The organism is Streptomyces sp. NPDC089919 (genome assembly GCF_040684615.1).
Classification (GTDB): Bacteria; Actinomycetota; Actinomycetes; order Streptomycetales; family Streptomycetaceae; genus Streptomyces.
Genome location: NZ_JBFBGK010000057.1, coordinates 1 through 50,063, shown reverse-complemented (window position 1 = coordinate 50,063; position 50,063 = coordinate 1). Strand labels below are relative to the sequence as shown.

40 protein-coding genes are annotated in these 50,063 nt (G+C 72.9%); 28 read left to right on the top strand and 12 right to left on the bottom strand.

The genetic code is table 11. The features are described from left to right. Nucleotides 1-118: 118 nt before the first annotated feature. The 4 genes from AB0O40_RS22435 to AB0O40_RS22420 form a co-directional block, all read right to left on the bottom strand. Complete coding sequence (locus tag AB0O40_RS22435; protein ID WP_365044402.1) at nucleotides 119-2,485, bottom strand: DUF3488 and transglutaminase-like domain-containing protein; 2,367 nt, start codon at nucleotides 2,483-2,485, stop codon at nucleotides 119-121. After that, the gene (locus AB0O40_RS22430; RefSeq protein ID WP_365044399.1) at nucleotides 2,482-3,816 is read right to left on the bottom strand and encodes a DUF58 domain-containing protein; all 1,335 of its coding nucleotides are present in this window, start codon (nucleotides 3,814-3,816) and stop codon (nucleotides 2,482-2,484) included. The genes AB0O40_RS22435 and AB0O40_RS22430 overlap by 4 nt, the downstream gene beginning before the upstream one ends. Beyond that, entirely contained in the window at nucleotides 3,816-4,844 is a 1,029-nt protein-coding gene (locus AB0O40_RS22425; protein WP_365044396.1) for a MoxR family ATPase, read from the bottom strand. Before AB0O40_RS22425 ends, AB0O40_RS22430 begins: the two co-directional genes overlap by 1 nt. A gap of 147 nt (nucleotides 4,845-4,991) precedes the next feature. After that, a complete protein-coding gene (locus tag AB0O40_RS22420) occupies nucleotides 4,992-5,537 on the bottom strand; it encodes a carbonic anhydrase (protein ID WP_365044393.1) in 546 nt (181 codons plus the stop codon). 316 nt (nucleotides 5,538-5,853) lie between these two features. On the opposite strand from AB0O40_RS22420, the gene rsmH reads away from it, so the two are divergent. The 16 genes from rsmH (at nucleotide 5,854) to AB0O40_RS22340 (ending at nucleotide 23,732) form a co-directional block, all read left to right on the top strand. After that, nucleotides 5,854-6,810 (top strand): 16S rRNA (cytosine(1402)-N(4))-methyltransferase RsmH, encoded by a 957-nt coding sequence (rsmH, locus tag AB0O40_RS22415; protein WP_365044390.1) that lies wholly within the window; start codon nucleotides 5,854-5,856, stop codon nucleotides 6,808-6,810. Nucleotides 6,811-6,892: 82 nt separating this feature from the next. Continuing rightward, entirely contained in the window at nucleotides 6,893-7,360 is a 468-nt protein-coding gene (locus tag AB0O40_RS22410) for a hypothetical protein (protein ID WP_365044387.1), read from the top strand. Between the two features lie 81 nt (nucleotides 7,361-7,441). Continuing rightward, entirely contained in the window at nucleotides 7,442-9,424 is a 1,983-nt protein-coding gene (locus AB0O40_RS22405; RefSeq protein ID WP_365044384.1) for a penicillin-binding protein 2, read from the top strand. A gap of 50 nt (nucleotides 9,425-9,474) precedes the next feature. Beyond that, nucleotides 9,475-11,169, top strand: a complete 1,695-nt coding sequence (locus AB0O40_RS22400; RefSeq protein ID WP_365044381.1) for a UDP-N-acetylmuramoyl-L-alanyl-D-glutamate--2,6-diaminopimelate ligase — start codon at nucleotides 9,475-9,477, stop codon at nucleotides 11,167-11,169. Further along, on the top strand, nucleotides 11,166-12,584 hold the full coding sequence (gene murF, locus AB0O40_RS22395) for a UDP-N-acetylmuramoyl-tripeptide--D-alanyl-D-alanine ligase (RefSeq protein WP_365044378.1): 1,419 nt from the start codon (nucleotides 11,166-11,168) through the stop codon (nucleotides 12,582-12,584). Before AB0O40_RS22400 ends, murF begins: the two co-directional genes overlap by 4 nt. 6 nt (nucleotides 12,585-12,590) lie before the next feature. Further along, nucleotides 12,591-13,664, top strand: a complete 1,074-nt coding sequence (gene mraY, locus AB0O40_RS22390) for a phospho-N-acetylmuramoyl-pentapeptide-transferase (protein WP_365044375.1) — start codon at nucleotides 12,591-12,593, stop codon at nucleotides 13,662-13,664. Then, entirely contained in the window at nucleotides 13,646-15,073 is a 1,428-nt protein-coding gene (gene murD / locus AB0O40_RS22385; RefSeq protein WP_365044372.1) for a UDP-N-acetylmuramoyl-L-alanine--D-glutamate ligase, read from the top strand. The genes mraY and murD overlap by 19 nt, the downstream gene beginning before the upstream one ends. A gap of 116 nt (nucleotides 15,074-15,189) precedes the next feature. Continuing rightward, nucleotides 15,190-16,497, top strand: a complete 1,308-nt coding sequence (gene ftsW / locus AB0O40_RS22380) for a putative lipid II flippase FtsW (RefSeq protein ID WP_365044411.1) — start codon at nucleotides 15,190-15,192, stop codon at nucleotides 16,495-16,497. Nucleotides 16,498-16,503: 6 nt separating this feature from the next. Then, nucleotides 16,504-17,598, top strand: coding sequence for an undecaprenyldiphospho-muramoylpentapeptide beta-N-acetylglucosaminyltransferase (murG, locus tag AB0O40_RS22375; RefSeq protein WP_365044369.1), 1,095 nt, complete (start codon nucleotides 16,504-16,506; stop codon nucleotides 17,596-17,598). Between the two features lie 165 nt (nucleotides 17,599-17,763). Then, nucleotides 17,764-18,450, top strand: coding sequence for an FtsQ-type POTRA domain-containing protein (locus AB0O40_RS22370; RefSeq protein ID WP_365044366.1), 687 nt, complete (start codon nucleotides 17,764-17,766; stop codon nucleotides 18,448-18,450). A gap of 278 nt (nucleotides 18,451-18,728) precedes the next feature. Further along, a complete protein-coding gene (gene ftsZ / locus AB0O40_RS22365; RefSeq protein ID WP_365044363.1) occupies nucleotides 18,729-19,946 on the top strand; it encodes a cell division protein FtsZ in 1,218 nt (405 codons plus the stop codon). A gap of 14 nt (nucleotides 19,947-19,960) precedes the next feature. Then, entirely contained in the window at nucleotides 19,961-20,692 is a 732-nt protein-coding gene (gene pgeF, locus AB0O40_RS22360; RefSeq protein WP_365044360.1) for a peptidoglycan editing factor PgeF, read from the top strand. Continuing rightward, nucleotides 20,689-21,408 carry a YggS family pyridoxal phosphate-dependent enzyme gene (locus AB0O40_RS22355; RefSeq protein WP_365044357.1) on the top strand — a complete coding sequence of 240 codons (720 nt, stop codon included), beginning with the start codon at nucleotides 20,689-20,691 and terminating at the stop codon, nucleotides 21,406-21,408. Before pgeF ends, AB0O40_RS22355 begins: the two co-directional genes overlap by 4 nt. 140 nt (nucleotides 21,409-21,548) lie before the next feature. After that, nucleotides 21,549-22,151 carry a cell division protein SepF gene (gene sepF / locus AB0O40_RS22350; RefSeq protein ID WP_365044355.1) on the top strand — a complete coding sequence of 201 codons (603 nt, stop codon included), beginning with the start codon at nucleotides 21,549-21,551 and terminating at the stop codon, nucleotides 22,149-22,151. Nucleotides 22,152-22,231: 80 nt separating this feature from the next. Further along, nucleotides 22,232-22,528, top strand: a complete 297-nt coding sequence (locus AB0O40_RS22345) for a YggT family protein (protein WP_365044353.1) — start codon at nucleotides 22,232-22,234, stop codon at nucleotides 22,526-22,528. A 49-nt stretch (nucleotides 22,529-22,577) separates the two neighbouring features. After that, nucleotides 22,578-23,732 carry a DivIVA domain-containing protein gene (locus tag AB0O40_RS22340; protein ID WP_365044350.1) on the top strand — a complete coding sequence of 385 codons (1,155 nt, stop codon included), beginning with the start codon at nucleotides 22,578-22,580 and terminating at the stop codon, nucleotides 23,730-23,732. 313 nt (nucleotides 23,733-24,045) lie between these two features. Here the strand turns inward: AB0O40_RS22340 and ileS are convergent, their stop codons facing one another. Then, nucleotides 24,046-27,201 (bottom strand): isoleucine--tRNA ligase, encoded by a 3,156-nt coding sequence (gene ileS / locus AB0O40_RS22335; RefSeq protein ID WP_365044347.1) that lies wholly within the window; start codon nucleotides 27,199-27,201, stop codon nucleotides 24,046-24,048. 544 nt (nucleotides 27,202-27,745) lie between these two features. On the opposite strand from ileS, the gene AB0O40_RS22330 reads away from it, so the two are divergent. The 5 genes from AB0O40_RS22330 (at nucleotide 27,746) to AB0O40_RS22310 (ending at nucleotide 32,332) form a co-directional block, all read left to right on the top strand. After that, nucleotides 27,746-28,537: a TraR/DksA family transcriptional regulator gene (locus AB0O40_RS22330; protein ID WP_365044344.1), complete on the top strand. Its 792-nt coding sequence runs from the start codon at nucleotides 27,746-27,748 to the stop codon at nucleotides 28,535-28,537. A gap of 99 nt (nucleotides 28,538-28,636) precedes the next feature. Then, nucleotides 28,637-29,194: a signal peptidase II gene (lspA, locus tag AB0O40_RS22325; protein ID WP_365044341.1), complete on the top strand. Its 558-nt coding sequence runs from the start codon at nucleotides 28,637-28,639 to the stop codon at nucleotides 29,192-29,194. A gap of 86 nt (nucleotides 29,195-29,280) precedes the next feature. Next, entirely contained in the window at nucleotides 29,281-30,222 is a 942-nt protein-coding gene (locus AB0O40_RS22320) for an RluA family pseudouridine synthase (protein ID WP_365044338.1), read from the top strand. 56 nt (nucleotides 30,223-30,278) lie between these two features. Continuing rightward, nucleotides 30,279-30,668: a GNAT family N-acetyltransferase gene (locus AB0O40_RS22315; RefSeq protein WP_365044408.1), complete on the top strand. Its 390-nt coding sequence runs from the start codon at nucleotides 30,279-30,281 to the stop codon at nucleotides 30,666-30,668. A 74-nt stretch (nucleotides 30,669-30,742) separates the two neighbouring features. Continuing rightward, a complete protein-coding gene (locus AB0O40_RS22310) occupies nucleotides 30,743-32,332 on the top strand; it encodes a Na+/H+ antiporter (protein ID WP_365044335.1) in 1,590 nt (529 codons plus the stop codon). Here the strand turns inward: AB0O40_RS22310 and AB0O40_RS22305 are convergent. Further along, complete coding sequence (locus AB0O40_RS22305) at nucleotides 32,316-33,419, bottom strand: mechanosensitive ion channel domain-containing protein (protein WP_365044332.1); 1,104 nt, start codon at nucleotides 33,417-33,419, stop codon at nucleotides 32,316-32,318. The genes AB0O40_RS22310 and AB0O40_RS22305 overlap by 17 nt on opposite strands. A 50-nt stretch (nucleotides 33,420-33,469) precedes the next feature. Between AB0O40_RS22305 and AB0O40_RS22300 the strand changes: the two genes are divergently transcribed. Further along, the gene (locus AB0O40_RS22300) at nucleotides 33,470-34,039 is read left to right on the top strand and encodes a dienelactone hydrolase family protein (protein WP_365044329.1); all 570 of its coding nucleotides are present in this window, start codon (nucleotides 33,470-33,472) and stop codon (nucleotides 34,037-34,039) included. Nucleotides 34,040-34,124: 85 nt separating this feature from the next. On the opposite strand, the gene AB0O40_RS22295 is transcribed toward AB0O40_RS22300, so the two are convergent. From AB0O40_RS22295 to AB0O40_RS22275, 5 genes are all read right to left on the bottom strand, one after another. After that, nucleotides 34,125-35,060, bottom strand: a complete 936-nt coding sequence (locus AB0O40_RS22295) for a zinc metalloprotease (RefSeq protein ID WP_365044326.1) — start codon at nucleotides 35,058-35,060, stop codon at nucleotides 34,125-34,127. 224 nt (nucleotides 35,061-35,284) lie between these two features. Next, a complete protein-coding gene (locus AB0O40_RS22290) occupies nucleotides 35,285-36,964 on the bottom strand; it encodes an alkaline phosphatase D family protein (protein WP_365044323.1) in 1,680 nt (559 codons plus the stop codon). Nucleotides 36,965-37,061: 97 nt separating this feature from the next. Then, nucleotides 37,062-37,856 carry a DsbA family protein gene (locus AB0O40_RS22285; protein ID WP_365044320.1) on the bottom strand — a complete coding sequence of 265 codons (795 nt, stop codon included), beginning with the start codon at nucleotides 37,854-37,856 and terminating at the stop codon, nucleotides 37,062-37,064. A 73-nt stretch (nucleotides 37,857-37,929) separates the two neighbouring features. Then, nucleotides 37,930-38,613, bottom strand: coding sequence for a hypothetical protein (locus AB0O40_RS22280; RefSeq protein ID WP_365044317.1), 684 nt, complete (start codon nucleotides 38,611-38,613; stop codon nucleotides 37,930-37,932). Nucleotides 38,614-38,695: 82 nt separating this feature from the next. Further along, the gene (locus tag AB0O40_RS22275) at nucleotides 38,696-40,021 is read right to left on the bottom strand and encodes a DUF2252 domain-containing protein (RefSeq protein WP_365044314.1); all 1,326 of its coding nucleotides are present in this window, start codon (nucleotides 40,019-40,021) and stop codon (nucleotides 38,696-38,698) included. A 201-nt stretch (nucleotides 40,022-40,222) separates the two neighbouring features. Between AB0O40_RS22275 and dnaE the strand changes: the two genes are divergently transcribed. Both dnaE and AB0O40_RS22265 read left to right on the top strand, forming a co-directional pair. Continuing rightward, nucleotides 40,223-43,762, top strand: coding sequence for a DNA polymerase III subunit alpha (dnaE, locus tag AB0O40_RS22270; RefSeq protein ID WP_365044312.1), 3,540 nt, complete (start codon nucleotides 40,223-40,225; stop codon nucleotides 43,760-43,762). A gap of 205 nt (nucleotides 43,763-43,967) precedes the next feature. After that, nucleotides 43,968-45,329 carry a hypothetical protein gene (locus tag AB0O40_RS22265; protein ID WP_365044310.1) on the top strand — a complete coding sequence of 454 codons (1,362 nt, stop codon included), beginning with the start codon at nucleotides 43,968-43,970 and terminating at the stop codon, nucleotides 45,327-45,329. Nucleotides 45,330-45,393: 64 nt separating this feature from the next. On the opposite strand, the gene AB0O40_RS22260 is transcribed toward AB0O40_RS22265, so the two are convergent. Then, a complete protein-coding gene (locus tag AB0O40_RS22260; protein WP_365044307.1) occupies nucleotides 45,394-45,558 on the bottom strand; it encodes a hypothetical protein in 165 nt (54 codons plus the stop codon). A gap of 199 nt (nucleotides 45,559-45,757) precedes the next feature. Here AB0O40_RS22260 and AB0O40_RS22255 point away from each other — a divergent pair, with 199 nt between their 5' ends. The 4 genes from AB0O40_RS22255 (at nucleotide 45,758) to AB0O40_RS22240 (ending at nucleotide 49,829) form a co-directional block, all read left to right on the top strand. Next, nucleotides 45,758-47,104 (top strand): NYN domain-containing protein, encoded by a 1,347-nt coding sequence (locus AB0O40_RS22255; protein WP_365044304.1) that lies wholly within the window; start codon nucleotides 45,758-45,760, stop codon nucleotides 47,102-47,104. A gap of 151 nt (nucleotides 47,105-47,255) precedes the next feature. After that, nucleotides 47,256-48,218, top strand: a complete 963-nt coding sequence (locus AB0O40_RS22250; RefSeq protein WP_365044405.1) for an ABC transporter ATP-binding protein — start codon at nucleotides 47,256-47,258, stop codon at nucleotides 48,216-48,218. A gap of 35 nt (nucleotides 48,219-48,253) precedes the next feature. Further along, nucleotides 48,254-49,045: an ABC transporter permease gene (locus AB0O40_RS22245; protein ID WP_365044301.1), complete on the top strand. Its 792-nt coding sequence runs from the start codon at nucleotides 48,254-48,256 to the stop codon at nucleotides 49,043-49,045. A gap of 34 nt (nucleotides 49,046-49,079) precedes the next feature. Further along, nucleotides 49,080-49,829, top strand: a complete 750-nt coding sequence (locus AB0O40_RS22240) for a hypothetical protein (RefSeq protein ID WP_365044298.1) — start codon at nucleotides 49,080-49,082, stop codon at nucleotides 49,827-49,829. Nucleotides 49,830-50,063: the final 234 nt, after the last annotated feature.

The following is a 50,063-nucleotide window of genomic DNA, read 5'->3' as shown; positions in this document are numbered from 1 at the left end:
GTTTGAGGCGCGGGGTCCGGGGCGGAGCCCCGGTTTCGGGATGGGGGTCCCCCCGGACGGAGTCTGGGGGAGGGCGGGGAGGGGACCGGCTCCGCGCAGCGGCCCCCGACCCGGCCCGTCAGCCGCGACCCCGCAGGGGGATCCGTACGGACGACAGGCGGCGGACCACCGCATCGCGCGCGGCGGCGTACCGGTCCGTGAGGGTCCAGCGGACGCGGACGGCCGAGCGGGGGGCCAGCAGGGCGCGGAGCCGCGGCAGGCGGCCGGCCCCGGCCAGCAGCGCGGCCCGGACCCGGAGGATGTCCTCCGCAGAGGCCGGGCCGACCTCGGCCGACGGGGCGTACAGGGACCGCTCCACCGCGGAGGCGACCCGGTGCACCGCCTCCGCCTCGTTGACCTCCAGCTCACCCCGCCGCACGATCCGCGCCGCCGCCTTGCGCGGCGACAGCGCCTCGTCCGGCTCGATGCCCAGGTCCCAGGCGATGTCGCCCAGCTCCCGCCAGGCGTCCAGCGGGTCGCCCGAGGACAGCCGCCGCCTGCGCAGCCGCGCCCGCCACAGCACCGGCAGCAGCGGCAGGGCGAGGACCAGCAGCACCGCCGCGGCGGTCCCGAGCAGTGCGGGCCAGGACGGCCCGCCGTCGTCGGAGCCGGCCGCGACGCCCGCGGTGGCCCCGCCGCACTCGCCCAGCCGCTTCAGCTCGGGCGGGCAGTCCTGCCCCGTGGACGGGGTGGGGGCCGGCGCCTGGGTCCGGCCCGGGAGCTCGGCCGCCGGGTCCGAGGGCCGGTCCGTCGGGGTGGTCGGCCGGGTGTAGGAGGGCGTGCTGCCGCGCGAGGGCGTGGGCTCGAAGCGGGTCCAGCCCACCCCCTCGAAGTACAGCTCGGGCCAGGCGTGCGCGTCCCGCAGCCCCACCGACCAGCTGCCGTCCGGCTTCGCGGTGCCCGCGGTGAAGCCCACCGCCACCCGCGCCGGGATGTCCAGGGTCCGCGCCATCGCCGCCATGGTGAAGGCGAAGTGGACGCAGAAGCCCTCCTTCTGCTTCAGGAAGGCCGTGATCGCGGCCGTGCCCGAGCCGGAGGCGGTGCGGGTGTTGTACGTGAAGCCGCCGTCGGAGGCGAACCAGTCCTGGAGCCGCACCGCCTTGGCGTAGTCGCTCCGGGCGCCCCGGGTGACCGACAGCGCGGTCTGCGCGACCTGCTGCGGCAGCGAGTCGGGCACCTGCGTGTACTCGGCGAGCACGTTCGCGGCCGGCCGCTTGGCCTGCTCCAGCTGTGCGGCCGTGGGCATCACCTGGAGGCTGCGCACGGTGTACTGCGCGCCCCGGGTGTTCTGCCCCCGGTCGCCGACCAGCGTCCGGCCCACCGGTTCGAAGCGCCACTTGCCGCCGATGTCCACCGCGATGGCCGGGTAGGGCATCGGCAGGTACGTCTGCGCGTACCAGCCGGCCGCCGAGATGCTGGTGCGCACCTCGGAGGTCTGCACCTCCTGGTTGAGCCCCGGCGGGTCCGGCAGGTGGTCCGGGACGGCCGTGATCTCCCGCTCGGAGGTCTTCCAGGACGTGCCGTCGAACTGGTCCAGGGCCACGATCCGCAGGTACTGCTCCGCGGTGGTGCGGCTGTCGGTGCGGTAGCGCAGCACCTCCCGGTCCTCCGGGACGTTCAGGCTGCTCTGCAGCGACACCAGCGGGTTGACCGCCGAGATGGTGCCGCCGCCGGGGCCGTCCCCGTCGCCCTTGCCGCTGCCGTCCAGCAGCCCGCCGTGCATCGCCGGCAGCGCGGCCGGCACCAGCAGCGCGACGCCCAGCGCCACGGCGCCCAGCCGGCGCCCGGTGCGGACCGGGGCCAGCGCGCCCCCGCCGGCCGTCAGGCCCGCGTTGGTCCGGCCGCGCGGGGCGCCGCCGAAGACCCGGCCCCACTGCGAGAGCCGGTCCCGGCCCTCGGCCAGGAGCAGCAGCAGGTACCCGGCGCCGGCCAGCAGGAACCACAGCCAGTCCGCGCCGCTGCCGGTGAGCCCGGCGGCCACCGAGTACAGGGCGAGCAGCGGCAGGCCCGCGGCGGCGGCGCTGCGGAAGGTGACCGCCAGGGCGTCCACCAGCAGTCCGACCAGGAGCACCCCGCCGAGCAGCAGCAGCCGGATCCCGTCGGTCAGCGGCGCCGGGCTCGCGTAGTTGCCCACGTCCGCCGCGCCGTCCGCGAAGAGGTCGGCCAGGCCCTGCACCGCGGCGGGGCCGGGCAGCACCCCGGCGAACGCCCGCTCGCCGGCGAACAGCACGGTCAGCAGGAGTACGGTCACCACCAGCTGCGCGAGCACGGTCAGCGACCGGGCCAGCGGCACCCGGCGGGTGCCCATGCCCACCCCGGCCTGGACCGCGGCCAGGACCGCGGCCTGCGGCAGCCAGCTCGCCGGGTGCACCAGCGGCAGCAGCGCGCAGGAGGTCATCAAGGTGGCCGCCAGTGCGCACAGCGTCAGTCTCGCCCGGCCGCTCATGCCCATCCCCCCGAAGTACCGCGGCCCGCGGGGGCGTTCCCCGCCTGCCGCCACAGCTGCGTCAGCGTCGTCCCCGGCTCGGCCGGCAGCGCGGTCCAGCCGGTCTCCCGGAGCCGGCGCAGCCGGTCCGCGGCCGTGCCGTCCGGCCGGCCGCCCTCGGCCCAGGCCCCGGAGTCCAGGACGAAGGCCACCGCGGCGCCGGTGCGCTGGCGCATCTTCGCCGCGAGCTCGGCCTGGGGCTCGTCCAGGTCGCCGAGGAAGGCGACCAGCAGGCCCTCGTTCACGCTGCGGACCGCGTCGTGGGCGCGGGAGAGCCCGGCGCCGTCGGAGTGCCCGACCACCGCGAGGGTGTCCATCATCAGTCCGGCCGCCTCGGCGGACTCCTGGCCGCCGGCGGAGAACCCGCCGGAGCCCTCGCCGCCCACGGCGGTGCCGGTGTCGGTCAGCAGCCGCACCGAGTAGCCGTGTTCCAGCAGGTGCAGCAGTACCGAGGCGGCGCCCGAGACGGCCCATTCGAAGGCCGAGTCGGGCCCGGCGCCCTGGTAGGCGATCCGCCGGGTGTCCAGCAGGACCGTGGCCCGGGCCCGCTGCGGCTGCTCCTCGCGGCGCACCATCAGCTCGCCGTACCGGGCGGTGGAGCGCCAGTGCACCCGGCGCAGGTCGTCGCCGTGCCGGTAGCCGCGCGGGATGACGTCGTCGTCGCCGGCGAGCGCGAGCGAGCGCTGCCGGCCGTCGCCGTAGCCGGCGGACTCGCCGGTCAGCCGGATCCGGGGCAGCGGCTCGGTGCGCGGTATCACCGTCAGGGTGTCGTACTCCCGGAACGACCGGGTCAGCTCGACCAGCCCGAAGGGGTCGGTGAGCCGGAGCTGGAGCGGTCCCAGCGGGTAGCGGCCGCGCAGGTCGGAGCGGACCCGGTAGGAGACCTCCCGCCGGCCGCCGCCCTCGACCCGGTCCAGCACGAAGCGGGGCCGGGGCCCGAGGACGTACGGGACCCGGTCCTGGAGCATCAGCAGGCCGGTGGGAAGCCGGGAGACGTTGTTCATGCGCAACTGGACCCGGGCCTCGGCGCCCGCGGGCACCCGGCCCGGGGTCAGCCGCCGGGTGCCGCTGACCCGGTGCTGGGTGCGGTGCAGGGCGACCGTGCAGATCAGCGGGAGCACCGCGAGCAGCAGGCCGACCCGCAGCAGGTCGCCCTGGCCCAGGACGTACGCGCAGACCGCGGCCGCGATCCCGGCGGCCAGGAAGGACCGGCCGCGGGTGGTCAGCCCGGACAGCGCGGAGCGCAGGCCCGCGCGCCCGGACCCGTCGGCCGGGCGCGGTGCGGACTCCATCAGTAGCTCCGCTGGCCCGGGGGCTGCGTGCCGTACCCGGCGGTCCCGGTGCCGCCGCGGACCGCGGCGGTCGGGACCGGGGTGCGCTGCACGATCTCGGCCACGACCTGCTCGGCGCTGCGGCCGTTGAGCTGGGCCTGGGCGGTGGGCAGCAGCCGGTGCGCGAGCACCGGGCCGGCCAGTTCCTGCACGTCGTCGGGCAGGACGTAGTCCCGGCCGCCGAGCGCGGCGGAGGCCTTGACGGCCCGCAGCAGGTGCAGGGTGGCCCGCGGCGAGGCGCCCAGCCGCAGGTCGGGGTGGTTGCGGGTGGCCGCGACCAGGTCGACGATGTACCGCCGGACCGGGTCGGCGACGTAGACGTCCCGCACGGCCTCTATGAGCTTGACGATGTCGTGGGCGTGCGCGACGGCCTGGAAGTCGTCGAGCGGGGAGACCCCGCCGTGCACGTCGAGCATCTCCAGCTCGGCCTCGGGGCTGGGGTAGCCGACCGAGACCCGGGCCATGAAGCGGTCCCGCTGGGCCTCGGGGAGGGGGTAGGTGCCCTCCATCTCGACCGGGTTCTGGGTGGCGACCACCATGAACGGGCTGGGCAGCTCGTAGGTGGCGCCGTCGATGGTGACCTGGCGCTCCTCCATCGACTCCAGCAGCGCGGACTGCGTCTTCGGCGAGGCGCGGTTGATCTCGTCGCCGATCACGATCTGCGCGAAGATCGCGCCCGGCTTGAACTCGAACTCGCGGCGCTGCTGGTCGTAGATGCTGACGCCGGTGATGTCCGAGGGCAGCAGGTCCGGCGTGAACTGGATGCGCTGGACCGAGCAGTCGATGGACTTGGCCAGGGTCTTGGCCAGCATCGTCTTGCCGACGCCGGGGACGTCCTCGATCAGCAGGTGCCCCTCGGCGAGCAGCACCACCAGAGAAAGCCGCACGACCTCGGGCTTGCCCTCGATCACGCGCTCCACGGCACCGCGCACCCGCTCCGCGGTGGTGGTCAGATCAGCGAGGCTCGCTCGATCGTCATAGGTCGTCACCCGGCCCTCCTCGGCCCTTTCCCGGGCCGACGCCCTGTGCGCATGACCGGCCCACCCCAAACACATGGACGTCCACCGGAAACGGTCCTGACGGTTTCCGGGCAGGCGTCACCCCGCATTCTTGACGGCGCGACGCCTCCCTGTCACTCAGGAGACGGGGTCGATCTCCCGGAGCAGTCCCGTGTGGACGTCGAAGACGAAGCCCCGCACGTCGTCCTTGTGCAGGAGGAACGGCGAGGTCCGCACCCGCTGCATGGACTGCCGGACGTCCTGGTCGACGTCCCGGAAGGCCTCGACGGCCCACGCGGGACGCTGGCCGACCTCCTCCTCCAGCTCGTGCCGGAAGTCCTCGGTCAGGCTCTCGAGTCCACAGCCGGTGTGGTGGACCAGTATCACCGCGCGGGTGCCCAGCGCGCGCTGGCTGATCGTGAGTGACCGGATCACGTCGTCGGTGACCACGCCGCCCGCGTTGCGGATGGTGTGGCAGTCGCCGAGCTCCAGGCCGAGCGCGGCGTGCAGGTCGAGGCGGGCGTCCATGCAGGCGACGACGGCGACGTGGAGGACCGGCCGGGCGTCCATGCCGGGGTCGGAGAAGCCCTCGGCGTAGCGCTGGTTCGCCCCGACGAGGAGGTCGATGACGGTGCCGGCCTTCGCGGGTGCGGACTCTGCGGGCGGGGATGCGGGAGACGTCATGACTACGACGTTAGTGCTCACACTTGAGCGGAGCAGGTGTGAGGCTGGACAAACGAGATCAACGAACCTTGTTGTGAGCTAACCCACAGGGTCGAGGATGGCGCACCCGATCGGGTGATATGCGTCTTTTGCCGGATTACCCGACCCGCCCGGGCGGCGCGCGGGTCCGGTTCGTTGACCGCGCCTACCTGTGGACTAAAGTGGCGCGAACCGGCCGGGGGCCCGGCACCGCCCGCGCCCCGACCGCACAACACCCCCGCGTGCGCGGCGCGTACGTCCACGTACTCGCAGGTCGCGCCGTTATCTGAGAGGGCGCATGAGCCAGACCCGACACGTCCCGGTGATGCTCCATCGGTGCCTGGACCTGTTGGCCCCGGCGCTGGAACGGCCCGGGGCGGTCGTCGTCGACTGCACCCTCGGCCTCGGCGGTCACAGCGAGGCCCTGCTGACCCGCTTCCCCGAGGTCCGCCTGGTCGCCCTGGACCGCGACAAGGAAGCCCTGCGGCTCTCCGGCGAGCGCCTGGCGCCCTTCGGCGACCGCGCCACCCTGGTGCACGCCGTCTACGACGAACTGCCCGAGGTGCTGCAGCGGCTCGGCATCCCCAAGGTCGACGGCGTCCTCTTCGACCTCGGCGTCTCCTCCATGCAACTGGACGAGGCCGACCGCGGCTTCGCCTACGCCCAGGACGCCCCGCTCGACATGCGCATGGACCAGACCACGGGCATCAGCGCCGCCGAGGTCCTGAACACCTACCCGGCCGGCGAACTGGTCCGCATCCTGCGCGCCTACGGCGAGGAGAAGCAGGCCAAGCGGATCGTCTCGGCCGTGGTCCGGGAGCGCGAGAAGGAGCCCTTCAGCAACAGCGCCCGGCTGGTCGAGCTGATCCGCGACGCCCTCCCGCAGGCCGCCAAGCGCACCGGCGGCAACCCCGCCAAGCGCACCTTCCAGGCCCTGCGCATCGAGGTCAACGGCGAGCTGACGGTCCTGGAGCGGGCCGTCCCGGCCGCCGTCGCGGCCCTCGCCGTGGACGGCCGGATCGCCGTCCTGTCGTACCACTCGCTCGAGGACCGGCTGGTCAAGACGGTCTTCGCGGCCGGCGCCGCCAACACCGCGCCGCCCGGGCTGCCCGTGGTGCCGGAGAAGTACCAGCCCAAGCTCAAGCTGCTGACCCGCGGCGCCGAACTGCCGACCGAGGAGGAGGTCGCCGAGAACCGGCGCGCCGCCCCGGCCCGGCTGCGCGGCGCCCAGCGGATCCGCGAGGACGACCTGTGACGGCCCCGGGTCGTGTCCGCGAAGGAGAGCCGGCCCGCGCCGCGGGCGGCGACACCCGTACACCGGAGGACCGGAGGGGCGCGTGATCAGGCGGGGCATCCCGGCAGGGCGGCCGGGACGACCGGGGCGGCGGGGGCCGTCCCCGGCAGCGGGGGCCGCGCGCACCCCGTTCGTACTGCTGGTCGTCGTGCTGCTCGGCGGCGGCCTGATCACCCTGCTGCTGCTGAACTCGGCCCTCAACCAGGGCTCCTTCCAGCTCAGCCGGCTCAAGAAGGACACCACCGCGCTCACCGACGAGCAGCAGGCCCTGCAGCGCGACGTCGACGCCTACTCGGCGCCCGACGCGCTGGAACGCCAGGCCCGCCGGCTGGGGCTGGTACCCGGCGGCAGCCCCGTCTTCCTCGGCCCCGGCGGCCGGGTGGGCGGCGTACCGGCCCCCGCCACCGCCCCGCCGCCGCCCAGCACCGCCCCCGAGCGGGCGTCCGGCACCGCCCCGGACCCCGCCGCCCGCACCTCGTCCGCGAAGCCCTCACCGACCCCTGGCAGGTGACCTCGTGACCGCCCCCGCACGCCCCCGCTCCGCACCGCCCCGCCCGGCCGTGCCCGGCCGGCCCGCCCGCGGCGGCGGCCGATGAGCCCCGGCCAGCCGCCCCGCCGGGAGCCGCCGCGCCGCCGGGTGCCGGGCCCGGCCCGGCCCCGGCCCGCCGAGCGCCGCCCGGCCGGCCCCCGCCCCTCCGCCCGCCGGCCCCGGCCGGCCGCCGAGCCGCGGGCCTCGCACACCATCCGGCTGGGCAGTCCCCGGCCCCGGCTCCGGCTGGTCAGCCTCGGCCTGACGCTGGTGATGACCGCCTTCGTCGTCCGGCTGCTCCAGGTCCAGGCCGTGGACGCCGCGGAGTACACCACCGCGGCGGAGAAGAACCGGTACGCCAGCATCGCGCTGGCCGCCGAGCGCGGCCGGATCACCGACCGCACCGGCATCGCCCTGGCCACCAGCGTCGACGCGTACGACATCACCGCCGACCCGTCGATGTTCACCGCGAAGGAGAGCAAGGCCACCGACGCCCCCGAGCAGGCCGCCGCCCTCCTCGCCCCGATCCTCGGCAAGGACGCCAAGCAGCTCGCCGCCCGGCTGCGCACCCCCAAGAGCCGGTACGTCGTCCTGGCCCGCCGCCAGACCCCGCAGGTCTGGAACCAGATCAAGGACCTCAAGAAGGTCTTCGCCGAGCAGGCGGCGGCCGACCAGCGCAAGGGCGGACCCGGCGCCAACGTCCTGGCGGGCCTCTTCCAGGAGCCCAGCAGCAAGCGCGTGTACCCCAACGGCGACCTGGCCGCCGGGATAATCGGATACGTGAACGCCGAGGGCAAGGGCGCCGGCGGCCTCGAGTCCCTGCTCGACGAGGAGCTGGCCGGCAAGCCCGGCGAACTGAAGTACGCCCAGTCCGGCGGCCGCCGGGTGCCCACCGCCGGCTCCCGCGAGAAGCCCGCCGTGCCCGGCTCCGACGTCGAACTGACCATCGACCGCGACATCCAGTGGGCCGCCCAGAACGCCATCTCCGAGCAGGTCCGCAAGTCGGCCGCCGACCGGGGCTACGTCATCGTCCAGGACACCCGTACCGGCGAGGTGCTGGCCATGGCCAACGCCCCCGGCTTCGACCCCAACGACCTCAGCAAGGCCCGCTCCGCCGCCATGGGCAACGCGGCCCTCCAGGACGCCTACGAGCCCGGCTCCACCGCCAAGGTGATGTCCATGGCCGCCGTCCTGGAGGAGAAGAAGGCCGGCCCCACCACCCAGGTCGTCGTCCCCAACCGGCTGCACCGCGGCGACCGGCTCTTCAAGGACGACATCGACCACCCCACCTGGAACCTGACGCTCAACGGCGTGCTGGCCAAGTCCAGCAACATCGGCACCATCCTGGCCGTCGGACAGCTCGGCAAGACCCAGGCGGACGTCAACGAGGTCCTGTACTCCTACCTGACCCGCTTCGGCATCGGCCAGCCCACCGGCCTCGGCTACCCCGGCGAGACCCGCGGCATCCTCGCCCGGCCCTCCCAGTGGTCCACCTCCCAGCAGTACACGATCCCTTTCGGACAAGGCCTCTCGCTCAACGCCATGCAGGCGGCCTCCGTGTACTCGACCATCGCCAACGGCGGCATGCGCATCCGGCCCACCCTGGTCCGCGGCACCAAGGGCCCCGACGGCCGCTTCAACCCGGCGACCGAGCCGGAGAGGACCCGGGTGATCAGCGAGGACACCGCCAAGACCCTGGCGGCCATGCTCGAGTCCGTGGTCGACGACCAGGAGGGCACCGGCACCAAGGCGCGGATCCCCGGATACCGGGTCGGCGGCAAGACCGGCACGGCCAACCGAGTGGATCCGGCCACCGGCCGCTACAAGGGCTACACCGCCTCCTTCGCCGGCTTCGCCCCGGCCGACAAGCCCCGGATCACCGTCTACTGCGCCATCCAGAACCCCACCCGGGGCAGCTACTTCGGCGGCCAGATCTGCGGGCCGATCTACAAGAAGGTCATGGAGTTCGCCCTCAAGACCCTCCAGATCGCCCCCACCGGCACCGCGCCCGCGAGCCTGCCGGTCACCTTCGGACCCGGCCGCTGAGGCCGGTCCGGCCAGCACGGGTACGTGACGAGAAGCGCGAGGCACCACCAGTGACGACCATCACCCAAGGCCCCGGGAACCACGGCACCCCGGGCCCCTCAATTCCCGGCGGGCCCGGTGCGCCCGGTACGCTCACCGCCGTGCCCCACGCTGATCAGCCCAGAACCACCCAGAAAGACGCCCCGGCAGCGCCGCCGGGAGCGCCCCGGCCCGCGCAGTCGCGCCCGACGCCGCTGGGCGGCCTCGCCGCACTGCTGGGCGCGGACGTCCCGGCCGCCGCGACCGGCACCCCGGTCACCGGCATCACCCACGACTCCCGGGCCGTGCGTCCCGGCGACGTGTACGCGGCCCTGCCCGGGGCCAAGCTGCACGGCGCCGACTTCGCCGGCCAGGCCGCCTCGCTGGGTGCCGCCGCCGTCCTGACCGACCCGGCCGGCGCCGAGCGCGCCGCCGCCACCGGGCTGCCGGTGCTCGTGGTCGAGCACCCGCGGGCCCGCATGGGCGAGCTGGCCGCCGAGATCTACGGCCGCCCCGGCACCGGGCTCCTGCAGATCGGCATCACCGGCACCTCCGGCAAGACCACCACCGCGTACCTGGTCGAGGGCGGCCTGCGCGGCGCCGGCCACCGCACCGGCCTGATCGGCACCGTCGAGATGCGGATCGGCGACGAGCGGATCAAGTCCGAGCGCACCACTCCCGAGGCCACCGACCTCCAGGCCCTCTTCGCCGTCATGGCCGAGCGGGGCGTGGACGCGGTCGCCATGGAGGTCTCCAGCCACGCGCTGGTGCTCGGCCGGGTCGACGGCTGCGTCTTCGACGTGGCGGTCTTCAACAACCTGAGCCCGGAGCACATGGAGTTCCACTCCGACATGGAGGACTACTTCCAGGCCAAGGCCCAGCTCTTCACCGAGCGCCGGGCCAGGCTGGGCGTGGTCAACGTCGACGACGAGTACGGCCGCCGGCTGGCCAAGGAGGCCACCGTCCCGGTGGTCACCTTCTCCGCCGAGGGCGACGCCGCCGCCGACTGGCGCGCCGAGGACGTCGTCTCCGGCCCGGTCGGCAGCACCCTGACGATCATCGGCCCGGACGGCGTCCGGGTCCGGGCGACCGCGCCGCTGCCGGGCCCCTTCAACGTCGCCAACACCCTGGCCGCGGTGGTCACCCTGGCCGCCGCCGGGGTGGACCCGCAGACCGCCGCCGACGGCGTGGCCGCCGTCCCGGGCGTGCCCGGCCGGCTGGAGAAGGTCGACGCCGGCCAGCCGTACCTGGCGGTGGTCGACTACGCGCACAAGACCGACGCCGTCGAGTCCGTGCTGCGCGCGCTGCGCAAGGTCACCGAGGGCCGGCTGCACATCGTCCTGGGCTGCGGCGGCGACCGCGACCAGACCAAGCGCGCCCCCATGGGCGCCGCGGCCGCCCGGCTCGCCGACACTGCCGTGCTGACCTCCGACAACCCGCGCTCCGAGGACCCGCTGGCGATCCTCGCCGCCATGTTCGGCGGCGCCGTCTCGGTCCCCGCCGACGAGCGCGGCGAGGTCCTGGTGGACGCCGACCGGGCCGCCGCGATCGCCGCGGCCGTCGCCCGGGCGGAGCCCGGTGACACCGTGCTCGTCGCCGGCAAGGGCCACGAGCAGGGCCAGGACACCGCCGGGGTGGTCCGCCCCTTCGACGACCGTGCGGTGCTCCGCACCGCCATCGAGAACTCCCAGCGCCAGCAGGCCCGACAGGCCGAGGTGAACCAGTGATCGCCCTCTCCCTCGCCGAGATCGCCGACCTCACCGGCGGGCGTGCCCACGACATACCGGATCCGTCGGTACGGGTCTCCGGGGCCGTGGTCGTCGACTCCCGCAAGGTCGAACCCGGCGGTCTGTTCGTCGCGTTCGACGGGGAGCACGTCGACGGACACGACTACGCCGAGCGGGCCGTGGCCGCGGGAGCGGTCGCGGTACTGGCCGCCCGGCCCGTCGGCGTGCCCGCGGTCGTGGTCGACGACGTCGAGGCGGCCCTCGGCGCCCTGGCGCGCGCCGTGGTGGCCCGGCTGGGCACCGACGTGGTCGCGCTGACCGGTTCGGCCGGCAAGACCTCGACCAAGGACCTGATCGCGCAGGTGCTCCAGCACCACGCGCCCACCGTGTGGACCCCCGGCTCGCTCAACAACGAGATCGGCCTGCCCCTCACCGCGCTCCAGGCGACGGAGGAGACCCGGCACCTGGTCCTCGAGATGGGCGCCCGCGGCATCGGTCACATCGCCTACCTCACCGGCCTGACCCCGCCCCGGATCGGCCTGGTGCTCAACGTCGGCACCGCGCACATCGGCGAGTTCGGCGGCCGCGAGCAGATCGCCCAGGCCAAGGGCGAGCTGGTCGAGGCGCTGCCGTCGGCCGCCGAGGGCGGCGTGGCCGTGCTCAACGCCGACGACCCGCTGGTCCGCGCCATGTCCGCGCGCACGAAGGCCCGTACCGTTCTCTTCGGTGAGGCCCCGGACGCCGAAGTGCGGGCGGAGGGCGTGCGGATGACGTCCCAGGGACAGCCCGCCTTCACACTGCACACACCCACCGGGTGCAGCGACGTGACCTTGCGCCTGTACGGTGAGCACCACGTGTCGAACGCGCTCGCCGCGGCCGCCGTCGCCCACGTGCTGGGCATGTCCGTCGACGAGATCGCCCTCGCGCTCTCCGGCGCGGGCACGCTCTCCCGTTGGCGGATGGAGGTCACCGAGCGCGCCGACGGCGTGACGGTCGTCAACGACGCCTACAACGCGAACCCCGAGTCCATGAGGGCTGCGCTGCGCGCGCTCGCCGCCATGGGCGGCGCCGCCCGGGCGCAGGGGGGCCGCACGTGGGCGGTGCTCGGTCCGATGGCCGAGCTCGGTGACGCATCGCTCGCCGAGCACGACGCGGTCGGGCGGCTCGTCGTCCGGCTCAACGTGAGCAAGCTCGTCGCAGTCGGGGGCAGGGAAGCGTCCTGGCTGCAACTGGGCGCATATAACGAGGGTTCGTGGGGTGAGGAGTCGGTGCTCGTGTCCGACGCGCAGGCGGCGGTCGACCTGTTGCGCAGTGAACTGCGCCCGGGAGACGTCGTGCTGGTGAAGGCTTCCAGGTCGATCGGTCTGGAGCGGGTCGCGCAGGCGCTGCTCGACGGCGCCGAGGGCGAGGTCTGACGTCCGATGAGGCAGATCCTGTTCGCCGGTGTCATCGGCATGTTCCTGACCATCATCGGCACGCCGCTGCTCATCAAGCTGCTGGCCCGCAAGGGCTACGGCCAGTTCATCCGGGACGACGGCCCCCGCGGCCACGCCGGGAAGAAGGGCACGCCCACCATGGGCGGCATCTCCTTCATCCTGGCCACCCTGGCGGCGTACGCCCTGACGAAGGTGCTGACCTCCAGCGAGCCCACCTTCTCCGGCCTGCTGGTGCTCTTCCTGATGGCGGGCATGGGCCTGGTCGGCTTCCTCGACGACTACATCAAGATCGTCAAGCAGCGCTCGCTCGGTCTGCGCGCCAAGGCCAAGATGGCCGGCCAGCTGATCGTCGGCATCGCCTTCGCGGTGCTCGCGCTCCAGTTCAAGGACTCCCGCGAACTGGCGCCGGCCTCCACCAAGCTGTCGTTCGTCACGGACTTCGGCTGGTCCATCGGCCCGGTGCTGTTCGTGGTCTGGGCGCTGTTCATGATCCTGGCCATGTCCAACGGCGTGAACCTGACGGACGGCCTCGACGGCCTGGCCACCGGCGCCGCCGTCATGGTCTTCGGCGCCTACACCTTCATCGGCGTCTGGCAGTACCAGGAGTCCTGCGCCAACGCGGCGACCCTGACCAACCCGGCCGCCTGCTTCGAGGTGCGCGACCCGCTGGACCTCGCGATCGTCGCCTCCGCCCTGATGGGCGCCTGCTTCGGCTTCCTGTGGTGGAACACCTCGCCGGCCAAGATCTTCATGGGCGACACCGGCTCGCTGGCCCTCGGCGGCGCCCTGGCCGGCCTGGCCATCTGCTCGCGCACCGAGCTGCTGGTCGCGCTGCTCGGCGGCCTGTTCGTCCTCATCACCATGTCCGTGGTGATCCAGGTCGGCACCTTCCGCCTGACCGGCGGCAAGCGGGTCTTCCGGATGGCCCCGCTCCAGCACCACTTCGAGCTCAAGGGCTGGTCCGAGGTCCTGGTCGTGGTCCGCTTCTGGATCATCCAGGGCATGTGCGTGATCGTGGGCCTGGGCGTCTTCTACGCGGGATGGGCAGCCGACAAGTGACCTCCTGGCAGGGCATGAACATCACCGTGGCCGGTCTCGGCGTGAGCGGCATCAGCGCCGCCCGTGCCCTGGCCGGCCTCGGCGCATCGGTCACCGTCGTCGACGGCGGGGACAGCGAGGCGCACCGTACCCGGGCCGCCGAGGTGGAGTCCCTGGGCGTGCGGGTCCGGCTCGGCGACGCCGAGACCCTTCCCGAGGGCACCGACCTGGTCGTCACCTCGCCCGGCTGGGCGCCCGCCAGCCCCCTCTTCACGGCCGCCGCCGCGGCCGGCGTGGAGGTCATCGGGGACGTGGAGGTGGCCTGGCGGCTGCGCGGCCCCGGAGCGGCCCCCTGGCTCGCGGTCACCGGCACCAACGGCAAGACCACCACCACCCAGATGCTGGCCTCGATCCTGACGGCCGCCGGGCTGCGCACCGTCGCGGTGGGCAACATCGGCACCCCGATCATCGACGTGGTGCTCGGCGCGACGCCGTACGACGTGCTCGCCGTCGAGCTCTCCAGCTACCAGCTGCACTGGGCGCCCGGGGTCCGGGCGCACTCCGCCGCGGTCCTCAACCTCGCCCCCGACCACCTCGACTGGCACGGCTCCATGGAGGCGTACGCCGCCGACAAGGGCCGGATCTACGAGGGCAACACGGTCGCCTGCGTCTACAACGTCGCCGACAAGGCCACCGAGGACCTGGTGGTCGAGGCCGACGTCGAAGAGGGCTGCCGGGCCATCGGCTTCACCCTCGGCGCCCCGGGCCCCTCGATGCTCGGCGTGGTCGACGGCATCCTGGTCGACCGGGCCTTCGTCGAGAACCGCCAGAAGAACGCCCAGGAGCTGGCCGAGGTCGCCGACGTCGACCCGCCCGCGCCGCACAACATCGCCAACGCCCTCGCGGCGGCGGCGCTGGCCCGCGCCTTCGGCGTGCCGCCCAAGGCCGTCCGCGACGGGCTGCGGGCCTTCAAGCCCGACGCGCACCGGATCGCGTACGTGGCCGAGGTCGGCGGGGTGACGTACATCGACGACTCCAAGGCCACCAACACCCATGCCGCGGAGGCCTCGCTGGCGGCCTACGAGCCGGTCGTGTGGATCGCCGGCGGTCTGGCCAAGGGCGCGACCTTCGACGAGACCGTGGCCACCGCCGCCAAGCGGCTGCGCGGGGCCGTGCTGATCGGCGCCGACCGGCACCTGATCCGCGAAGCGCTCGCGCGACACGCGCCCGAGGTCCCGGTGGTCGACCTCGACCGGACCGACACTGGGGCGATGCTTGCTGCGGTCCGGGAAGCGGCCCGGCTCGCGCAGCCCGGCGACACGGTCCTGCTGGCCCCGGCCTGTGCCTCGATGGACATGTTCGTGAACTACGCCAAGCGCGGCGACGCCTTCGCCGACGCCGTGCGCGAACTGGCCGCGGAAAGCGCCTAGCGCGGGGACTGGGGTCCCTCCGGCCGGCCGCTGGTACGAGTGGAGGGGAACGACACATGCAGCGCGTGGCGGTGGGAACCGGGCGGCGGCCCGCGGCACCGAAGCCTCCCCGGCCCCTGGGCCGCAAGCGGTCCGGCGGGCCCTCGGGAGCCCCCGGACGCGGACCCTTCGACCGGATGCGGCGCAACTACCAGCAGTTGCGCCGCACCTGGGACCGCCCGCTGACGGCGTATTACCTGATCTTCGGCAGCGCGCTGCTCATCACCGTCCTCGGACTGGTGATGGTCTACTCCGCCTCGATGATCAAGGCGCTCCAGCTGGGCCTGTCCGCCTCGTACTTCTTCCAGAAGCAGTTCTTCGCCGCCCTGCTGGGCACCGGACTGCTGCTGACCGCCTCCCGGATGCCCGTCAAGCTGCACCGGGCCCTGTGCTACCCGGCGCTGGCCGGAACCGTCTTCCTGATGGTGCTCGTCCAGGTCCCCGGGATAGGGGTCTCGGTCGGCGGGAACCAGAACTGGATCTCGCTGGGCGGCCCCTTCATGCTCCAGCCCAGCGAGTTCGGCAAGCTGGCGCTGATCATGTGGGGCGCCGACCTGCTCGCGCGCAAGGGCGACAAGGGCCTGCTGAGCCAGTGGAAGCACCTGCTGGTCCCGCTGATCCCGGTCGCCTTCCTGCTGCTGGGCCTCATCATGCTCGGCGGGGACATGGGCACCGCCATGATCCTCACCGCGATCCTCTTCGGCCTGCTCTGGCTGGCCGGCGCCCCCACCCGGCTGTTCGTGGGCGTCCTGGCCCTCGCCGGCCTGATCGGCGCCGTGCTCATCAAGACCAGCCCGCACCGGATGGACCGGCTGGCCTGCATCGGTGCCACCGACCCGGGCAGGAACGACCTCTGCTGGCAGGCGGTCCACGGGCTGTACGCCCTGGCCTCGGGCGGCTGGTTCGGTTCGGGGCTCGGGGCCAGTGTGGAAAAATGGGGACAACTGCCCGAAGCCCACACCGACTTCATCTTCGCCATCACCGGGGAGGAACTGGGACTGGCGGGGACGCTGTCGGTCCTCGCCCTGTTCGCGGCTCTAGGCTATGCGGGTATCCGCGTGGCCGGACGCACGGAGGACTCCTTCGTCAGGTATGCCGCGGGTGGCGTGACCACCTGGATCACGGCCCAGGCCGTGATCAACATCGGTGCGGTGCTCGGCCTGCTGCCGATCGCCGGGGTCCCGCTCCCGCTGTTCTCCTACGGGGGGTCGGCCCTGCTGCCGACCATGTTCGCGGTCGGACTGCTCATCGCCTTCGCGCGTGAGGAACCGGCGGCGCGGGCGGCACTGGCGATGCGGCAGCCGAGGTTCGGCTGGAAGCGGGCCGGGCTGAGATGGAAGTCGATGAGACGGCGCGTCAAGAGGCGTCCGTCCGGAGAGCGGTGAATTTCGGTGCATGTCGTACTCGCCGGTGGGGGGACCGCCGGCCACATCGAGCCGGCGCTCGCCCTCGCGGACGCCCTGCGCAGGCAGGACCCGACCGTGGGCATCACGGCCCTGGGCACGGAGCGCGGTCTGGAGACCCGCCTGGTCCCGGAGCGGGGCTACGAGCTGGGGCTGATCCCGGCCGTGCCGCTGCCGCGCAAGCCCACCCCCGAGCTGATCACCGTCCCCGGGCGGCTGCGCGGCACCATCAAGGCGGCCGAGGAGATCCTGACCCGCACCAAGGCCGACTGCGTGGTCGGCTTCGGCGGTTACGTGGCCCTGCCCGGCTACCTCGCGGCCAAGCGCCTCGGGGTGCCGATCATCGTCCACGAGGCCAACGCCCGCCCCGGCCTGGCCAACAAGATCGGCTCCCGGTACGCCGCCGCGGTCGCCGTCTCCACCCCGGACAGCAAGCTGCGCGGCGCCCGCTACGTCGGCATCCCGCTGCGCCGCACCATCGCCACCCTCGACCGGGCCGCGGTCCGTCCCGAGGCCCGGGCCGCCTTCGGCCTGGACCCGAACCTGCCGACCCTGCTGGTCTCCGGCGGCTCGCAGGGCGCCCGCCGGCTCAACGAGGTCGTCCAGCAGATCGCCCCGGCCCTCCAGCGCTCCGGCATCCAGATCCTGCACGCGGTCGGCCCGAAGAACGAACTGCCGCGCGTGGACAACATGCCCGGGATGCCGCCCTATGTCCCGGTACCGTACGTGGACCGGATGGACCTCGCGTACGCCGCGGCGGACATGATGCTCTGCCGCGCGGGCGCGATGACCGTCGCCGAACTCTCCGCCGTCGGGCTCCCGGCCGCCTACGTCCCGCTGCCCATCGGCAACGGCGAACAGCGGCTCAACGCCCAGCCGGTGGTCAAGGCCGGCGGCGGCCTCCTCGTGGACGACGCGGAGCTCACCCCCGAGTGGGTGCAGCAGCAGGTCCTCCCGGTGCTGGCCGATCCGCACCGGCTCTACGAGATGTCCCGCGCCGCCGCCGAGTTCGGCCGCCGGGACGCCGACGAGCTGCTGGTCGGCATGGTGTACGAGGCGATCGCCGCGCACCGGAACCGCTGACGCAGGAGGCGAAGAGGAGTGGCCGGACCCACGACCGCGCGAAGCGGTGGACCGAAGGCGCCGAAGCCCGCGCGGGACGCGAAGCGCCCCAGACCGCCCCGGCCCGCCAAGCCGTCCCGGTCCGGCCCCTCCCCGGCCCCCCGGCCCTGGTTCCGGCGGGGCCCGGTGCTCCTGGGGCTGGCCGCCGCCGTCCTGCTGACCGCGGGCGGCACCTGGGTCCTGTACGGCTCGCCGTGGCTGCGGGTCGAGAAGGTGGGCATCAGCGGCACGCAGGTGCTCACCCCCGAACAGGTGCGCACGGCCGCGGCCGTGCCGCTGGGCGCGCCCCTCGTGTCCGTGGACACGGGGGAGATCGCCTTGCGGCTGCGCGGCCAACTGCCCCGGATCGACACGGTGGAGGTGGTCCGCGCCTGGCCGCACGGGATCGGCCTCAAGGTGACGGAGCGCAAACCCGTCCTCCTCATCGCAAAGGGCGCCGACTTCCAGGAAGTGGACGCATCGGGCGTCCGGTTCGCCACCGTGCGGGAGGCGCCCGGGGGCGTGCCGGTGCTGGAGCTGGCCGCCGGGCGCTCGCCCAGCCTGCGCCGGTTCGACGAGGAGCGGCTGCTGCACGAGGCGGTGGGCATCGCCGGCGACCTGCCGTCCGCGGTGGCCCGGCAGACCCGGATCGTCCGGGTCCGCTCGTACGACTCGGTGGTACTGGAGTTGGCCAAGGGGCGCACCGTGGTGTGGGGGAGCTCGGAACAGGGCGCTTCCAAGGGGCGTGCGCTGGCGGCGCTGATGAAAGCCGCCCCGGGCGCCCGGCACTTCGATGTGAGCGCCCCCACCGCCCCTGCGGCGTCCGGGAGTTGACGCCGGGTCGAACAGGGAAGCACCCTGGTTGGCCAGAGATATGGGTGATCACATAGGGTGAAAAGAAAAACGGGAGGTTCGGCGTGTTCGTTGAACACGCGCTACTTGTCGACTTAGTGTCCTGTTCGGAAGAGTCCAAGGAACAGACACACTACTAACCCTAAACTTCAGGGTTAGGGTTCGGGTCGGCGCGTTCGGACCGTCCCATTTCGGCATCAGTCGTCGCACCGCAGGCCCGCGAGGCGGCGACACGTAACTCGAGGCGAGAGGCCTTCGACGTGGCAGCACCGCAGAACTACCTCGCAGTCATCAAGGTCATCGGTGTCGGCGGCGGTGGTGTCAATGCCATCAACCGAATGATCGAGGTCGGTCTCAAGGGCGTCGAGTTCATCGCCATCAACACCGACGCACAGGCGCTGTTGATGAGCGACGCCGACGTCAAGCTCGACGTCGGCCGCGAACTCACCCGGGGCCTCGGCGCCGGCGCCAACCCGGCCGTCGGCCGCAAGGCGGCAGAGGACCACCGCGAGGAGATCGAGGAGGTCCTCAAGGGGGCCGACATGGTCTTCGTCACCGCCGGTGAGGGCGGCGGCACCGGCACCGGCGGCGCACCCGTCGTCGCCAACATCGCGCGCTCGCTGGGCGCCCTGACGATCGGTGTGGTCACCCGCCCGTTCACCTTCGAGGGCCGGCGCCGCGCGAACCAGGCGGAGGACGGCATCGCCGAGCTCCGCGAAGAGGTCGACACCCTCATCGTCATCCCCAACGACCGGCTGCTGTCCATCTCGGACCGCCAGGTCAGCGTGCTGGACGCCTTCAAGTCGGCGGACCAGGTGCTGCTGAGCGGCGTCCAGGGCATCACCGACCTGATCACCACCCCGGGTCTGATCAACCTCGACTTCGCCGACGTCAAGTCCGTGATGTCCGAGGCCGGCTCGGCCCTGATGGGCATCGGCTCCGCCCGCGGCGACGACCGCGCGGTGGCCGCCGCCGAGATGGCGATCTCCTCGCCGCTGCTCGAGGCGTCCATCGACGGCGCCCGGGGCGTGCTGCTCTCCATCTCCGGCGGTTCCGACCTCGGTCTCTTCGAGATCAACGAGGCCGCCCAGCTGGTCAGCGAGGCCGCCCACCCCGAGGCGAACATCATCTTCGGCGCGGTCATCGACGACGCCCTCGGCGACGAGGTCCGGGTCACGGTCATCGCGGCCGGCTTCGACGGGGGCCAGCCCCCGGCCCGCCGGGACAACGTCATCGGCGCCGCCTCCAGCAAGCGCGAGGAGCCGGCCGCCCCGGTCCGCGCCGCCGAGCCGGTCCGCCCGGCCTTCGGCGGACTGGGTTCCGTCACCCCGCGCGAGGAGGCCCCGGCCCCGGTCGAGGCCGCCCCGGTCGCCGAGGTGCCGGTCGCCCCGGCCACCACCGCCCCCCAGGTCCCGACGGCCCGCCCCTACCAGGACAGCCCCGCCGAGGAGCTGGACGTCCCCGACTTCCTGAAGTAAGCGGACGCCTCGAAGTGATAAGCGAGCAGTACCACGCGAGCGGCGCCCACTTCGCCTTCACCGACCGGTGGGGCGGGGTGAGCGCCGTTCCGTACGAAGAGCTCAACCTCGGCGGTGCGGTCGGCGACGACCCGGCCGCGGTCCGGGCCAACCGGGCCCTGGCCGCCGGAGCGCTCGGACTGGCCCCGGACCGGGTGGTCTGGATGAACCAGGTGCACGGCCGGGACGTGGCCGTGGTCGAGGAACCCTGGGGGGACGCGCCGGTTCCGGCGGTGGACGCGGTGGTCACCGCCCGCGGCGGACTCGCCCTCGCAGTGCTCACCGCCGACTGCACCCCCGTCCTGCTGGCCGACCCGGTCGCCGGGGTGGTCGCGGCCGCCCACGCCGGGCGGCCCGGACTGGTCGCCGGCGTGGTGCCGGCCGCGGTGGCGGCCATGACCGCCCTCGGCGCGGACCCGGCCCGGATCACCGCCCGCACCGGCCCCGCGGTCTGCGGACGGTGCTACGAAGTGCCCGAGCAGATGCGGGCGGACGTGGCGGCCGTGGTCCCCGAGGCCCACGCCGAGACGAGCTGGGGCACCCCGGCCGTGGACGTGGTCGCCGGAGTGCACGCGCAACTGGCCGCCCTGGGTGTACGAGACCTCGACCGGTCACCGGTCTGCACTCTCGAATCACCCGACCACTTCTCGTACCGCCGCGACCGGACCACCGGCCGGCTCGCCGGATATGTCTGGTTGGACCGATGAGCGATCGCAGGGCAGAACTCGCCGCGAACCTCGCACGGGTGGAGGAGCGCATCTCCTCCGCCTGTGCGGCCGCGGGGCGCAAGCGGGAAGAGGTGACCCTCATCGTGGTCACCAAGACGTACCCGGCGAGCGACGTACGGCTGCTGGCGGAGCTGGGTGTCCGTCATGTGGCGGAGAACCGCGACCAGGACGCCGCGCCGAAGGCCGCGGCCTGCGCGGACCTGCCCCTCACCTGGCACTTCGTGGGCCAGTTGCAGACGAACAAAGTCCGTTCGGTGGCGGGTTACGCACAGGTCGTGCAGTCGGTGGACCGGCCCAAGCTCGTCAGCGCCCTGTCGGCGGCCGCGCAGAAGGCGGACCGCGAACTCGGCTGCCTCGTCCAGGTCGCGCTCGACGCCGAGGCTGGCGGGCGCGGCGAGCGCGGCGGGGCCGCCCCGGACGCGGTGCCGGAGTTGGCGGAGCTGCTGGCCGGGGCGCCCGGACTGAGGTTCGACGGCCTGATGACCGTCGCTCCACTGGCCGGTCCGTACGCCGGGCGCGAACAGGCCGCGTTCGCGCGGTTGGTGGAATTGTCATCCCGCCTGCGCGTGGACCATCCGGCTGCCACGATGGTCTCGGCCGGGATGAGCGGGGACCTCGAGGAGGCCGTGACGGCGGGGGCGACACACGTGCGCGTCGGCACCGCGGTACTCGGAAGCCGACCCCCGCTCGGGTAACGTCGCGAAGAAAGTCGGACCACAGCAGAAAATATGGTCATCCCCGCAGATCAGCGGACAGGCCACGTGGATCGCGGGCGGTTGGTACGCAGTGCCCGTCGGTGAAGGGGCGATCCACCACAGAGCGGAGGACTCACAGAATGGCCGGCGCGATGCGCAAGATGGCGGTCTACCTCGGCCTCGTGGAGGACGACGGGTACGACGGCCCCGGGTTCGATCCCGATGACGAGTTCGAGCCCGAACCCGAACCGGAGCGACGGCGCCACGAGCCCGTGCACCAACCCCCGAACCGGGAGGAACCGGTGCGAGCCGTACAGCCTCCCGCGCCGCGCGAACCCGTCTCGGTTCCGGTCGAAAGCGGACGTCCCGCGCGAATCGCCCCCGTGGCATCCATCACACCCGACCGCCCGAACATGGAGAAGAACGCACCGGTGATCATGCCCAAGGTCGTGTCCGAGCGGGAGCCCTACCGCATCACGACGCTGCACCCCAGGACGTACAACGAGGCCCGTACCATCGGGGAACACTTCCGCGAGGGCACCCCGGTGATCATGAACCTGACCGAGATGGACGACACGGACGCGAAGCGCCTCGTGGACTTCGCGGCAGGTCTGGTGTTCGGTCTGCACGGCAGCATTGAACGCGTGACACAGAAGGTGTTCCTGCTGTCGCCTGCTAACGTCGATGTCACGGCGGAGGACAAGGCCCGCATCGCAGAGGGCGGGTTCTTCAACCAAAGCTAGACCGATTGAGTAGCACGACACCGGGAACGGGGCCCGGCCGCTCGGCCGGACAGTGAGAGCAGGGGAGAGGGAAGCGCGACATGGGCGTGGCACTGCAGGTGATCTACATCGCGCTGATGTGCTTCCTCATCGTGCTCATCTTCCGGTTGGTCATGGACTACGTCTTCCAGTTCGCCCGCTCATGGGAACCTGGCAAGGCGATGGTGGTCGTCCTGGAGGCCACCTACACTGTCACCGATCCACCACTCAAGCTTCTGCGGCGGTTCATCCCGCCGCTGCGTCTCGGGGGCGTGGCACTCGACCTGTCCTTCTTCGTGCTGATGATCATCGTTTACATCCTGATCAGCATCGTGAGCAACGCTGCGAGAAGCGTGTGAACGACTCGGTCTTGCCGACTGCCGACGACTACGTAGAGGTGAAGAAGAGATGCCGCTGACCCCTGAGGACGTGCGGAACAAGCAGTTCACGACCGTCCGCCTGCGAGAAGGCTATGACGAGGACGAGGTCGATGCCTTCCTCGACGAGGTCGAAGGCGAACTGACGCGCCTGCTTCGCGAGAACGAGGACCTGCGCGCCAAGCTGGCCGCCGCGACCCGTGCCGCCGCGCAGAACCAGCAGCAGCAGAACATGCGCAAGCCGGAGCCCCAGGACCAGCGCGGCCCGGGCGCCCCCGTGCCGGCGGCCATATCCGGCCCGCCGGTCCAGCAGGGTCCGCCGCAGATGGGTCCGCCCCAGCTGCCGGGCGGCGCGCCGCAGCTCCCGCCGGGCCCCGGCGGCCAGGGTCCGATGCAGCAGGGCCCCGGTCCGATGCAGCAGGGCCAGATGCAGCAGGGCCAGATGCCGCAGGGCCCCATGGGCGGCCCGATGCAGCCCCACACCATGGGTGGCCAGAACCCGATGGGCCAGCCGATGGGCCAGCCGCCCATGGGCCAGCCCCCGATGGGTCAGCCCCCGATGGGCCACCAGCCGCCGCAGCTGCCGCAGCCCGGCCAGGGCCCCGGCGGCGACAGCGCCGCCCGCGTGCTCTCGCTGGCCCAGCAGACCGCCGACCAGGCGATCGCGGAGGCCCGCTCCGAGGCCAACAAGATCGTCGGCGAGGCCCGGTCGCGCGCCGAGGGCCTGGAGCGGGACGCCCGCGCCAAGGCCGACGCGCTGGAGCGGGACGCGCAGGAGAAGCACCGCGTCGCGATGGGCTCCCTCGAGTCCGCGCGCGCCACGCTGGAGCGCAAGGTCGAGGACCTGCGGGGCTTCGAGCGCGAGTACCGCACGCGCCTGAAGTCCTACCTGGAGTCGCAGCTGCGCCAGCTGGAGACCCAGGCCGACGACTCGCTCGCGCCGCCGCGCACCCCGGCCACCGCCTCGCTGCCGCCGTCGCCGGCGCCGTCGATGGCTCCGGCCGGTGCGATGGGGCACGGCATGGGCGCTCCGGCGCCGATGGCTCCGCCGTCCTACGGCAGCCAGCAGCAGATGTCCCCGGCGATGACCCAGCCGATGGCTCCGGTGCGGCCGGCTGCGCCGCAGCCGATGCAGCAGGCGCCGTCGCCCATGCGGGGCTTCCTGATCGACGAGGACGACAACTGACCTAACGGTCAGCGAGCAGTACACGGGCCGGGCCCGGTCCCTTCGGGGGACCGGGCCCGGCCCGTTTCCGTGCGCGGGCCGTCCTCGCGGGGGCTCCGCCCCCACACCCCCGCGCCTCAATCGCCGGCGGGGCTGGAATTCGCTGCGCGAATCCAGCCCGCGCGGCGTTTGAGCGCACCGGCGCGGAGCGTCGGTACGGGGTCCGGGGCTTGCCCCGGTTTCGGGAAGGGGCGGGGAGGGGATCGCTCCGCGCAGCGGAAACGACGGCGGCCCGGCACCCCCCGTGGGGATGCCGGGCCACCAGAGGCCGGGCTTACGCCTTGCGGAGGCGGAAGGTGAGGCCGAGGGGTTCGTCCGAGAACGGGTCACCGTACGAGTCGTCGGCCGGACCGGCCGCGAAGTCCGTGGCCAGGACCTCGTCCGCGATCAGCGCCGCATGGTCCGTGAGGGCCGTCGTCACCTCGCCGTCCGACGAGGACCACCGCAGCGCGATCCGGTCCGCCACGTCCAGCCCGGAGTTCTTGCGGGCCTCCTGGATCAGCCGGATGGCGTCCCGGGCCAGGCCCGCCAGCCGCAGCTCCGGGGTGATCTCCAGGTCCAGGGCGACCGTCGCGCCCGAGTCCGAGGCGACGGACCAGCCCTCGCGCGGGGTCTCGGTGACGATGACCTCCTCGGGGGAGAGCTCCACGCTCTCGCCGTTCACCTCGACCGTGGCCGTGCCCGACCGCAGCGCCAGCGACAGCGCCGCCGCGTCCGCCGCGGCGACCGCCTTGGCGACGTCCTGCACGCCCTTGCCGAAGCGCTTGCCCAGCGCCCGGAAGTTCGCCTTGGCGGTGGTGTCCACCAGCGACCCGCCGACCTCGGAGAGGGAGGCCAGCGAGGAGACGTTCAGCTCCTCGGTGATCTGCGCCCGCAGGTCGGCCGACAGCGCGTCGAAGCCCGTGACGCCGATCAGGGCGCGGGACAGCGGCTGGCGGGTCTTGACCCCCGACTCGGCGCGCGTGGCGCGGCCCAGCTCGACCAGCCGGCGGACCAGCACCATCTGCTGGGACAGCGCCGGGTCCACCAGCGCCGCGTCCGCCACCGGCCACGAGGACAGGTGCACCGACTCCGGCGCGTCCGGGGTGACCGGGACGACCATGTCCTGCCAGACCCGCTCGGTGATGAAGGGGGTCAGCGGCGCCATCAGGCGGGTGACGGTCTCCACGACCTCGTGCAGGGTGCGCAGGGCCGCGGCGTCGCCCTGCCAGAACCGGCGGCGCGAGCGGCGCACGTACCAGTTCGACAGGTCGTCGACGAAGGCGGACAGCAGCTTGCCGGCCCGCTGGGTGTCGTAGGCCTCCATGGCCTCGGTGACGTCCCCGACCAGGGCGTTCAGCTCGGAGAGCAGCCAGCGGTCCAGGACCGTGCGGTCGGCGGGCGCCGGGTCCGCGGCCGAGGGCGCCCAGCCGGAGGTCCGGGCGTACAGGGCCTGGAAGGCCACCGTGTTCCAGTACGTCAGGAGGGTCTTGCGGACCACCTCCTGGATCGTGCCGTGGCCGACCCGGCGGGCCGCCCACGGGGAGCCGCCGGCCGCCATGAACCAGCGCACCGCGTCGGCGCCGTGCTGGTCCATGAGCGGGATCGGCTGGAGGATGTTGCCCAGGTGCTTGGACATCTTGCGGCCGTCCTCGGCGAGGATGTGGCCCAGGCAGACCACGTTCTCGTACGAGGACTTGTCGAAGACCAGGGTGCCGACCGCCATCAGCGTGTAGAACCAGCCGCGGGTCTGGTCGATCGCCTCCGAGATGAACTGCGCCGGGTAGCGCTTCTCGAAGACGTCCTTGTTCTTGTACGGGTAGCCCCACTGGGCGAACGGCATCGAGCCCGAGTCGTACCAGGCGTCGATGACCTCCGGGACGCGCACCGCCTCGAGGGAGCAGCCGTCCTCGGTGCAGGTGAAGGTCACGTCGTCGATGTACGGGCGGTGCGGGTCCAGCCCGCTGTGGTCCGCGCCGGACAGCTCCGAGAGCTCCGCGCGGGAGCCGACGCAGGTGAGGTGGCCCTCCTCGCAGCGCCAGATCGGCAGCGGGGTGCCCCAGTAGCGGTTGCGGGAGAGCGCCCAGTCGATGTTGTTGTTCAGCCAGTCGCCGAAGCGGCCCTGCTTGACCGACTCGGGGAACCAGTTGGTGCGCTCGTTCTCCCGCAGCATCGCGTCCTTGACGGCGGTGGTGCGGATGTACCAGGACGGCTGCGCGTAGTAGAGCAGCGCGGTGTGGCAGCGCCAGCAGTGCGGGTAGCTGTGCTCGTAGGCGATGTGCTTGAAGAGCAGGCCGCGGGCGTCGAGGTCGGCGGTGAGCTTCTCGTCGGCCTTCTTGAAGAAGACGCCGCCGACCAGCGGGACCTCCTCCTCGAAGGTGCCGTCGGGGCGGACCGGGTTGACCACGGGCAGGCCGTAGGCGCGGCAGACCGCGAGGTCGTCGGCGCCGAAGGCGGGGGACTGGTGGACCAGACCCGTGCCGTCCTCGGTGGTGACGTACTCGGCGTTGACGACGTAGTGCGCCGGCTCCGGGAACTCGACGAGCTCGAAGGGGCGCTGGTACGTCCAGCGCTCCATGTCCTTGCCGGTGAAGGACTCGCCGGTGGCGGTCCAGCCCTCGCCGAGCGCCTTCTCCAGCAGCGGCTGGGCGACGACCAGCTTCTCGGTGCCGTCGGTGGCCACGACGTACGTGACGTCCGGGTGGGCGGCGACCGCGGTGTTGGACACCAGGGTCCAGGGGGTGGTCGTCCAGACCAGCAGGGCTGCCTCGCCCGCGAGCGGGCCGGAGGTCAGCGGGAAGCGGACGAAGACCGAGGGGTCGACGACGGTCTCGTAACCCTGGGCCAGCTCGTGGTCGGAGAGGCCGGTGCCGCAGCGCGGGCACCAGGGGGCGACCCGGTGGTCCTGGACCAGCAGGCCCTTCTTGAAGATCTCCTTCAGCGACCACCAGACGGACTCGACGTACTCCGGGTCCATGGTCCGGTAGGCGTCGTCCATGTCGACCCAGTAGCCCATCCGCGTGGTGAGCTCCGCGAAGGCGTCGGTGTGGCGGGTCACGGACTCGCGGCACTTGGCGTTGAACTCGGCGATGCCGTACGCCTCGATGTCCTGCTTGCCGTTGAAGCCGAGCTCCTTCTCGACGGCGAGCTCGACGGGCAGGCCGTGGCAGTCCCAGCCGGCCTTGCGGGCCACGTGGTAGCCGCGCATGGTCCGGAAGCGGGGGAAGACGTCCTTGAAGACGCGGGCCTCGATGTGGTGGGCGCCGGGCATGCCGTTGGCGGTCGGGGGGCCTTCGTAGAAGACCCACTCCGGGCGGCCCTCGGACTGCTCCAGGGTCTTCGCGAAGGTCTTGTTGTCCTGCCAGAGCTCCAGGACGGCGTGCTCCAGCGCAGGCAGGTCGACCTGGGCGGGCACCGGGCGGTACTGCGGCTGGTTCGGCTGCGTAGTCATCGGGTGTGTGTCTTCCTCCGGCGGGTCGGGCTCCGTCCGGAGGGACGAGAGCGCGCTGCTCCCGCGGTACCACCCTCCTTGGCCGCCGGACGGGTCCGGTGGCCCCCTCATTAGGGGTGCGAGCCGGTTCTACTCGCCCTCGGTCGCCCGTGGCTTTCTTCCGGCGGCTCCGGGGTGATCCTTCACATCGCGCTCGCCCCCGGGCTCGCACCGTCCCCGGGTCGCTCCTGGCTGCGTACGACGCTACTCGTCCCCATCCATGCCTTTCGCTGGGCCCAGTGTACGGTCCGCGGCGCCGCTCGGCAGACCGATTACGGGGCGCCCGGCGCGGGGGCTGACCGCGCCGGCGGATGCCCCGAACGGCCGGACGCGCCGGGGTCGCCACGGAAGGGGCCCGTGGGGCGGATTACCGGCCGCTGAGCCGGGCACAACGGATGCAGGCCGGCCCCGGCGGACGCGCGCCCCGTTGCCGCGGGGTTGGAGTCGATTTATCGTCCCAGCACGATGCGCGCGCAAGATCACACTGTGTGAAGGGGCCGCGGCCATGGTGGCGAAGAAGACCGCCGCGAAGAAGACGGCGTCCGCGAAGACGGCGTCGGCGAAGAAGTCGTCCGCGACCTCTTCCGCCGGCGGGAAGTCCACGGCCGCGGGGGCTGCGGCCGCCGGGCCGAAGAAGAGCACGGCCGCCGCGAAGAAGGGCACGGCCAAGGCCGCCGCGAAGAAGAGCGCGACCAGGACGGGCGCCGCACCGGCGGCCGCGAAGCAGGCCCAGGCCGCACCGGCCGCGGCCCAGGGGGCGGCGCAGGCCGCGCAGGAGACGGGAGCCGGGACAGTGGTCGCCAAGAAGAGCAGCGGTACGGGCAGGGCCTCGACGGCCAGGAAGACCGCGGTGGCGGCCACCAGCGGCCTGCCCAAGAACCGCGGGACCGCCGCGGCCGCCGGGGAGCTGGCCGTCCGCCCGGGCGAGGACCCCTGGACCCCGGACGAGGTCGCCGACGCCCGGGCCGAGCTGGAGAGCGAGGTGCTGCGCCTGCAGGCCGAGCTCCAGCACTCCGAGGAGGCCATCACGGGCCTGATGCGGGACTCGGGCGAGGGGGCCGGCGACGACCAGGCCGACACCGGCGCCAAGAACATCACCCGCGAGCACGAGCTCTCCCTGGCCTCGAACGCCCGCGAGATGCTGGAGCAGAGCGAGCACGCCCTGGAGCGGCTCCACGAGGGCACGTACGGCCTCTGCGAGAACTGCGGGCAGCCGATCGGCAAGGCCCGCATGCAGGCCTTCCCCCGGGCCACCCTCTGCGTGGAGTGCAAGCAGAAGGAGGAGCGGCGACACTGACCTGGCCGCCGGTGCCGGAGGCCGTGTGACGTACTCTCGTGTACGGGTCGGGCACCCCCTGGCAGGGCCCCCGACGGGACCTACATGCGAGGGAATCACGTGGCAGAGGCGGAGGGCGTCATCGGTACGCCAGATGTTGGGGAAGCCGAGCCGGAGGCCGCCCAGCCCAGGGGGCGGCGCCGGATCGCCGCGCTGCTCGCGGTCGCCCTGTTCGTGTACCTGCTCGATCTGGGCAGCAAGATGCTCGTGGTCGCCAGGCTGGAGCACCACGCCCCCATCGAGATCATCGGCGACCTGCTGAAGTTCGAGGCGGTGCGCAACCCGGGCGCCGCCTTCGGCTTCGGCGAGGCCTTCACGATCATCTTCACGCTGATCGCGGCCACCGTGATCGTGGTGATCGTGCGGATCTCCCGGAAGCTCTACAGCCTGCCCTGGGCCATCGCGCTGGGCGGCCTGCTGGGCGGGGCGCTGGGCAACCTCACCGACCGGATCTTCCGGGCCCCGGGCGTCTTCCGCGGCGCGGTGGTGGACTTCATCGCCCCGGCCCACTTCGCCGTCTTCAACCTCGCGGACTCGGCGATCGTCTGCGGCGGCATCCTGATCGTCCTGCTCTCCTTCCGGGGCCTGGACCCGGACGGCACGGTCCACAAGGACTGAACGGGGGCGGTCGCGCGGCGGCCGTCCCGACCCGGGGGATCATGCTCGGGTCGGGCTGGGGTGGTGGCGTCCGGCATACTCGACGGGTGAGTACGATTCCCGAGATCCGCACCCTGCCCGTCCCCGATGGCCTCGAAGGCGAGCGCGTGGACGCCGCGATCGCCCGTATGTTCGGATTCTCCCGGACCAAGGCGGCCGAGCTGGCCGCGGCGGGCAAGGTCTCGGTGGACGGCAGCGTCGTCGGGAAGTCCGAGCGGGTGCACGGCGGCGCCTGGCTCGAGGTCGAGATGCCCGCGCCGCCCCGCCCGGTCGAGATCGTGGCCGAGCCGGTCGAGGGCATGGAGATCGTCCACGACGACGACGACATCGTCGTGATCATGAAGCCCGTCGGGGTCGCCGCCCACCCGAGCCCGGGCTGGACCGGCACCACCGTCATCGGCGGCCTGGCCGCCGCCGGCTACCGGATCTCCACCTCCGGCGCGGCCGAGCGCCAGGGCATCGTGCACCGCCTCGACGTCGGCACCTCCGGCCTGATGGTCGTGGCCAAGTCCGAGCGCGCGTACACCTCGCTCAAGCACCAGTTCCGCGAGCGGATCGTCGACAAGCGCTACCACACCCTGGTCCAGGGCCACCCGGACCCGATGAGCGGCACCATCGACGCCCCGATCGGCCGGCACCCCAACGCCGACTACAAGTGGGCCGTCGTCCAGGACGGCAAGCCCTCGGTCACGCACTACGACCTGATCGAGGCCTTCCGCGCCGCCTCGCTGCTCGACATCAAGCTGGAGACCGGCCGCACGCACCAGATCCGCGTGCACATGTCCGCGCACCGGCACCCCTGCGTCGGCGACCTCACCTACGGCGCCGACCCGACCCTCGCCAAGCGGCTGGGCCTGACCCGGCAGTGGCTGCACGCCATGCGGCTGGGCTTCGAGCACCCGGCCGACGGCCAGTGGGTCGAGTTCCAGAGCGACTACCCGGCCGACCTCCGGCACGCGCTCGACGTGATCCGGGCGGAGAGCGAGTGAGCCCGCAGCCGTACGAGGTGCGGGTCGCGGCCACCGAAGAGGACCGGGGCGCCTGCATGGCGGTCCGCCGGGACGTCTTCGTCGCCGAGCAGGGCGTGCCCGAGGAGCTGGAGTACGACACCCGCGACGCCGTCGCCGTGCACGTGCTGGCCACCGGCCCGCAGGGGCCGCTCGGTACCGGCCGGCTGCTGACCGGCATCGAGGAGGCCGGGGTGGGCACCCTCGGGCGCCTCGCGGTCACCAGGGCCGCCCGCGGGCTCGGCGTCGGCGCCGCGCTCGTGCGCGCCATCGAGACGGAGGCCGCCCGGATCGGGCTCACCGCCGTCGACCTGCACGCCCAGACGCACGCCCTCGGCTTCTACGAGCGGCTGGGGTACGCGGCGTACGGCCCGGAGTTCGACGACGCGGGGATGCCGCACCGGGCGATGCGCCGCACCCTGGCCTGAGGCCCGGCCGCCCCTCGACCGACGAGCGGGGGGCAATGCCCCGCTTCGTCCGCCCCTCCTGAAAGAGTGGGCGGGTGGATCAGCTCGCCCTCCTCTTCGTCCTGCTGCTCGGCGCCGTCGTGATGGTGCCGCTCGGCGACCGCCTCGGGCTGCCCGCCCCGGTGCTGATGACCCTCGGCGGGGCCGGCCTCGCGCTGCTGCCCTTCGTCCCCAACGTCGACGTGCCGCCGGAGTACATCCTGCCGCTGGTGCTGCCGCCGCTGCTGTACGCCTCCGTCCAGCGCACCTCCTGGCGGCAGTTCACGGCCAACGTCCGGCCCATCCTGCTGCTGGCGGTGGCCCTGGTCTTCGTCACCACCGCAGCCGTCGGCGCGGTGGCCCACGCCGTGGTGCCGGGGCTGCCGATCGCCGCGGCCATCGCCCTGGGGGCGCTGGTCGCACCGCCCGACCCGGTGGCCGCCACCGCGGTGGCCGGCTCGCTGGGGCTGCCCCGCCGGATGGTCTCCATCCTCGAGGGCGAGGGGCTGTTCAACGACGTCACCGCCATCGTGCTCTACCACGTGGCGATCGCCGCCGCGGTCAGCGGGGAGTTCTCCTGGCCCGGGGCGCTGGGCGAGTTCGTGCTCTCCGCCGTGGTCGCGGTGGCGGTCGGGCTCGCCCTGGGCTGGGTCTCCAACCGGCTGATGGCCCGGCTCGGCGACGCCACCCTGCAGATCGGGCTGACCCTGCTCGTGCCGTTCGTCGCGTACGTGCTCGCCGAGGAGTTCCTGGGCTCGGGCGTGCTGGCCGTGCTGACCTGCGCCCTCTTCCTGGCCGAGTACGCGAGCGACGCCGACGACGTGCTGGGCCGGCTGGCCGGCCACACCTTCTGGGAGGTGGTGGACACGCTCGTCACCGGGGTCGCCTTCGGCCTGATCGGCCTGGAGCTGCACAACGTCTTCGGCGTGGCCCGGGGCCGCGAGTGGCAGACGGCCGGCTGGGCCGCCGCGGTGGTCGGCGTGGTGGTGGGCGTCCGGCTGCTGTGGCTGCTGCCCGCCGCCTGGGCCGCCCGCAAGCTGCACAACCGGCTGCGCGACTACGACGAGGAGATCCCGGTCAGCTGGCGGGAGAGCGTGATCATGTGGTGGGCCGGGATGCGCGGGGTGGCCTCGGTCGCCCTGGCCCTCGCCATCCCGCTCGAGACCGATGCCGGGACCCCCTTCCCGATGCGGGACGAGATCATCTTCATCGCCTTCGCCGTCATCATGACCACCCTCGTCCTCCAGGGCCTGACCCTGCCCGCCCTGGTCCGGCTGCTCGGCGTGGAGGCGGACACCGACGCCGAGCGGGACTTCGAGCGCCGGCTCGCGGTCCGCGCCGCCAAGGCCGCCAAGCGGCGCCTCAAGGAGATCGAGGAGGTCGAGGAGCTGCCCGAGGAACTGCTCGAACAGCTCCAGCGCCGGGCCTACGACGTGGGCGCCCGGATCAGCCCCGACATGATCGACGAGGAGCGACGGGAGGCCTACGGCAAGCGCGTGGAGCGGCTGCGGGCCGTCCAGCGCATCCAGCGGGAGATGATGTCGGCCGCCCGGCACGAAGTGCTCTCGGCCCGCAGCGAGCCCGGCGCCGACCCCGAGGTCGTCGACCGGGTGCTGCGCCACCTGGACGTCAGGAGCCTGCGCTGAACGGCCCGGCCGGGCCGGTGGACGGGACGCCCCCGCCGGGCGCGCGCGGCGCGGGCGGCAGTGCGGCCGGCGCGGTGGCCACCCGGGGCAGCGCGTACGGGTGCTCCGCGCAGAGCCAGGCGATCAGCTTCTCGCGGACCTCGCAGCGCACCGTCCACAGGTCGTCCGAGTCCTTGGCCGTGACCACCGCCCGCACCTGGATCGTGCTGGGCGTGGTGTCGGTGACCAGCAGGCTCGCGTTCCGGCCGTCCCAGGCCGGGCAGGCCCGCAGGATCTCCTGCAGCCGCCCCCGCATCAGGTCCATGGGCGCCCGGTGGTCCAGGTGCAGGAAGACCGTCCCGGTCATCTCCGCACCGCCGCGCGACCAGTTCTCGAAGGGCTTCCCGGTGAAGTACGAGACCGGCATGGTGATCCGGCGCTCGTCCCAGGTGCGCACCACGAGGAAGGTCAGGGTGATCTCCTCGACCTTGCCCCACTCGTCGTCCACCACCACCGTGTCGCCGATCCGCACGGTGTCGCCGAAGGCGATCTGCAGGCCCGCGAAGAGGTTGCCGAGGGTGGACTGGGCGGCGATGCCGGCCACGATGCCGATCAGGCCCGCCGAGGCCAGCACGGAGGCGCCGACGGTGCGCATGGTCGGGAAGGTCAGCAGCATCGCGGCCGCCGCCACCACGGCCACCGCGGCGCTCACCACCCGCTGGATCAGCGTGACCTGGGTGCGTACCCGGCGCACCCGGGCCGGGTCGAGCGCCCCGGCCGAATAGCGGGTGAACCAGGCGTCGACCAGCGCGCCCGAGATCCGTACCAGCAGCCAGGCGGTGGCCCCGATCAGCACCAGCGTCAGGACCTGGCCCACCTGGGTGTGCTGCTTCTCCAGCAGCTTGGCCTGCGGGTAGGAGGAGCGGAGCAGCGCGGTGCACAGGACCAGTTGGAAGGGCACCCGGCAGCGGCGCAGCTGACCCCACAGCGAGGTCTCCGGGTGCCGGCCGTCGGCCCGGCGCAGCAGCAGGTCCAGCAGCCAGCCCGCGAGCAGGGTGAGGACCAGCGAGCCGCCGATGACGGCCAGGGGGCGCAGCACGTTCTCCATGCGGCCGACCGTAGCCGACCGTTGTCGGTGGCGGCTGGCACGATGGTGACATGCACATCATGCTCTTCCACTCGACCTACGGGCTCCGGCCCGCGGTGCGGTCGGCGGCCGACCGGCTGCGCGACGCGGGCCACGAGGTCCACGTGCCCGACCTCTTCGACGGCCGTGTCTTCGACACCGTCGAGGGGGGCATGGCGTTCCAGCAGGAGATCGGCCGGGACGAACTCCTCAAGCGGGCGGTGCTGGCCGCCGCCCCGCACTCCGACCGCGGGCTGGTCTACGCCGGCTTCTCCTTCGGCGCCTCGGTGGCGCAGCAGCTGGCCTTCGGCGACGAGAAGGCCCGGGGCCTGCTCATGCTGCACGGCACCTCCGACGTGGCCGACGACGCCGCGGTCGACGAGCTCCCGGTCCAGCTCCACGTGGCCGACCCGGACCCCTTCGAGCCGCACGACTGGCTGACCGCGTGGTACCTGCGGATGCAGCGGTCCGGCGCGGAGGTGGAGGTGCACCGCTACCCGGGCGCCGGGCACCTCTACACCGACCCGGAGCTGCCGGACTACGACGCGGAGTCGGCCGAGCGGACCTGGGCGGTCGCGCTGGCGTTCCTCGAGAGCCTGTAGCCCCGCGCGCCGTCGGCGCCCGTAGAGCCCGGAGGCCCGGACCGCGTGCGGTCCGGGCCTCCGGTTCGTGCGTACCGGCCGCGGGTCAGCCGCGGTAGGCGGTCCAGCTGCTCTTCATGCGGGCCACCTGGCCCGAGGTGAACTGGTACATGCACGCGTCGTACGTGTAGTCCATGAAGTTGTGGATCGGGTCCACGCCGGTCTTGTTGGTGCAGGAGTCGCGGCCGGTCGGGCACTGGTAGGCCGCGGTCTTCTCGGCCGGGGTGTCGGAGACGTAGTCGCCGTTGCCCGAGCAGCCGCCCTGGAAGGTGTGGTAGAGGCCCATCCAGTGGCCGACCTCGTGGGTGGCCGTGTCGCCCTCGTCGTAGTTGGTCGCCGAGCCGCCCGGGATCGACGAGTTGAGGATGACGACGCCGTCCATCTTCGGGGCCGCGGCGTAGTCGCTGGGGAAGGTCGCCCAGCCGAGCAGGCCCGCGCCGATGTTGGCGGTGTAGAGGTTGAGCGCGTTCTTGCCACCCTTGCGCAGGGCGTTCTTCATGTTCTTCTCGGCCGTGGTGCCGTCGGTCACGGTGTACCAGGTGGCGTTGTCCGTGTAGTCGGTGCCGGCCAGCGTGAACTGGAAGCCCGAGTCGACGTTCCCGGAGCCCTGGCCCGCGTAGGCGGCGTTGAGGACCGAGATCTGGCTGGCGATCTGCGCGGCCGTCAGCTTGCCGGCGGTGCCGTTGGTGATGACGTGCACGTAGACCGGGATGCTGGTCGCGGCGGCCAGCGAGCGCTGCTGCTGCGACGCGCTGATCTTCTTGAGCCGGGCCTTCATGTCGGCGTCCATGGCCTTGGCCTTGGCGTCGCTGACGGCGTTGGGCTCGGCGGCGTGGGTGGCCTTGGGGCGCAGCACGCGGGCGTTGGCCCCCACTGCGGTCTCCTGGGCGCACTTCTCGGCGCCGGTGGGGGCGGCGGCGAGGGTCGTGGGGGCGGAAAGCGGGGAGAAGGCCAGCGTCCCGGCGAGTACGGCGGTACCCATGAGGCGTCGGCGCAGAGTGGGGGATATGCGGGCAGAAGCGCGCACGTGTGCTCCTCGCGAACAGAGTTGACGGAGAGGTCTCCGAACGATGGCGCGAAGCTTACGTGTCCATGTCAGTGTCTCGTCAAGGATTTCCGGCCGGAACGGCGTCGGGAGGCCCGGTTCGTTCCCGGACCTCCCGACTGGCCGAAAATGTGCGACGGAACGTCAGTTCCGGCGCAGCATCAGCGGACGGGCTGGTTGACCCGCTCGACCTTCTGCGTGCCGTTCAGCGTGCGGTAGGAGCGCGTCCAGGAGGTGCTGGCGTCCGGCTTCGTCTTGTCGGACAGGATGTAGTAGTCCATCTGGGAGCGCTCGGCGGTCACGTCCAGCACGCCGTAGCCGTGCGAGTCCATGTCCACCCACTTCACGTGGCGGTTGGCCGCCTTGATGGCGGTTCCGGCCACCAGCGACAGGGTCTGCGGGGCGACGTGCAGCATCTCGTCCAGGTTGTCCGAGGTGACCGAGGTGACCACGAACTCGGTGGCCGCGGACTGCGAGAACGGGTACGTCGCGGCCGTGACCGGCACGTCGTTGGCCCACGCCATGTGGATGTCGCCGGTGAGGAAGACCGTGTTCTTGATGTTCTTCTGGGTCAAGTGGCCCAGGAGTTCCTTGCGGTCGTCCGTGTAGCCGTCCCACTGGTCCACGTTGATCGCCAGGCCGCCGCCCGGCAGCCCCAGCAGCTCGGCCAGCGGCGCCATGATGTGGGCCGGCAGCGCGCCGAAGGCCACCGGCGAGATCATCACCGAGGTGCCGACCAGCTTCCAGGTCGCGTCCGAGGACGCCAGGCCGGCCTTGAGCCAGTCCAGCTGGGCCCGGCCGGTGATGGTGCGCTCGGGGTCGTCGACCTTGCCGCTGCCGACCTTGACCTGCTGCGAGCGGAACGACCGCAGGTCGAGCAGGTGCAGGTCGGCGAGGTTGCCGAAGCGCAGCCGGCGGTAGGTGGTGCCGGCCACCGACGGGCGGACCGGCATCCACTCGAAGTACGCCTGCTTGGCGGCGGCCACCCGGTCCGCCCAGTCGCCCTCGGCGCCCGGGGTGTGGTTCTCCGCGCCGCCCGACCAGGCGTCGTTGGCGAACTCGTGGTCGTCCCAGATCGCGATGACCGGGTGCACGCCGTGCAGCGCCTGGAGGTCGGCGTCCGTCTTGTACTTGCCGTGCCGGGTGCGGTAGTCCGACAGGCTGGTGATCTCGTGCTTCGGCTCGTGCTGGCGCACCACGTACTTGGGCTCGGGGTAGCCGCCGGTGGCGTACTCGTAGATGTAGTCGCCGAGGTGGAGGACCGCGTCCAGGTCGGTACGCGCCGCCAGGTGCCGGTACGCCGAGAAGTAGCCCGCCTCCCAGTTGGCGCAGGAGACCACGCCGAAGCGCACGCCCGGGGTCGTCGCGCCGTACTCCGGGGTGGTGCGGGTGCGGCCGGTGGCGGAGACCGTGCCGCCGGCCGTGAAGCGGTAGAAGTACGCGGTGGCCGGGCGCAGTCCGCGGACGTCGGCCTTGACGGTGTGGTCGGCCGCGGCGGTGGCGGTGGTGCGGCCGGTGGCCACGGTCCGGCTGAAGCCCTTGTCCTCGGCGACCTCCCAGGTCACCTCGGTGTCCGGGCCCAGGCCCGAGCCGGGCACGGCGTCGGGGGTCACGGTGACGCGGGTCCACAGCAGGATGCCGTCCGGCAGCGGGTCGCCGGAGGCGACGCCGTGCAGGAAGGCGGGGGCCGCCTCGGCCGCGTGGGCGGTCGAACCGGCCAGGGCCTGGGCGGCGATCGGGGCCAGCGCGGCGGTCGCGGCCGCGGCGAGCACGACCGTACGGCGGCGCGGCGCGGCGGCAGGGGCCGCCGGCTCGGAAGCAGAAGGGAGAAGACTGGTCACGGATGATCATATTACTGACCGGTATCCGCTCCCGGATAGACAAAGGACGGGCGAACTCCTAAAGTTCGCCCGCCCGTTGCCGATCTTTGCCCCGCTGTCAGCCCTTGAGGGCCTTGTCCAGCGCCTGGTTGTAGGCGTCCAGGGTCTGCGGGGTCTCGATCTTCTTGCCGTCCATCTTCAGCGTGGGCGTGCCCTGCACCCCGCTCTTGTCGAAGACCTTCGACATCTCCAGCGCCCACCGGTCGAAGGTGCCGTCGGTGACGTTCTTCTTGAACTCGGCGTTGCCCTTCAGGGCGGGCACCTGGTCGGCGATCTTCAGGAGGACCGCGTCGTCGCCGAACTTGTCGTCCGTCTCCTCGGGGTGGTTCTCCTTGGTGTACATCGCGGCCTTGAACTCGAGGAACGCGTCCGGGGAGACGTTCAGCGCCGCGCCCAGGGCGCTCAGCGCGTTCTTGGAGCCCTCGCCGCCGAAGGAGCGGTCCAGGAAGGTCGCGCCGATGTACTTCAGCTTGTACTTGCCCTCGTCGACGTCCTTCTTGATCTGCGCGCCGGCGACCTGCTCGAACTGGGCGCAGACCGGGCAGCGCCCGTCCTCGTACAGCTCCAGGGTCTTCTTGGCGTCCTTCTTGCCGAGCACCACGGTGGTGCCGTCGGTGCCCTCGGTGTTCTTCGGGGCGACCAGCTTCGCGTCGGCGGCCTTGTCCCAGCCCGAGGGCTCGTTGGCCTTCATGACCGCCACACCTATGCCGCCGGCCAGCGCCAGCACCGCGACGACCGAGCCGGCCACGATCACCTGGCGGCGGACCTTCTCCTTCTTCGCCTGGCGCTCGCGCTCGGCGCGCAGCCGCTCGCGGGCCGCGTCCTTGTTCGCCTTGCTGTTGCGGTTGCTCATGATGGATCCGTCTTCCGTGAAAAGAGAAAAGTCGAGGGGGTGCGGCGGCCGGGGCCGCCCGGAGCGGCCGCGCTCAGGCGCGGCACGCGGCGGCGGGCGGCCCGCGCCGGGCCACCGGCTGCGCGGCCACCCGGGTCCGCGGCCGCGGACGCGGCGCGGCCGCCCGGACGGTCCGCCGGGCCGGCGGAGCCGCGTACGGCACCGCCCGGGCCGCGGAGCGCAGCGGGCGGAAGGCCGTCGCGGCCGCCGCGGCCAGCACCTGCACCAGGGCCCGCTCGCCGCGCCGCAGCCACAGCGCGGCCAACAGCCCCACCGAGACGTGCGCGGCCAGCAGCAGCCAGGGGGTCGCCGGATGCTGCGCGGCCAGCACCACGGCCGGGTCCCCGGCCGGGGCCACCGCCCGGGCCAGCGGGGTGCCCACCGGCGCCCCGCCGCAGAACACGTCCAGGCCGATGGCCTTCAGCGGGCCCGACACCGGCCCCCCGGCCGGCCCGTAGCAGAGGTCCTGGCCGCTGGTCAGGACCGTGTCGGCGGCCAGCTCCAACGGCACGAGCAGCCCCGAGATCTCCCAGAAGCCCCGCTCGCGCCCGCCGAGGGCGAAGGCCGCCCCGAAGGCCGCCGCGAAGAGACCGGCCACCAGGGCGGGCGGCAGCGCCACCTCGGACATCAGCACGTGGGCGGCCGTCGAGAGCAGCACGACCACGGCGCTGAACAGCGCCGCCCGCAGTGCTCGAAGCCGTATCCCTGAGATGTCCATCGCCGCGAGTGTGCCATGAGTCCCTGTGAGAGGGGCCGGACGGCCCCCCTCGGGCGGGACCGCCGGCCCCGCCCGCCCGGGCTCAGCCGATCAGCCGGCCGTTGCGGAACAGGTCGACGAAGATCTGGTGGTCGGCCCGGGCCCGGGCGCCGTAGGCGTGCGCGAAGTCCACCAGGAGCTGCGCGAAGCCGTCCTCGTCGGCGGCGATGGCCGCGTCGATGGCCCGCTCGGTCGAGAAGGGCACCAGCGACTGGCCGCTCTCCGCCTCGTCCGCCGAGGCGTGCATGGTGGCGGTGGCCCGGCCCAGGTCCGCGACCACCGCCGCGATCTCCTCCGGGTCGTCCAGGTCCGACCAGTCCAGGTCCACGGCGTACGGGGAGACCTCGGCCACCAGCTGGCCGGCGCCGTCCAGCTCCGTCCAGCCCAGCCACGGGTCGGCGTGGGCCTGCAGGGCGCGCTGCGAGATGACCGTGCGGTGGCCCTCGTGGGTGAAGTACTCCCGCACCGCCCGGTCCGTGATGTGCCGGGAGACCGCCGGGGTCTGCGCCTGCTTGAGGTAGATCACGACGTCGTTCTCCAGGGCGTCGCTGTGGCCCTCCAGCAGGATGTTGTACGAGGGCAGCCCGGCCGAGCCGATGCCCACGCCCCGGCGCCCCACCACGTCCTTGACCCGGTAGGAGTCCGGGCGCACCAGGCTCTCCTCCGGCAGGGTCTCCAGGTACGCGTCGAAGGCCGCCAGGACCTTGTAGCGGGTCGCGGCGTCCAGCTCTATCGCGCCCCCGCCGGCCGAGAAGCGGCGCTCGTAGTCCCGGATCTCGGTCATCGAGTCCAGCAGCGAGAAGCGGGTCCGGGACCGGGCGTCGCGCAGCGCGCCGAGCAGCGGGCCCTCGGCCGTCTCCAGGGAGAACGGCGGGACCTCCTCGTGCTTGGCGCCGACCGCCAGGCGCTGGATCCGCTCCCGGTAGGAGACGGCGTAGATCCGCACCAGCTCGCTGATCTGCTCGTCGCTGAGGGCCTTGGTGTAGCCGATCAGGGCCACCGAGGCGGCGAAGCGCTTGAGGTCCCAGGTGAAGGGGCCGACGTACGCCTCGTCGAAGTCGTTCACGTTGAAGATCAGCCGGCCGGTGGCGTCCATGTATGTGCCGAAGTTCTCCGCGTGCAGGTCGCCGTGGATCCACACCCGGCCGGTGCGCTCGTCCAGGTACGGGCCGCCGTGCCGCTCCCGCTCCAGGTCGGCGTAGAAGAGGCAGGCGGTGCCGCGGTAGAAGGCGAAGGCCGAGGCCGCCATCTTGCGGAATTTGACCTGGAAGGCGGCCGGGTCGGCGGCGAGCAGCTGGCCGAAGGCGGTGTCGAAGACGTCGAGGATCTGCTCGGCGCGCTGCTCGGTCGTCGTCTCGGGGACCACCATGGGTGCCTCCTGGTGCACGGGCTGTTACGGGGTACTGATCGGTTCGATCCGGCAGACGCTCGGACACGTGTTCCTGGTTCTGCCAACGCCCGACGGTAGTGCCGAGTGCCCGGGGTTTGTCACCCGCCCGACGTAGACTTCCAGGTCGTCCCCCCAACCTGTCGCCCGCCCGTAACCCGACCATCCCGGAGGTCCAGCGCCGTGGCCAAGACGCCGTTCACGCACCTGCACGTTCACACCCAGTACTCCCTGCTGGACGGTGCCGCGCGGCTCAAGGACATGTTCAACGCGTGCAATGAAATGGGCATGACGCACATCGCCATGTCCGACCACGGCAACCTGCACGGCGCGTACGACTTCTTCCACTCCGCGCAGAAGGCCGGGGTCACCCCGATCATCGGGATCGAGGCGTACGTCGCCCCCGAGTCCCGGCGCAACAAGCGCCGCATCCAGTGGGGCCAGCCGCACCAGAAGCGCGACGACGTCTCCGGTTCCGGCGGTTACACCCACAAGACGATCTGGGCGGCCAACGCGACGGGCCTGCACAACCTCTTCCGGCTCTCCTCCGACGCCTACGCCGAGGGCTGGCTGACCAAGTGGCCCCGCATGGACAAGGAGACCATCAGCCAGTGGTCGGAGGGCCTGATCGCCTCCACCGGCTGCCCCTCCGGCGAGCTCCAGACCCGACTGCGGCTGGGCCAGTTCGACGAGGCCCTGAAGTCCGCCTCCGAGTACCAGGACATCTTCGGCAAGGACCGGTACTTCCTGGAGCTGATGGACCACGGCATCGAGATCGAGCGCCGGGTTCGCGACGGCCTGCTGGAGATCGGCAAGAAGCTCGGCATCCCGCCCCTGGTCACCAACGACTCGCACTACACCTACGCGAGCGAGGCCGGCGCCCACGACGCCCTGCTGTGCATCCAGACCGGCAAGAACCTCTCGGACCCCGACCGCTTCCGCTTCGACGGCTCCGGCTACTACCTCAAGTCCACGGACGAGATGTACGCCATCGACTCCTCGGACGCCTGGCAGGAGGGCTGTGCCAACACCAAGCTGGTGGCGGACCAGATCGACACCGAGGGCATGTTCAAGTTCCGGAACCTGATGCCGAAGTTCGACATCCCGGAGGGCTACACCGAGGTCACCTGGTTCCGCGAGGAGACCATGAAGGGGATGCACCGCCGCTTCCCCGGCGGCATCCCCGAGGACCGCATGAAGCAGGTCGAGTACGAGATGGACACGATCATCTCGATGGGCTTCCCGGGCTACTTCCTCGTGGTCGCCGACTTCATCATGTGGGCCAAGAACCAGGGCATCGCGGTCGGCCCCGGCCGAGGCTCCGCGGCCGGCTCGATCGTCGCCTACGCCATGGGCATCACCGACCTCGACCCGATCCCGCACGGCCTGATCTTCGAGCGCTTCCTCAACCCCGAGCGCGTCTCCATGCCCGACGTCGACATCGACTTCGACGAGCGCAGGCGCGTCGAGGTGATCAGGTACGTGACCGAGAAGTACGGCGCCGACAAGGTCGCCATGATCGGCACCTACGGCACCATCAAGGCCAAGAACGCCATCAAGGACTCCGCGCGCGTCCTGGGCTACCCGTACGCCATGGGCGACCGGCTCACCAAGGCCATGCCCGCCGACGTCCTCGGCAAGGGCATCCCGCTCTCCGGCATCCTCGACCCGCAGCACCCGCGCTACGGCGAGGCCGGCGAGATCCGCGGGATGTACGAGAACGAACCGGACGTCAAGAAGGTCATCGACACCGCCCGGGGCGTGGAGGGCCTGGTCCGCCAGATGGGCGTGCACGCCGCCGGCGTGATCATGTCCAGCGAGACCATCACCGACCACGTACCGGTCTGGGTCCGGCACACCGACGGCGTGACCATCACCCAGTGGGACTACCCGAGCTGCGAATCGCTCGGCCTGCTGAAGATGGACTTCCTCGGCCTGCGCAACCTCACGATCATGGACGACGCCGTCAAGATGGTGAAGGCCAACAAGGGGATCGACATCGACCTCCTGGCCCTGCCGCTGGACGACCCCAAGACCTTCGAGCTGCTGGGCCGCGGCGACACCCTCGGCGTCTTCCAGTTCGACGGCGGCCCCATGCGCTCCCTGCTGCGCCTGATGAAGCCCGACAACTTCGAGGACATCTCCGCCGTCTCGGCCCTGTACCGGCCGGGCCCGATGGGCATGAACTCGCACACCAACTACGCCCTGCGCAAGAACAAGCAGCAGGAGATCACCCCGATCCACCCGGAGCTGGAGGGGCCGCTCGAGGAGGTCCTGGCGGTCACCTACGGCCTGATCGTCTACCAGGAGCAGGTCCAGAAGGCCGCCCAGATCATCGCCGGGTACTCCCTCGGCGAGGCCGACATCCTGCGCCGCGTGATGGGCAAGAAGAAGCCCGAGGAGCTGGCGAAGAACTTCGTCATCTTCGAGGAGGGCGCCAAGAAGAACGGCTTCAGCGACCAGGCGATCAAGGCCCTGTGGGACGTCCTGGTCCCCTTCGCCGGCTACGCCTTCAACAAGGCCCACTCGGCCGCCTACGGCCTGGTCTCCTACTGGACCGCCTACCTCAAGGCCAACTTCCCGGCCGAGTACATGGCCGGCCTGCTCACCTCGGTCAAGGACGACAAGGACAAGTCCGCGATCTACCTGAACGAGTGCCGGCGCATGGGCATCAAGGTGCTCCCGCCCAACGTCAACGAGTCCGAGTCGAACTTCGCCGCCCAGGGCGACGACGTGATCCTCTTCGGCCTCACCGCCGTCCGCAACGTCGGCCAGAACGTCGTCGACTCGATCATCAAGACCCGCAAGTCCAAGGGGAAGTACTCCACCTTCCCGGACTTCCTCGACAAGGTCGAGGCCGTGGTCTGCAACAAGCGCACCGTCGAGTCGCTGATCAAGGCCGGCGCCTTCGACGAGATGGGCCACACCCGCAAGGGCCTGGTCGCCCACCACGAACCCATGATCGACAACGTGGTCGCGGTCAAGCGCAAGGAGGCCGAGGGACAGTTCGACCTCTTCGGTGGGATGGGCGAGGAGGAGAGCAGCGAGCCCGGCTTCGGCCTGGACGTCGAGTTCTCCGACGTGGAGTGGGAGAAGTCCTACCTGCTCGCCCAGGAGCGCGAGATGCTGGGCCTCTACGTCTCCGACCACCCGCTCTTCGGCCTGGAGCACGTCCTCTCCGACAAGACCGACGCCGGCATCTCGCAGCTCACCGGCGGCGAGCACGGCGACGGCGCGGTGGTCACCATCGGCGGCATCATCTCGGGCCTCCAGCGCAAGATGACCAAGCAGGGCAACGCCTGGGCCATCGCCACCGTCGAGGACCTGGCCGGCTCCATCGAGTGCATGTTCTTCCCGGCCACCTACCAGCTGGTCTCCACCCAGCTCGTCGAGGACGCGGTGGTCTTCGTCAAGGGCCGGCTCGACAAGCGCGAGGACGTGCCCCGCCTGGTCGCCATGGAGCTGATGGTCCCCGACCTCTCCTCCGCGGGCACCAACGCCCCGGTGGTCCTGACCATCCCGGCCCTCAAGGTCACCCCGCCGATGGTCACCCGGCTCGGTGAGATCCTGCGCCACCACAAGGGCAACACGGAGGTGCGGATCAAGCTCCAGGGCCCCCGCACCACCACCGTGCTCCGGCTCGACCGGCACCGGGTCCAGCCGGACCCGGCCCTCTTCGGCGACCTGAAGGTGCTGCTCGGCCCGTCCTGCCTGGCCGGCTGAGCGGCGACCGGCCGGGTCCCGGCCGCTCGCCCAGGTGGGTGAGCGGCCGCGACCCGTCGGAATGGTTTGTGCGGACGCCCCGGACCGGGGAGGTCCGCGGCACGGCTGCGATCCGATAGGAGGCTCATGTCCTCCCGGGTACCTCCGGCCTCCGGCGCGCGTCCGGCGGCGCTCCGGAGCCCGCAGTCGAGCAGAAGGAACCCGCATGAAGATGCGCCTCGTCCTGGCCGGCGCCGCAGTGGCGGCGAGCCTCGGGCTGTGTGCCGCGACCGTGCCCGCGGCGGCGGCCCCCGCCGGCGGCCCGCTGAAGCTGAGGGTGCGCTGCGGTGACACCGCCGACCTCGTCCGGGCCGTCCGCAAGGCCAACGACCGGGCGGACGGGGCGACCATCACCCTCGCGGCCCGCTGCGCCTACCGCTTCACCGGCCCGTACCGGGACTCCGGGGCCGCGCTGCCGCCCGTCACGGGCAAGGTCACCCTCGCGGGCGACCACAGCACCCTGATCCGCTCCGTCGAGGACGAGCGCTTCCGGCTGCTCGACGTCCGCCGCCGGGCCCAGCTGGTCCTCCAGGGCGTCACCGTCACCGGCGGGGACGTCCGCGGCGACGGCGGCGGCATCCGCACCGCGGGCACCCTGCGCCTGGAGCACTCCACGGTCGCCGGCAACCGCGCCGGCGGCAACGGCGGCGGCATCGCCAACCTCGGCGGCTCCGTGGCCCTCTCCGACAGCGCGGTCCGGACGAACACCGCGTCCGGTCCCCGCGAGCGCGGCGACCAGGGCCGGGACGAGCACGGCGGAGACGGCCGGGACGAGGACCGGGGCGACGGGCCCGGCGAGGACGAGGGCCGAGGCGAGGACGGCCCCGAGGACGGCGCCGACCAGGGCGGGCCCGACGCCGGCGCGGACGACGGCGGCGCGGACGACGGCGAGGCGGCGCGGGCCCTGGCCGGCGGCGGCCCGGCCGGCGGCGGAGGCGTGTACAACGACCCGGCCGGCACCGTGACCCTCTTCCGCACGACCGTGGCCGGCAACACCGCCGAACGGGACGGCGGCGGCATCCTCAACCGGGGCTCGCTGCTGGTGCGCAACAGCCGCCTGGAGCACAACGAGGCCCGCACCGGGCACGGCGGCGGCCTGGACAACCACGGCACCGCCTCGGTCAACGGCACGGTCCTCAGCGAGAACTGGGCGGGCCACGACGGCGGCGGCGCCCGCAACGCGGGCCGCTCGGTCCTGGAGACCGGCGGCAGCGACTTCCTGCGCAACCGGGCCGGCCGGGACGGCGGGGGCGTCTCCAACGCGGGCCGGGCCACGCTCGAGCAGGCCAAGGTCCTGGCCAACCAGGCCGGCCGGGACGGCGGCGGCCTCTCCAACCGGGTCTCGCCCGGCGACGGGGTGGCGGAGCTGCGGGTCAAGCACTCCGAGGTCCGAGACAACCGGGCGGCCGGCCGCGGCGGCGGCGTCGACAACCGCTTCGGCACCACGGCCGAACTGACCCGCACCCGGGTCTCCGGGAACCTCCCGACCAACTGCGCCGGCCCGGTCGCCGGCTGCTCCGCGCACTAGGAGAGCCGCACGGCGGAAGGGCGCGCCCGGCGGTGCCGGGCGCGCCCTCCGGGGCCTGGTCGGATCAGTTGTGGCCGAACTTCTTCTGCTTGCCCTTGCGCGCCATGTCCATCGGGCTGGGGGAGGAGGAGGGGGCTTCCGCCATGGACTCCGCCGAGCCCTTGGACGTGTCCTGGCCCGACCGGGCCTGCTGCTTGGCGGGCTGCTGACGGTTCTTGTTCTTGGCCATGGTGCAAGCCTCCGTGAGGGTCTAGGGGCCAGGGCCGCCTTCACACTCACACACCCCCAGAACTCGCGCATTTTGGATCATTACTGCGCGTAATCGCCGAAAGCCCGGCCTCCGCCACGCCGATGATCGAGTTCCGGCCGTCAACGCCCCCACGGTCGGGCAGACTCGGGGAAAAGCTGACGCCAGCCCCGGAAAGTGGGTGGAACGCGTGGACCGCTGCGTCGTCCTGGTGGACGCCGGCTATCTGCTGGGCGCCGCTGCGAGCCTGCTGGCGGGGGAACCCTCCCGCTCCCGCATCACCGTCGACCACGCCGCCCTGATCCAGGGCCTGCGCGAACGCGCCGAGGCCGACACCGAGCGCCCGCTGCTGCGCATCTACTGGTTCGACGGGGCACCCGACCGGGTGCCCCAGCCCGAGCACCGGCGCCTGCGGGTGATGCCCCGGGTGACCGTCCGCCTGGGCGCGCTCACGCGCAGTGACGGCCGCTGGGCCCAGAAGGGCGTGGACGCGGCCATGCACGCCGAGCTCACCGAGCTGGCCCGCAACCGCGCCTGCTCCGACGTGGTCCTGGTGACCGGCGACGGGGACCTGCTGCCCGGCCTGATGTCCGCCAAGGAACACGGCGTGGCCGTCCACCTCTGGGCCGTCCAGGCCGCCGACGGCGACTACAACCAGTCCGAGGACCTGGTCGCCGAGGCCGACGAGCGCCGGGTGCTGGACCGGGTCTGGATCACCCGGGCCGTCCGGGCCAAGGAGACCACCGGGATCTGCGCCCCGGCCCCCGTCCCGCGCCCCGAGATCGCCGCGATCCTCTCCGCCCCGCTGCCCGAGGCCGCCCTCGCCGAGGCGGCCCGCAACGGCAGCGCCGCCGCCCCGGCCGCCCCGCTCGGCGGGCCGCTGCCCGGCGCCCTCACCGGACCGATGACGGCCGGCCGGCTCGCCGCCCCGCTGAACGCCGACGACACCGCCCAGGACGCCGTGTCGCCCACCGCCACCAAGGGCGTACCCACCCCCAAGGACCTGGCCGGGCTGCGGGCCGCCCAGGGCGCCGCCGGGCCCGCGGCGCCCGCCCCGGTACCCGCCGCCACCCTGCGCTGGTCCTCCGACAAGGGCTGGATCGAGCGCGGCGGGCCGCTGGGCGAGCCCGCCGAGACCGCCTCGCTGCCCACCCTCGCCCAGCTCACCTCCGCCGAGCAGCGCTGGGCCGACCGGGAGGAGGACATCACGACCGTCGGCGGAGACCCGTTCGAGGTCGGCCAGGTCTTCGCCCGGCGCTGGATGGAGCGGCTGCCCGAGACCGTCCACCTGCACAAGCTGTCGGCCCTCTACCCGCGGATCCCGCACCGGATCGACGGGGAACTGCTGCGCTACGCGGCCCGCTTCGGCCTGCTGGCGCACAAGGACGACCAGATCGACGAGCACGACCGCTATGCGATCCGGGCCGGCTTCTGGCGCGAGATCGACGTCACCGCCGCGGCCGAGCACACCCCGCCCACCGCCCCCGTCCCGGCCCCCGCACCGGTCTCCGCCCCGGCCCCGGACTGACCCGGGACCCCGCGCGCCCGGCCCCCGCACCCCGTGGCCGGGCCGCGACCCCGTAGGCTGCTCCCTCGTGAGCACGGGCACAGCACAGGCGGAACCAGGCGGTCGGACCCCCTCCCCGGGGGCCTCCGGGGCCTTCGAGACCGTCTGCGCGGTGCGGGACCTGGTCAAGACGTACCCGCCGCTGCGCGGCGGGCGCGGGGGACCGGCGATGCCCGAGGTGCGGGCCACCGACGGGATCTCCCTGGACGTGCGGCGCGGCGAGGTCTTCGGCCTGCTCGGCCCCAACGGCGCCGGCAAGTCCACCCTCGTGCGGCAGCTGACCGGTCTGATGCGGCCCGACTCCGGCAGCGTCGAACTGCTCGGCCACGACCTGGTCCGCCACCCCGACCGGGCCGCCCGGCTGCTGGCCTACCTGGGGCAGGAGTCCACCGCCCTGGACGAACTGACCGTCGCGCTGGCCGTGGAGACCACGGCCCGGCTGCGCGGACTGACCACCCGGGACGCGCGCGTGGCGCGGGACGAGGTCATCGAGGAGCTGGCGCTCGGCCCGATCGCCGGGCGCCCCCTCAAGAAGCTGTCCGGCGGACAGCGCCGGCTGGCCTGCTTCGCCGCCGCGATCGCCGGGGACCGGCCGGTCCTGGTGCTGGACGAGCCCACCACGGGCATGGACCCGGTGGCCCGGCGGGCCGTCTGGGAGGCCGTGGACCGGCGGCGCGCCCAGCGCGGCTGCACGGTGGTGCTGGTCACCCACAACGTCATCGAGGCGGAAACCGTGCTGGACCGGGTCGCGGTGATCGACCGTGGCCGGGTGATCGCCTGCGACACGCCCGCCGGTCTCAAGTCGACGGTGGCCGACGAGGTGCGGCTGGAGCTGGTGTGGCGCGAGCGCCCGCCGCTGGAGATGCCCGAGGTGGCCGCCCTGCGGCCGCTGGCCGCCGAGTCCGGCCGCCGCTGGGTGCTGCGGATGGGCCCCGACGACGCGCGCGCGGCGGTCGCCGCGGTGACCGGGGGCCCGGCGTTCGCGGCCCTCGACGACTTCACGCTGGCCACGCCGAGCCTGGAGGACGTGTACCTGGCCCTCGGAGGGCGGACGAAGGGGCTGGTGAAGTCGTGACCGACGCTGCTGCGGGGACCGTGTCCGCGTCCCCCGTGACAGAGCTGCCCGGCCGGCCGGTGGCCCCCGCGCCGCTGGCGCCGCGGGCGCGGCTGCTGCCGGCGCTCGGCGCCGTGTACCGGGCGCAGCTGTCGCGGGCCCGGGTGGCCCGGATCCCGCTGCTCTTCGTGGCCACCTTCCAGTCCGTCGGGATCATGATCCTGATGCGGGGGGTGGTCGACGGCGGCGGCGGCTCCGAGGCGCGGGCCGTGGTGGCCGGCTCCTCCGTGCTGGTCGTGGCCTTCGTCGCGCTCAACCTGCTCGCCCAGTACTTCGGCCAGCTGCGGGCCGGCGGCGGGCTGGACCACTACGCCACGCTGCCGGTGCCGCCCGCCTCCGTGGTGCTGGGGGCGGCCGCCGCGTACGCCTCCTTCACGGTGCCGGGCACGCTGGTGACCGCCGTCTTCGGCTGCCTGCTCTTCGGACTGCCCATGGGGGGCCTGTGGGTGCTGGTGGCGGTGGTCCCGCTGGCCGGGGCCGCGCTGGCCGGGCTCGGGGCCGCCCTCGGGCTGCTGGCCCCGCGCCAGGAGCTGGCCACGCTGGCCGGTCAGCTCGGCATGTCGGCGGCCCTGCTGCTGGGCGTGCTGCCGCCGGAGCGGATGCCCGCCCCGATCGTCTGGGCCCGGGACCTGCTGCCCTCCACGTACGGCGTCGAGGCCTTCGCCCGGACCTTCGCCCCGCACCCCGACTGGGCCGTGGTCGCCCTGGACCTCGCGGTCTGCGCCGCGGTGGGCGTGCTGTCGCTGGCCGTCGCCACCTGGGCGTACCGGCGGGCGGCGGTCCGCTGACGCGGGGCGGGCGGCCACCTGGCACGATGTCTGCGTGACCGAAGCCAACACCGTGCCCGTACCCCCCGACGCCGAGCCGGGCCGGGGCCCCTCGCCCTCCGTGGCCCAGGACCTGAAGGACGGTGCCGCGGTCGCGCTGGCCGTCGCCTTCTCGGGCATCCTGCTGGGACTGCTGTGGGTCTGGCTCGCGCCGCGGGTCCACTACGTCTCCAACGGCGAGGCGGTCTTCCTCGCGGACACCGAGAACGAGGGGCGGATCGGTGCCGACGGAACGTTCTTCCTGATCTCCCTGGGGCTCGGCCTGCTGGCCGGCGGGCTGACCTTCTGGCGGCTGCGGCGCGGGGGCGTGGCCGTGGTGGTCGGCCTGGCCTTCGGGTCGCTGCTCGCGGCGCTGCTCGGCTGGCGGCTGGGCGTCTGGCTCGGGCCGAGCCGGGACGTGGTCGCGGCGGCCAAGGCGGCGGGCAAGGGCGTGCCCTTCGACGCCCCGCTCCAGCTGCTGGCCTACGGCGTCCTGCTGGTCTGGCCGATGGCCGCGGTCGGCGTCCACCTGGCCTCCACGGCCCTGCTGACCCACCCGGAGCCGAAGCCCCCGGCCGCCCCGGCCGACTGGTACGGCTACCCGACCCCTGGGTCCGCCCCCTCTCCTGGGTCCGGCGCCCCGACTCCTGGGTCCGGCGCCCCGGCTCCCGTGTCCGGGTCCCCCGCCGCTCCCGCCCCGCTGGACCCGGCCGCCCACGACCACCCGGCCCCCGGCCTCCCCGACGAGGTCCCCCCACCCCGCTGACCCGGCGGGCCGGCGGCGCCCGCTGTACCCCTTCCAGCCTCGCCGGCGCTTGAGGCGACCGTCGCGGTGCGGCGGTGCGGGCCTGGGCTACGCCCGGCACACCCAGCCTCGCCGGCGTTTGAGGCGCGGGGTCCGGGGCGGAGCCCCGCTGTCCCCCTTGCCAGCCTCGCTGGGGGCACCTCCCAGCGGTAGCTGGGGGAGTTTGAGGCGACCGTCGCGCAGCGGCGGTGCGGG

Bases quoted from the DNA above. Each gene is read 5' to 3' on its own strand.
- AB0O40_RS22435 (WP_365044402.1), bottom strand. From the start codon at position 2,485: ATGAGCGGCCGGGCGAGACTGACGCTGTGCGCACTGGCGGCCACCTTG.
- AB0O40_RS22430 (WP_365044399.1), bottom strand. From the start codon at position 3,816: ATGGAGTCCGCACCGCGCCCGGCCGACGGGTCCGGGCGCGCGGGCCTG.
- AB0O40_RS22420 (WP_365044393.1), bottom strand. From the start codon at position 5,537: ATGACGTCTCCCGCATCCCCGCCCGCAGAGTCCGCACCCGCGAAGGCC.
- rsmH (WP_365044390.1), top strand. From the start codon at position 5,854: ATGAGCCAGACCCGACACGTCCCGGTGATGCTCCATCGGTGCCTGGAC.
- AB0O40_RS22405 (WP_365044384.1), top strand. From the start codon at position 7,442: ATGAGCCCCGGCCAGCCGCCCCGCCGGGAGCCGCCGCGCCGCCGGGTG.
- mraY (WP_365044375.1), top strand. From the start codon at position 12,591: ATGAGGCAGATCCTGTTCGCCGGTGTCATCGGCATGTTCCTGACCATC.
- murD (WP_365044372.1), top strand. From the start codon at position 13,646: ATGGGCAGCCGACAAGTGACCTCCTGGCAGGGCATGAACATCACCGTG.
- AB0O40_RS22355 (WP_365044357.1), top strand. From the start codon at position 20,689: ATGAGCGATCGCAGGGCAGAACTCGCCGCGAACCTCGCACGGGTGGAG.
- sepF (WP_365044355.1), top strand. From the start codon at position 21,549: ATGGCCGGCGCGATGCGCAAGATGGCGGTCTACCTCGGCCTCGTGGAG.
- AB0O40_RS22345 (WP_365044353.1), top strand. From the start codon at position 22,232: ATGGGCGTGGCACTGCAGGTGATCTACATCGCGCTGATGTGCTTCCTC.
- AB0O40_RS22340 (WP_365044350.1), top strand. From the start codon at position 22,578: ATGCCGCTGACCCCTGAGGACGTGCGGAACAAGCAGTTCACGACCGTC.
- ileS (WP_365044347.1), bottom strand. From the start codon at position 27,201: ATGACTACGCAGCCGAACCAGCCGCAGTACCGCCCGGTGCCCGCCCAG.
- AB0O40_RS22330 (WP_365044344.1), top strand. From the start codon at position 27,746: ATGGTGGCGAAGAAGACCGCCGCGAAGAAGACGGCGTCCGCGAAGACG.
- AB0O40_RS22315 (WP_365044408.1), top strand. From the start codon at position 30,279: ATGGCGGTCCGCCGGGACGTCTTCGTCGCCGAGCAGGGCGTGCCCGAG.
- AB0O40_RS22305 (WP_365044332.1), bottom strand. From the start codon at position 33,419: ATGGAGAACGTGCTGCGCCCCCTGGCCGTCATCGGCGGCTCGCTGGTC.
- AB0O40_RS22300 (WP_365044329.1), top strand. From the start codon at position 33,470: ATGCACATCATGCTCTTCCACTCGACCTACGGGCTCCGGCCCGCGGTG.
- AB0O40_RS22295 (WP_365044326.1), bottom strand. From the start codon at position 35,060: ATGGGTACCGCCGTACTCGCCGGGACGCTGGCCTTCTCCCCGCTTTCC.
- AB0O40_RS22285 (WP_365044320.1), bottom strand. From the start codon at position 37,856: ATGAGCAACCGCAACAGCAAGGCGAACAAGGACGCGGCCCGCGAGCGG.
- AB0O40_RS22280 (WP_365044317.1), bottom strand. From the start codon at position 38,613: ATGGACATCTCAGGGATACGGCTTCGAGCACTGCGGGCGGCGCTGTTC.
- AB0O40_RS22275 (WP_365044314.1), bottom strand. From the start codon at position 40,021: ATGGTGGTCCCCGAGACGACGACCGAGCAGCGCGCCGAGCAGATCCTC.
- AB0O40_RS22265 (WP_365044310.1), top strand. From the start codon at position 43,968: ATGAAGATGCGCCTCGTCCTGGCCGGCGCCGCAGTGGCGGCGAGCCTC.
- AB0O40_RS22260 (WP_365044307.1), bottom strand. From the start codon at position 45,558: ATGGCCAAGAACAAGAACCGTCAGCAGCCCGCCAAGCAGCAGGCCCGG.